Source organism: Streptomyces californicus (assembly GCF_000717645.1).
GTDB lineage: Bacteria > Actinomycetota > Actinomycetes > Streptomycetales > Streptomycetaceae > Streptomyces > Streptomyces californicus.
Genome location: NZ_JNZZ01000037.1, coordinates 1 through 49,498 on the forward strand (window position 1 = coordinate 1; position 49,498 = coordinate 49,498).

Annotated in this window: 34 protein-coding genes, 1 other RNA gene and 1 pseudogene; 13 read left to right on the plus strand and 23 right to left on the minus strand. The window is 74.0% G+C overall.

Annotated features, from left to right (window positions below):
* Window positions 1–167 precede the first annotated feature (167 nt).
* Window positions 168–797, minus strand: a pseudogene (locus tag IF19_RS0131605) (CGNR zinc finger domain-containing protein); the annotation flags it as partial.
* Window positions 798–927: 130 nt separating this feature from the next.
* Here IF19_RS0131605 and IF19_RS0131610 point away from each other — a divergent pair.
* The gene (locus IF19_RS0131610; RefSeq protein ID WP_050494066.1) at window positions 928–1,491 is read left to right on the plus strand and encodes a GNAT family N-acetyltransferase; all 564 of its coding nucleotides are present in this window, start codon (window positions 928–930) and stop codon (window positions 1,489–1,491) included.
* Here IF19_RS0131610 and IF19_RS0131615 read toward each other — a convergent pair.
* The 4 genes from IF19_RS0131615 to IF19_RS0131630 form a co-directional block, all read right to left on the minus strand.
* Window positions 1,481–2,044: a GNAT family N-acetyltransferase gene (locus tag IF19_RS0131615; protein WP_030119582.1), complete on the minus strand. Its 564-nt coding sequence runs from the start codon at window positions 2,042–2,044 to the stop codon at window positions 1,481–1,483. The two genes, IF19_RS0131610 and IF19_RS0131615, sit on opposite strands and share 11 nt — an antisense overlap.
* A 138-nt stretch (window positions 2,045–2,182) precedes the next feature.
* Complete coding sequence (locus IF19_RS0131620) at window positions 2,183–3,325, minus strand: uroporphyrinogen-III synthase (RefSeq protein ID WP_030119581.1); 1,143 nt, start codon at window positions 3,323–3,325, stop codon at window positions 2,183–2,185.
* A 251-nt stretch (window positions 3,326–3,576) separates the two neighbouring features.
* Window positions 3,577–4,908: a nitrate/nitrite transporter gene (locus tag IF19_RS0131625; protein ID WP_030119580.1), complete on the minus strand. Its 1,332-nt coding sequence runs from the start codon at window positions 4,906–4,908 to the stop codon at window positions 3,577–3,579.
* A gap of 334 nt (window positions 4,909–5,242) precedes the next feature.
* Window positions 5,243–6,211: a LysR family transcriptional regulator gene (locus IF19_RS0131630; RefSeq protein WP_030119579.1), complete on the minus strand. Its 969-nt coding sequence runs from the start codon at window positions 6,209–6,211 to the stop codon at window positions 5,243–5,245.
* A gap of 103 nt (window positions 6,212–6,314) precedes the next feature.
* Between IF19_RS0131630 and IF19_RS0131635 the strand changes: the two genes are divergently transcribed.
* A complete protein-coding gene (locus tag IF19_RS0131635; protein WP_234313302.1) occupies window positions 6,315–7,802 on the plus strand; it encodes an MFS transporter in 1,488 nt (495 codons plus the stop codon).
* Here the strand turns inward: IF19_RS0131635 and IF19_RS0131640 are convergent.
* Window positions 7,790–8,002 carry a hypothetical protein gene (locus IF19_RS0131640; protein WP_030119577.1) on the minus strand — a complete coding sequence of 71 codons (213 nt, stop codon included), beginning with the start codon at window positions 8,000–8,002 and terminating at the stop codon, window positions 7,790–7,792. The two genes, IF19_RS0131635 and IF19_RS0131640, sit on opposite strands and share 13 nt — an antisense overlap.
* Window positions 8,003–8,007: 5 nt before the next feature.
* A complete protein-coding gene (locus IF19_RS1000000137870; RefSeq protein WP_050504514.1) occupies window positions 8,008–8,703 on the minus strand; it encodes an ATP-binding protein in 696 nt (231 codons plus the stop codon).
* A 227-nt stretch (window positions 8,704–8,930) separates the two neighbouring features.
* Between IF19_RS1000000137870 and IF19_RS0131650 the strand changes: the two genes are divergently transcribed.
* The 3 genes from IF19_RS0131650 to IF19_RS01000000135150 all read left to right on the plus strand — a co-directional run bounded on the left by IF19_RS0131650 (window position 8,931) and on the right by IF19_RS01000000135150 (window position 10,971).
* Window positions 8,931–9,800, plus strand: coding sequence for a helix-turn-helix domain-containing protein (locus IF19_RS0131650; RefSeq protein ID WP_030119575.1), 870 nt, complete (start codon window positions 8,931–8,933; stop codon window positions 9,798–9,800).
* Window positions 9,797–10,006, plus strand: coding sequence for a DUF397 domain-containing protein (locus IF19_RS0131655; protein ID WP_030119574.1), 210 nt, complete (start codon window positions 9,797–9,799; stop codon window positions 10,004–10,006). The genes IF19_RS0131650 and IF19_RS0131655 overlap by 4 nt, the downstream gene beginning before the upstream one ends.
* Window positions 10,007–10,095: 89 nt before the next feature.
* Window positions 10,096–10,971, plus strand: a complete 876-nt coding sequence (locus IF19_RS01000000135150; protein WP_234313303.1) for a hypothetical protein — start codon at window positions 10,096–10,098, stop codon at window positions 10,969–10,971.
* A gap of 126 nt (window positions 10,972–11,097) precedes the next feature.
* Here the strand turns inward: IF19_RS01000000135150 and ssrA are convergent.
* From ssrA to ftsE, 5 genes are all read right to left on the minus strand, one after another.
* Window positions 11,098–11,484, minus strand: a transfer-messenger RNA (tmRNA) gene (gene ssrA, locus IF19_RS1000000135755).
* 141 nt (window positions 11,485–11,625) lie between these two features.
* Complete coding sequence (gene smpB, locus IF19_RS0131670) at window positions 11,626–12,114, minus strand: SsrA-binding protein SmpB (RefSeq protein WP_026237616.1); 489 nt, start codon at window positions 12,112–12,114, stop codon at window positions 11,626–11,628.
* An 18-nt stretch (window positions 12,115–12,132) separates the two neighbouring features.
* On the minus strand, window positions 12,133–13,323 hold the full coding sequence (locus IF19_RS0131675) for a S41 family peptidase (RefSeq protein WP_050494067.1): 1,191 nt from the start codon (window positions 13,321–13,323) through the stop codon (window positions 12,133–12,135).
* 68 nt (window positions 13,324–13,391) lie between these two features.
* A complete protein-coding gene (gene ftsX, locus IF19_RS0131680) occupies window positions 13,392–14,309 on the minus strand; it encodes a permease-like cell division protein FtsX (RefSeq protein WP_030119572.1) in 918 nt (305 codons plus the stop codon).
* A 61-nt stretch (window positions 14,310–14,370) separates the two neighbouring features.
* Window positions 14,371–15,060, minus strand: a complete 690-nt coding sequence (gene ftsE / locus IF19_RS0131685) for a cell division ATP-binding protein FtsE (protein ID WP_003968787.1) — start codon at window positions 15,058–15,060, stop codon at window positions 14,371–14,373.
* A gap of 258 nt (window positions 15,061–15,318) precedes the next feature.
* Between ftsE and IF19_RS0131690 the strand changes: the two genes are divergently transcribed.
* The gene (locus IF19_RS0131690) at window positions 15,319–15,519 is read left to right on the plus strand and encodes a hypothetical protein (RefSeq protein WP_030119571.1); all 201 of its coding nucleotides are present in this window, start codon (window positions 15,319–15,321) and stop codon (window positions 15,517–15,519) included.
* Window positions 15,520–15,828: 309 nt separating this feature from the next.
* Here IF19_RS0131690 and IF19_RS0131695 read toward each other — a convergent pair whose 3' ends face one another.
* From IF19_RS0131695 to IF19_RS0131710, 4 genes are all read right to left on the minus strand, one after another.
* The gene (locus IF19_RS0131695; protein WP_030290228.1) at window positions 15,829–16,827 is read right to left on the minus strand and encodes an LPXTG cell wall anchor domain-containing protein; all 999 of its coding nucleotides are present in this window, start codon (window positions 16,825–16,827) and stop codon (window positions 15,829–15,831) included.
* A 330-nt stretch (window positions 16,828–17,157) separates the two neighbouring features.
* Window positions 17,158–18,264, minus strand: a complete 1,107-nt coding sequence (prfB, locus tag IF19_RS0131700; RefSeq protein WP_030119568.1) for a peptide chain release factor 2 — start codon at window positions 18,262–18,264, stop codon at window positions 17,158–17,160.
* A 128-nt stretch (window positions 18,265–18,392) separates the two neighbouring features.
* Complete coding sequence (locus IF19_RS0131705) at window positions 18,393–19,640, minus strand: serine/threonine-protein kinase (RefSeq protein ID WP_030290230.1); 1,248 nt, start codon at window positions 19,638–19,640, stop codon at window positions 18,393–18,395.
* 370 nt (window positions 19,641–20,010) lie between these two features.
* Window positions 20,011–21,690, minus strand: coding sequence for a serine/threonine-protein kinase (locus tag IF19_RS0131710; protein WP_030277994.1), 1,680 nt, complete (start codon window positions 21,688–21,690; stop codon window positions 20,011–20,013).
* Between the two features lie 584 nt (window positions 21,691–22,274).
* On the opposite strand from IF19_RS0131710, the gene IF19_RS0131715 reads away from it, so the two are divergent.
* From IF19_RS0131715 to IF19_RS0131735, 5 genes are all read left to right on the plus strand, one after another.
* The gene (locus IF19_RS0131715; protein ID WP_030277993.1) at window positions 22,275–25,973 is read left to right on the plus strand and encodes an FHA domain-containing protein; all 3,699 of its coding nucleotides are present in this window, start codon (window positions 22,275–22,277) and stop codon (window positions 25,971–25,973) included.
* Window positions 25,974–26,283: 310 nt separating this feature from the next.
* Window positions 26,284–27,648: an ABC transporter substrate-binding protein gene (locus IF19_RS0131720; RefSeq protein WP_030119561.1), complete on the plus strand. Its 1,365-nt coding sequence runs from the start codon at window positions 26,284–26,286 to the stop codon at window positions 27,646–27,648.
* Between the two features lie 103 nt (window positions 27,649–27,751).
* Window positions 27,752–29,038, plus strand: coding sequence for a carbohydrate ABC transporter permease (locus IF19_RS0131725; RefSeq protein ID WP_030192991.1), 1,287 nt, complete (start codon window positions 27,752–27,754; stop codon window positions 29,036–29,038).
* Window positions 29,035–29,976: a carbohydrate ABC transporter permease gene (locus IF19_RS0131730; protein WP_030119558.1), complete on the plus strand. Its 942-nt coding sequence runs from the start codon at window positions 29,035–29,037 to the stop codon at window positions 29,974–29,976. Before IF19_RS0131725 ends, IF19_RS0131730 begins: the two co-directional genes overlap by 4 nt.
* A gap of 174 nt (window positions 29,977–30,150) precedes the next feature.
* Entirely contained in the window at window positions 30,151–32,376 is a 2,226-nt protein-coding gene (locus tag IF19_RS0131735) for a bifunctional glycosyltransferase/CDP-glycerol:glycerophosphate glycerophosphotransferase (RefSeq protein WP_030277992.1), read from the plus strand.
* Between the two features lie 23 nt (window positions 32,377–32,399).
* On the opposite strand, the gene IF19_RS0131740 is transcribed toward IF19_RS0131735, so the two are convergent.
* The 6 genes from IF19_RS0131740 to IF19_RS0131765 form a co-directional block, all read right to left on the minus strand.
* Window positions 32,400–33,542 carry a glycosyltransferase gene (locus tag IF19_RS0131740; protein ID WP_030119555.1) on the minus strand — a complete coding sequence of 381 codons (1,143 nt, stop codon included), beginning with the start codon at window positions 33,540–33,542 and terminating at the stop codon, window positions 32,400–32,402.
* Window positions 33,539–36,412 (minus strand): bifunctional glycosyltransferase/CDP-glycerol:glycerophosphate glycerophosphotransferase, encoded by a 2,874-nt coding sequence (locus IF19_RS0131745; RefSeq protein WP_030119554.1) that lies wholly within the window; start codon window positions 36,410–36,412, stop codon window positions 33,539–33,541. The genes IF19_RS0131740 and IF19_RS0131745 overlap by 4 nt, the downstream gene beginning before the upstream one ends.
* Complete coding sequence (locus tag IF19_RS0131750; RefSeq protein WP_030290232.1) at window positions 36,409–39,984, minus strand: bifunctional glycosyltransferase/CDP-glycerol:glycerophosphate glycerophosphotransferase; 3,576 nt, start codon at window positions 39,982–39,984, stop codon at window positions 36,409–36,411. Before IF19_RS0131750 ends, IF19_RS0131745 begins: the two co-directional genes overlap by 4 nt.
* Before the next feature lie 303 nt (window positions 39,985–40,287).
* Window positions 40,288–41,169: a TylF/MycF/NovP-related O-methyltransferase gene (locus tag IF19_RS0131755; RefSeq protein ID WP_030119551.1), complete on the minus strand. Its 882-nt coding sequence runs from the start codon at window positions 41,167–41,169 to the stop codon at window positions 40,288–40,290.
* Between the two features lie 11 nt (window positions 41,170–41,180).
* Window positions 41,181–41,954 (minus strand): methyltransferase domain-containing protein, encoded by a 774-nt coding sequence (locus tag IF19_RS0131760; protein ID WP_030119550.1) that lies wholly within the window; start codon window positions 41,952–41,954, stop codon window positions 41,181–41,183.
* Window positions 41,955–42,175: 221 nt separating this feature from the next.
* Window positions 42,176–43,348, minus strand: a complete 1,173-nt coding sequence (locus IF19_RS0131765; protein ID WP_078580824.1) for a CDP-glycerol glycerophosphotransferase family protein — start codon at window positions 43,346–43,348, stop codon at window positions 42,176–42,178.
* Window positions 43,349–43,448: 100 nt separating this feature from the next.
* Between IF19_RS0131765 and IF19_RS0131770 the strand changes: the two genes are divergently transcribed.
* The gene (locus tag IF19_RS0131770; RefSeq protein WP_030277990.1) at window positions 43,449–47,069 is read left to right on the plus strand and encodes a bifunctional glycosyltransferase/CDP-glycerol:glycerophosphate glycerophosphotransferase; all 3,621 of its coding nucleotides are present in this window, start codon (window positions 43,449–43,451) and stop codon (window positions 47,067–47,069) included.
* Between the two features lie 292 nt (window positions 47,070–47,361).
* Window positions 47,362–48,621 (plus strand): hypothetical protein, encoded by a 1,260-nt coding sequence (locus IF19_RS0131775; protein WP_030119546.1) that lies wholly within the window; start codon window positions 47,362–47,364, stop codon window positions 48,619–48,621.
* Window positions 48,622–48,694: 73 nt separating this feature from the next.
* Here the strand turns inward: IF19_RS0131775 and IF19_RS0131780 are convergent, their stop codons facing one another.
* A complete protein-coding gene (locus IF19_RS0131780; RefSeq protein WP_170757438.1) occupies window positions 48,695–49,321 on the minus strand; it encodes a TetR/AcrR family transcriptional regulator in 627 nt (208 codons plus the stop codon).
* Window positions 49,322–49,498 lie beyond the last annotated feature (177 nt).

Genomic DNA, 49,498 nt, shown 5'->3' on the forward strand with positions numbered 1-49,498 from the left:
GTGCTGGTGGGGGCGGTGCGGGCGGGGGCGCCCGGGGCCTCGCCGACCGGTGGGTCCCGGTCGGCCGCGGGGGTTTCCGGGCTCCCGCCGGCCGGTATGGCCCGGTCAGCCGCAGGGGTTCCCGGGCCTCCGCCGGCCGGTGGGCCCGGACTGTCGGACCCGGCCGGGGCACCCGGCGCCCCCGCCCCGGCCCGGCCCCCCGGCGCCTCCAGGCTTCTGCGGCGGTGGCGGGCGACCCGGGCGCGGTTGCCGCAGGCGCCTCCGGAGCACCAGCGCCGCCGGCGGCCGCGCGAGGTGTCCAGGTAGAGGCGGTGGCACGTCTCGCCCTGGCAGCGGCGCAGGGCCGCCCGCGCGACGGGATCGGTGAGCAGGTCCACCGCGTCCCGGGCGACGACGGCGAGGAGGCCCGCGCAGTCGGGCGCGGAGGACAGGGTCCGTACGAGGGAGCCGTCCGCACCACGCACCGCGCGGGGGCTCGGAGGGGGCCCGGCGGCAAGGGCGTTGAGCCGGTCGAGGGCATCACTCGGACCTGCCGCTCCATTGAGCTGAGTGTCCATCAGGACGCGTACATATGAACGGAGTTCACGGAAGCGGGCGACCCACTCCCCATCCACCGCCGACAGCTCCGTGTCCGGCGGAACGAGCCGCACCTCGCGCAGCCAACGGGCCAACCGGTCGGCGCCTCCCAGCAGTTCACCGGGGCCGCGCGCGCCGCCCACCCCCTCCGTGGCCACCAGGTCCAGGCAGACCCGGCCCGCGTCGAAGCGCCGCGCCCGCGCACTCCCGCCCGCCGCCATGCTCACGTTCACCGCCTCGGGTCGCCCGGTGGAACGGCCGTCCCCAGAGTGCTCCCGTCGGGGCCCCGCCGGAACCCCCGCCGCCGACCCCGTACGGTGACGGCCCAAGGGCCACGAGGGGGAGACACGCATGGACCCGCACGACGGAAGCACCGTGACCGGCTCCGGGGGCCTTCTGCTGCGCCGGTGGCGGCCGGAGGACCAGCCCGCGCTGCTGCGGGCGTACGACGATCCGGCGATGCGACGGTGGCTCGCCGTCCAGGTCACCGGGGCGGACGGAGCGGCCGCCTGGCTGGAGGAGCAGCGGGCGGGGTGGGAGGCGGGCAGGCGCTTCGGCTTCGCGGTGACGGAGAGCGGACGGGAGGGCGAACTGCTCGGCAACGTCGTGCTGAAGGAGCTGGATCTCGTGAACGGCACGGCGGAGACGGGCTACTGGACGACGGCACCGGCACGCGGCCGGGGCGTGGCGTCACGGGCGCTGGCGGCCCTCACCGACTGGGCGTCCACGACCTTCGCCGAACAGGGCCTCGAACGGGTGGAGTTGCTGCACCAGATCGACAACGCGGCCTCATGCCGGGTGGCGGAGAAGTGCGGATACCCGCTGGGGCGCGTGATCCCGGCGCTGCCGCCCGCCTATCCGCTGGACGGTCATGTGCACGTGCGACTCCTCGCCCGGGCCGCGCTCACCCGATAGGCAGTTCGTCGTGGAGGAGCCGCTGGAACAGGTGGTGGTCGCGCCAGAGGCCGTAGATGTGCAGATACCCCGGGGCGGTGCCGATCCGCTCGAACCCGGCTTTGGCGAGCACCCGTTGGGACGGCACGTTGTCGGTGACGGTCGCCGCCTCGACGCGGTGGAGGCCCAGCAGGTCACGGGCCTCGTCGCAGACCGCGCCGACGGCGGCGGTGGCCAGGCCGCGTCCGGCGTGGTCGGCGTCGACCCAGTAGCCGAGGCGGCCGTTGCGGAAGGGGCCCCGCTCGATGGCGGAGAGCGTGAAGGCGCCGATCACCCGCTCCTCGGCGTCCGCCAGCACCCAGGGCATGGACCGCCCGGCGTCCCGGTCGGCCAGCAGGGCGGTGAGCCGGGTCGACTGGCCCTCGACGGAGTAGAAGAACGCGGGGCGCACCGGCTCCCAGCGGCGCATGTAGTCGCGGTTGCGGGTGAGGGCCGCGGCGAAGGAGGGGGCGTCGGCGAGTTCGGCGGGCCGGAAGGTCACGCCGGGGGCGAGGAGGCGGGTGCGATCGGTCATCCGGTCACGCTAGCCGCCACGGTCGCGCACCGCTCACGCGCCCATGGCTCCCACCTCCGCCCCCGTCGTACGAGGCCGCGCGCCCGCTTCTCCGTACGTACGCGCCCGGAGCCCCGCCCCCGGCGTGAGGCCGCCGCCTCACCGTCCGTACTTCGTGTCCGCCGAGGGGTCCAGCGCCAGCCGGTAGCCGCGTTTGACCACCGTCTGGATCAGCCGGGGCGCACCCAGGGCCGAGCGGAGCCGGGCCATCGCCGTCTCCACCGCGTGCTCGTCGGTGCCGCTGCCGGGCAGGGCCCGCAGCAGGTCGGCGCGGGCCACCACCCAGCCGGGGCGGCGGGCCAGCACGTGCAGGAGGGCCATGCCGGCGGGCGGCACCGCGCGCAGTTCGTCGTCGACGAGGACGGCGTGGCCCCGGATCTCGACCCGGTGGCCGCCGATCGGCAGAACACGTGCGGTGGAGGGGAGTCGGGCGCAGAGGAGCTGGACGAGGGGGCCGAGGCGGAAGCGTTCCGGCTGGTGGGTCGGGATGCTCCGGGCCTGGAGCGGAAGGGCGGTGACGGGTCCGACGCAGGCGACCACGATGTCGTCGCGCAGCGCCCCGAGCACCTCCGGGAGCAGTCCGCGCGTCTCGGCGCGGCCCAGGAACGAGGCGGCGGCGGGGGCGCTGGTGAAGGTGAGGGCGTCCAGGCCCCGGGCGGCCGTGACGTCGAGCATCCGGTCGAGCGGGGCGATGTCCTGCGGGGGCATCCAGCGGTAGACGGGGACCACCACGACCTCCGCGCCCGCCGCCGTCAGGGACTCCACGAAGCCGGGGAGCGGCTCGCCGTGGAGTTGGAGGGCGATCCGGCGGCCGGCGACGCCTTCGGCGAGGAGGCGGTCGAGGACCTCGGCCATCGACTCGGACCCGGGCGACCAGGCTTCGGTCAGGCCGGCGGCCCGGACAGCGCCCTTCACCTTGGGCCCCCGCGCGAGGAGTTCGGCGGCGCGCAGCGTCTTCAGGAGGGCGTCGCCGATGCCCCAGCCGTCGGCGGCCTCGATCCAGCCGCGGAACCCGATCGCGGTGGTGGCGAGCGCCACGTCCGGCGCGTGGTCGATCAAGTCCTGGGTTGCGGTGAGGAGTTCGCGGTCGTCCGCGAGCGGCACGATCCGCAGCGCCGGGGCGTGCAGGACGGTGGCTCCGCGGCGGCGGAGGAGGGCGCCCAGCTCCTCGGCGCGGCGGGCCGCGGTCACCCCGACGGTGAAGCCCGCGAGGGGGCCGTGCGCTGTGTCGTCGTCCTGCATGGCGTGTTCCCGCTCCTGTGATTCCCGCCGGCGGCTCGTCCGGTCCCTGCGGTCTGTCGTCACCTTCTCGCGGGGCGGCGGCGGAGGGGTGACGACGGCCCCTCCGCGCGGTACGGACGCCTGAGCCTGCCAACCGCGCGTGACGGGCTCGGTTCCCCCGTATTTCCCCGCCGTTACGCCGCCTGTCGCCGCCGTGCGATCCGGGTGCCTTTCCTCCAGGGTGTGTCCGGTCCTGATCCGCCGGGCACGCCCTACACCTCCGCGTAGCCGAGCCGGGTGCGTACGGTCGTGGCTTGTGGACGCCGAAGGTATACCGCCCACGTGAGGGCGGAGCACACTCCGTAGAAGGCGAGGAAGGACCAGAAGGCCGCGGTTCCGGTGCCGTACGCCTGGAAGGACTGGCGGAAGGCGAGGTTGACGGCGAGTCCCCCGAGCGCGCCGACGGCCCCGATGAGGCCCATGGCCGCCCCGGAGAGCCGCCGTCCGTGGGCGGCCGCCGCCTCCCCGTCCAGGCCCCGGGCGAGCGCCTGGGCGTGGAAGATGCCGGGGATCATCTTGTACGTCGATCCGTTGCCGAGTCCCGTCAGGACGAACAGGGCGGTGAAGCCGGCGAGGAAGACGGGCAGCGAGGCGGCCCCGGAGGCGTGGATGACGACGCCCGTGGCGGCGGCCGTCGCGGCGAAGGCGGCGAGCGTGACGCGTGCGCCGCCGTACCGGTCGGCGAGCCTGCCTCCCAGCGGGCGGGCCAGCGAACCGAGCAGCGGCCCGGCGAAGGTGAGGGAGGCGGCCTGGAGCGGGGTGCGGCCGAACTGGGTCTGGAGGACCAGGCCGAAGGCGAAGCTGTAGCCGATGAACGACCCGAACGTGCCGACGTAGAGAACGGCCATGATCCAGGTGTGCCGGTCGCGGGCGGCCAGGAGCGCGGCCCCGGTGTCGTTGGCCACGGGCCGGAGGTTGTCCATGTACAGGGCGGCGCAGACGGCTGCGGTGACGATCAGCGGGATGTAGACGCCGAGGACGACCCGGGGGTGCGCGGCGCCCAGGGTGCCGATGACGAGCAGACCGACGAGTTGGACGACGGGCACGCCGATGTTGCCGCCGCCCGCGTTCAGGCCGAGCGCCCAGCCCTTCTTCCGCAGCGGGAAGAAGGCGTTGATGTTGGTCATCGACGAGGCGAAGTTGCCCCCGCCGATCCCGGTGAGCGCGGCGACCGCGAGGAACGTGCCGTACGAGGTGCCGGGCTCCATCACCCAGAGGGCGGCCAGGGCCGGGACGAGCAGGCTCACCGCGCTGAACACGGTCCAGTTGCGCCCGCCGAACCGGGCGACGGCGAACGTGTACGGCACGCGCACCAGCGCGCCGACGAGGGTGGCCGTGGAGATGAGGAAGAACTTCCCGGCCGCGTCGACGCCGTACTCCGGCCCCATGAACAGGACCATCACCGACCACAGGGTCCAGACGGAGAAGCCGATGTGCTCGGAGAGCACGGAGAACCACAGGTTGCGGCGGGCGACGCGTTCGCCGGTCTCCCGCCAGAACGCGGTGTCCTCCGGCTCCCACGTCTCGATCCAACGGCCTGCCATCTCGCGCCTCCACGGGGGGATCGGGGTGTCGGGTCCCGACGCTAGGGAGCGCGCGTTTCGGTGCGGTGGCGCGAGGTGACCGGTGCGCAACCTTGCTCTCACCGGGCCGGGGGCGGTCCGGTGAGCAGAGGGCCCGCGAACCGCCGACCGGCCGGAGAGAGGGCGCGGAAACCTGCGCGGGGCGGAAAGCCGTCCGACGCGGAGAGCCGTGCGAGACCGGAGCGGTGCGAGCCCGGGGCCATGCGGACCCGGAGCCACGCGGGCCCGGAGCCGTGCCGGGCCCGGAGCCGTGCGGGCCCGGAGCCGTGCCGGGCGGCACGGAGCACGGAGGCGATCAGGAACGGTCGCGCATCAGCGACAGATCGCGCTCGGGAAGCCACGCACCGGCCGGCCGCTCCAGCCACCCCTCGGCGCGGGCCAGCGCGTCGGCGGCCTCGCGCAGGGCGTCCACGCCCGGGTGCCGCAGCCCCTTCCGCCAGACCAGCGACAGCGGCGAGAGCGGAACCGGGTCGACGAGGGGGCGCAGCACCGTCCCGGGCATCGCGGGGAAGTCGACCACGGCCAGCACGGGGTGGCCGCCCTTGGCCATGACCCGCTGGAACTCCGCCGCCCCCACGGCCAGCGGCACCGGCGGCGCCATCACGATGCCCCACTCCGCGAACAGCAGGGCGGCGAGGTCCGTCCACTCCCGCGTCCGCTCGTTGCCGGCCCCCGCGTAGACGGTCTCGCCGGAGAGTTCGGCCAGGGCGACGGTCTCCCGGTCGGCGAGGGGGTGGGCGAGCGGCAGCATCAGGGCCATCGGCTCGTAGCGCACCGGGTGGGCGGAGAGCCCCGAGCGCACGGTCGGGGCCAGCCCGGCGGCCCGGCCGAACGAGGCGTCGAGCCGGCCGGCCAGGATCTCGGAGGCCGCCCAGGTGAGCCCGGACTCGAAGCGGGCCATCAGCTCGCACTCGGGCACCAGCTCCCGGGCGCGCGCCAGCACCCGGGCGGCGGTGGCCCCGTCGCTGTTCAGGTCCACGAGCAGCGGCCGGGCGGAGCCGCCGAAGGCTCCGGCGAGTTCGGCGTGCGCGTCGAGCACCCGGCGGGCGTACGGCAGCAGGCGCGTGCCGTCCGGGGTGAGGGCGACCTGCCGTGTGGTCCGGACGAACAGCTCCGCCCCCAGCTCCCGCTCCAGCCTCCGGATGTCCCGGCTCAGCGCCTGCTGGGCGACGAAGAGACGGGCGGCGGCCCGGGTGAAGTGCAGTTCCTCGGCGACGGCGAGGAAGGCGCGCAGGAGCCGGGGGTCGGTGTCGAAGGGGGGCACGGGGTGAATCTACCGCCCGGACAGGCATTCACAACACAGGTGCGTGAATCGGTGCGCAGAAGGTGTTGGACCCGGACGGCGGGTCGCGACGAGCCTGGTCCGTATGCCGATACGCCCTGCTGCCCACCCGGAGGCCGCCCCCTTGCCCACCGCGCACCCCCGCCCCGCCGCCCCCGCTCTCCCTGGTCCCGCCCTCACCGCCCCAGCCGCCCCTGCCGCACCGGGCGCTCGCCCGCCCGCCCCCGCCCGGCGCCCGGAGCCCGCACCCCGGTCCGCCCCGTACGCTCGCCCGGCGCGGGTCTCGGCCGCTCCCCCGGCGGCGCCTCTCCTCGCCGTGTCGGGAGGCCAGTTGGTCGCGGCCCCGCGCTCCGCCTCCACGGGCCCGGAGCGGCGGACGCCACGGCCGCCGTCGTCCAACCCGTACCTGCGGCTGCTCGCGACTCCCGGGGCCCGCGCCTTCACCGCGGGCAACCTGATCGCCCGGCTGCCGATGGGGATGTTCAGCGTCAGCGCGGTGATCATGATCGCCGGTTCCCGTGGCTCGTACGCCCTCGCCGGGGCCGTCACCGCGACCGGCCTGGCGGCGACGGCCGTCGTGGCGCCCTTCACCGCCCGGCTGGTGGACCGCTACGGCCAGGCGCGCGTCGCGGTGCCCGCCACCGCGCTCGCCGTGCTGGGATCGCTGGCGCTCGTGCTGTGCGTCCATGTCGACGCCCCGGCCTGGACGCTGTTCGCCGCCTACGCCGCGACCGCGACGACCCCGAACACCGGCGGGATGTCCCGGGCCCGCTGGGCGCATCTGCACCGGGGCGACCCGGCCGCCCTGCACACCGCGAACTCCTTCGAACAGGCCGCCGACGAACTGTGCTTCATGCTGGGCCCGGTGCTGGCCGCGACGCTCTGCGGGGCGCTGTTCCCGGAGGCGGGAACGCTGGTCGGCGCGGTGCTCCTGATGACCGGCGTCCTGGTCTTCGCCGCGCAGCGCGCCACGGAACCGCCCGTCACGCCCCGTACGAAGGCCGCGGCCTCGCCGCTGCGCACCCCGGGGATGCCCGCGCTGCTGGCGGTGTTCCTCGCGACGGGCGCGGTGTTCGGGTCGCTGGAGGTGGTCTCGATCGCCCATGCCGGGGGCGCGATCCTGGCGCTCCAGGCGGCGGGCTCGTGCGTGGCGGGCCTGGTCTACGGCTCGCTGCGGCCGGCCCGCGACGTCCGTCTGCGGCTGCTGCTGTGCCTGGCCGGGATGACGGCGCTGATGTCGCTCCCGCTGCTGGCCGCCACGGGCTCCGCCGCCCTGCCGGTCCTGGCGCTCTGCCTGCTCATCGCGGGCGCGGCGACCGCGCCCACCATGGTCACGGGCATGACGCTGATCCAACGGGCCACGCCCCCCGAGCAGTTGAACGAGGGCATGACGCTCGCGGTGACCGCGCTGCTGGGCGGCATCGCGGCCGGCGCGGCGGCGGGCGGCTGGCTCGCCGAGCACGCCGGCACGGCCACCGGCTACGCGGCGCCGATGTCGGCGGCGGCCTTGGCCCTGCTCGTCGCGGCAGCGGGCCGCCGCAGCGTGAACCGCGCCCCGGTTCAGGCCCGTTGACGAATCCACGCGGCGAGATCGCGGACCACTTCGGCCGACGCGCCTCCGAGGTGGACGAGCGCCTTGTCGGTGATGGTGGGGATGTCGCCGTGGAGGGAGGGCAGGGTGAAGCCCGCCAGCCGGAGCGCCTCGGCGAGGTCCCGTGCGGCCAGATCGCCCTCGACGAGCGCGGCGGCCTGTGCGGGTCGCTGGGAGAACATCGGAGTCAGCCTTTCGTCGGTAAGGAGCCCGCACCACGCGGGGCCGGGCGGTTCATGAGGGGCGAGGGGGTGCCGAGAGGACGAACCCCAGCTCTCCCGCCGCGTCCACGACGAGCGACATGAGCTGAGCGGTGGTGAGCGCCTCGCGCCGCTCTCCGTACGGGCCGAAGGCCAGGACGTACGCGGCCGGCTCCGCCCGGAGCAGCGGAACCCGGAGCCCCGGTGTGGTCCCCGTCGGCGATCGGTGCCTGCTGTCCGTCACGGGACTCCTTCATGGCGCGGGGGTCTCCGGCCGAGGCGTCGCCGCCCTGCGGCCGCGGCACGGAGAGCGTGAAGTGGATGGCCTTGCCGTGCGGCAGCTCCCGTACGCCCCAGTCGTCGGCCAGGGTCTCCACGAGGAACAACCCCCGGCCGGACGTGGCGTCGAGGCCCCCGTGGCGGACGACCGGGACGCCTTCGCCGTGGTCGATGACCGTCACGGTGACGGCTTGCGCCGACCGTTGGCACCGCACACGGAGGAACGGGCTGCCGGTGGCGTGCAGGACGGCGTTGGTCACGAGTTCACTGACGAGGAGTTCGGCGGTGTCGGAGACCTCGTCATCGATCCGCCAGTCCCGCATCACCCCCCGCACGGATCTTCTAGCCGCCCGGACGGACTCCTCGGCCACGGGGAAGGTCAGGGTCGGTTCGTCGCCGGACATCGGTGTCCACCTCTCGGCATGCGGTGCGGGCAGGCGAATTCCCCGTCCGCACCACGAGCATTGCCACGCTTCGCCATCATGGAATGACGTTCCGTGACCTACGCGGACACCGTAGCTCTGCATACTCCCGATCTGCAAGTACCCTTTCGCATGTATGCATATCTACTTGCTGGCGCTCGCGCCGGACCAGCGGGCAGACTGAGCGGCGACACCACACGAGGAGCACGATGGGCCAGACGATCAGGAGCCGCCGACTGGGTTCGGACCTGCGGCAACTGCGCCGCCGGGCCAATCTGACGGCCGAGGCCGTCGGCGCCGAACTCGGCTTCTCCCAGTCCAAGATGAGCCGCATAGAGAGCGGCGACGTGCGTGTCTCCCGTACGGATCTGAAGGCCCTGCTCGCCCTCTACGAGGTCACCGACGAGAAGCAGGTCACCGCCTTCCTGGAGGCGGCGAAGGACGCCAAGTCCCGTGGCTGGTGGATCGCTTACGAGGACGCGCTGCCGCGCGAGTACCGCGACTTCATCGCGCTGGAGGGCTCGGCGGCCGGCATCCGGACGTTCGAGGGCATGATCGTGCCGGGTCTGATGCAGACACCGGACTACACCCGCCACATCATCACGGCAGGCCCGGCGGTGCTCCCGCCCGGCCATGCGGACTCGCTCATCAAGGTGCGGATGGAGCGCCAGTCGATCCTGGACGGCGAACAGCCGCCGAAGATCTGGGCGATCGTGACCGAGGGCGCACTGCGCCAAGTGGTCGGCGGCTACACGGCGATGCTGGACCAGCTCCACCACCTGACCCGCCTCACGGAGCGGAGCAACATCACGTTGCAGGTGCTCCCGTTCGAGGCGGGCGCGCACGCGGGCGTCCAGAGCCCGTTCGTGCTCTTCGACTTTCCGGCGGACCCCAGCATCGCCTGCGTGGCCAACCTGACCGGGACGCTGTTCATGGACCAGTCCGGACAGCTCGACGCGTTCTCCGACGCGTTCGACAACCTCCGGGCCAGCGCGCTGAGCCCGGCCGATTCACTGACGCGCATCACCGAGATCATGAAACTGATGCGCGAAGAACGAGACAAGAGGAAGCCATCATGACCAGCGCCACCCCCACCGTCGTCGGCCCGTTCGTCAAGGCCACCGCAAGCGGCCAGCAGGACAACTGCGTGGAGGTGGCCCCCCTGTCCGACGGCGGCCGGGCGGTCCGCGACAGCAAGAACCAGCACGGCCCCCGCCTCCACTTCGGCCCCGCCCAGTGGACCGCCTTCACCGACAGCATGAAGGGCCGGGCGCACCAGGGCTGACGCAGCGCCGCCGCAGACGAGGCCGGGCCGTACGGAGCACAGTTCCGTACGGCCCGGCCTCTGTCACAGGCCGCTCGTAGGGTGGCCCGATGGCCGCCGCGAAGAGAAGCCCGAAGAGCCCGTTGGACGTCGACCCCGGTGCGGTGTTCGCCTTCCGCACGTCGCCGCTCCACCCCGACTCCCCGCCCGAGACCGGCCGCTTCGGCGCGTTCACCGTGGTCGCGCGTGCCCCGGAGCTGATCGTGGTGGCCGTCCTCGACGGGGTGTGGAACCGGATGCCCGCACTGGAGGACGTACGGGACCACGGGGTGCTGCGGCGCCGGCGGTTCGCGCACACGGGGCGGCCCGCGGTGTTCGCGTGCGGGGCGGACGACACCACCGGGCCGGCGGATCTGACCGCGCTGGGCACGGTCCCGCTCACCGCCGAGCAGACGGAACTGGCCGGCCCCTACCTCTCCCCCAGGGGCGTCGGCACCTCGTTCTCCACCCTCGCTCTGGCCGACAGCGACGTCGAGGGCGAGTGGCGCTGGACGCACGACCGCGACGCGCTGCTGCGGGAGCGGGAGGCGGTCGAGGAGCGCCGTCGTCGCGCGGCGGAGGCGGAGAAGGAGCGGTACGCGGAGCGGCTGGCGGGGCTCACCTGGGACCAGTTGCTGGCGGAGACCCCGTTCGAGCGGTGGACGCCGTCACCGCCGTTCCCTCCGGCCGCGTTCCGGCGGGCAGCGGTCCGGCGGGTGCACAAGGCGTGCCGGGAGCTGCGGGCCCTGGGTCCGAAGCCCCGGAAGCCCTCCGCGCGGAAGGCGCTGAAGGCGCTGGTGCAGTGGTTCAACGCCGCCGACCAGGCCGCGGGCTGGGTGATCGAGACGGAGGAGCGTGAGGACGTCTGCCGCGTCCTCGAAGAGCTGGCGCACGTCGCCGGACACCCGTCGCTCGTTCTCGAGGCCGATGACTGGCGCGAGTGGTGAACCCCGCGAACCGACGTGCGGGATAAGTGGGCGCGGGAAACGGGCGGGCGACGCGGGTGTGCGACGCGGGCGCGAAAAAGCCGTTGCCCCGCGAGCGAACTCGCGGGGCAACGGCCTACATGGGAATTGTGGAGATGGCGGGAATCGAACCCGCGTCCAACGGTGCGGAACCAGGGCTTCTCCGAGTGCAGTTCGCTACGCATTTCTCGGCCCCGGAGGTCACGCGAACAAGCCTCCGACAGGCCCAGCCACTGTTTGATTTCCTTCTCGGCCCCGTGGCCGGGCCGAGAAGTTTAGATCCCTAGTTGATGCCAGGATCCGGGTCGGGATCACCCCCGGGCTGACACTCCGCAGAGTCTTCGCTAGCTGCTAATTAGGCAGCGAGGGCGAAGGCGGAGGAATCGCGCTTGGAATTGGCGATTATTGTTTGCGACATATGGTTTACGAGATCATTGCCGCTTCCTCGACTCGCTTCCCCTGCTTCGACATCCGCTGTCGAAACCGATCATCCCCATGTTGATTTTTCAAAACGCGCACCTTCGCTGAGGTGCACGGCCCATCGTACGTGACCAACGCGGGACGGTGCCACCGTATTCCCGCGCCCCGCTCACGCGAGCCGGGCCGCCGCCCGGCCGACGGTCCCGCCGGGCCCGGTCAGGCGCTGCGCTGGCGGCGACGGGCGGCCGCGATGGCGCGGTTCGTCTCGCGCGTGTCCTGCTTCTCGCGGAGCGTCTGCCGCTTGTCGTACTCCTTCTTGCCCTTCGCGAGCGCGATCTCGACCTTCACCCGGCCGTCCTTGAAGTACAGGGCGAGCGGCACGATGGTGTGGCCGGTCTCCGAGGACTTGGACTCCAGCTTGTCGATCTCGGCCCGGTGCAGCAGCAGCTTGCGCTTCCGCTTGGCCGCGTGGTTGGTCCAGGTGCCCTGGACGTACTCCGGCACGTGGATGTTGTGGAGCCACGCCTCGTGGTCGTCGATCTGGACGAACCCGTCGACCAGCGAGGCCCGCCCCATGCGCAGGGACTTGACCTCCGTACCCATGAGGACGAGACCGCACTCGTAGGTGTCGAGGATCGTGTAGTCGTGCCGCGCCTTCTTGTTCTGCGCGATCATCTTGCGCCCGGTGTCTTTTTCCTTCGCCATAGTGCGGTCATTTTCGCACTACGACCCACCCCCGAGGCCACTCAATACCGTCTCGGCCCGCTTCTCGGCCCCCTCGCGCACCAGGAGGTCGGGGGTGATGCCCCTGCCGTCGACGGTGCGGCCGGCCGGGGTGCGGTAGTGGCCGACGGTCAGCTCGGCCACCGAACCGCCGGGCAGCTCGCTCGGCATCTGCACGGAGCCCTTGCCGAAGGTGGGAGAGCCGACGGTGACCGCGCGGCCCCGGTCCTGGAGCGCCCCGGTCAGCAGCTCGGCGGCGCTCATCGTGCCGCCGTCCACCAGCACGACGACCGGCCGGTCCGTGTCCCCGCCCTGGTCCGCGTAGAGCGCCTGCTCCTCGCCGCGTACGTCGTACGTGGCGACCAGCCCGCCGTCCAGGAAGGCGGAGGCGGCGACGACGGCCTCGGTGACGAGTCCGCCGGAGTTGGCGCGCAGGTCCAGGAGTATCCCGGCGTCGCCGGGGGCCTCCCGTACCGCGTCCCGGACCTCGGCCCCCGCACCCTTGGTGAAGGCGGCGACCTTGATCAGCACCGCCGGGGATGCGCCCTCCCCCAGCCGCCGCACGGTGACCGCCTCGGTGGTCAGCCGGGCCCGCTCAAGGGTCTTCGTCCAGCTCCGGCCCTCGCGGACCAGCCCCAGCTCCACCCTGCTGCCCTCGGAGGCCCCCGTACCGTCCCCGCGCAGTGACGCGACGACCTCCGCGACGGGGCGCTTGCCGATCGCCCGGCCGTCCAGGGTGCGCAGCAGATCGCCGGTGCGGATGCCGGCGCGGTCGGCGGGGCTGCCGGGCTGGACGCGGGAGACGGTGACGTCGCCGTGGGCGGTGCGCCGGGCGGAGAGTCCGACCCCGGTGTACGAGCCGTCGAGGGCCTTCTCGAACTCCTCGTACTCCCGCTGGTCGTACACCGCGCCCCAGCGGTCGCCGCTGCGGCTGACGACCTCCTCGGCGGCGTCCTTCACGGACGTGCCGTCCGCCTCCGCCTTCTCGGCGGCGTCCTCGATCTCCTCGCGGTCGACCGGGGCGACGGTGGAGGAGATCGCGCGGGTCTGCGGCCGGGGCTCGGCGGGCGCGGGATCCTGGGGCAGCGAACCCGTCGCGGCGGCGGTGGCGAGCGCGCACCCGAAGACCAATGTCAGGGTCGCCCCGCGGCGCAGACCGCGGGGCCCGAAACGTTGAGCGAAGCCCGACATGGCGTCGAGTCTAGGACAAACCCCTTGGGGCGCACGGGAGATCACCCGTGCGCCCCAAGGGGCTTATGTCACACCTTCAGGTACTTGCGCAGCGCGAAGAGAGCGGCGACGGCGGGCATCAGCAGCCCGATCGCGAGCACCAGCGGAAGCTTGGTGAGGACCGCGTCCCAGCCGATGAAGTTGATCACGAGCAGCTTGTCCTGGAGCGCGAGGCCGCCGTCGATGAGGAAGTACCGGCCGCCGAGCAGCATCCCGCAGGCCAGCACGCCACCGATCAGGCCGGCGACGGCCGCCTCCATGATGAAGGGGGCCTGGATGTAGAAGCCGGAGGCTCCCACCAGGCGCATGATGCCCGTCTCACGTCTCCGGCTGAACGCGGAGACGCGCACGGTGTTGACGATCAGGATCAGCGCGATGACGAGCATGAGGATCATGACGTAGATCGCCACGAGGTTCATGCCGTTCATCAGCTCGAAGAGCTGGTCCAAGATGGAGCGCTGGTCCTGGACGGACTGCACCCCGTCCCGCCCGGCGAACGCCGTCGCGACCACCTTGTACTTCTGCGGGTCGTCGAGCTTGACGCGGTACGACTCCTGCATCTGGTCGGGCGTGATGTTGCCCGCCATCGGGGAGTCGCCGAACTGCTCCTGGTAGTGCTTGTACGCCTCGTCGGCCGTCTCGAAGTGGACCGTCTCCACGGCCTCCATCTTCTCCAGATCGGTCTTGATCTGGTCCTTCTGCTCCTTGGTGACGGCCCCCTTGGCGCACTCGGGCGCGTCCTTGGCGTCGTTCTTGTTGCAGAGGAAGATGGAGACGTTGACCTTGTCGTACCAGTAGTCCTTCATCGTGCTGACCTGCTCGCGCATCAGCAGCGCGCCGCCGAACAGGGCGAGCGAGAGGGCGACGGAGACCACGACCGCGAAGGTCATCGTGAGGTTGCGGCGGAGACCGACGCCGATCTCCGACAGGACGAACTGGGCGCGCATGGCGTCCTTTCAGTGCAGTGCTCGATGCTCGAAATGCGCGAGGGGCCCCGGGGCCCCTCGGTCAGTGCTGGTAGCCGTAGACGCCGCGTGCCTGGTCGCGTACGAGACGGCCCTGTTCGAGCTCGATGACGCGCTTGCGCATCTGGTCGACGATGTTCTGGTCGTGGGTCGCCATGATCACGGTGGTGCCGGTCCGGTTGATCCGGTCCAGCAGCTTCATGATGCCGACGGAGGTCTGCGGGTCGAGGTTGCCGGTCGGCTCGTCCGCGATCAGCAGCATGGGGCGGTTGACGAAGGCCCGCGCGATGGCGACGCGTTGCTGCTCACCACCGGAGAGCTCGCCGGGCATCCGCTCCTCCTTGCCGCCCAGGCCGACGAGGTCGAGGACCTGCGGCACGGCCTTGCGGATCTCGCCGCGCGGCTTGCCGATGACCTCCTGCGCGAAGGCCACGTTCTCCGCGACCGTCTTGTTGGGCAGCAGCCGGAAGTCCTGGAAGACCGTGCCGAGCTGGCGGCGCATCTGCGGCACCTTCCAGTTGGACAGCCGGGCGAGGTCCTTGCCGAGCACGTGGACCATGCCCGTGCTGGCGCGCTCCTCGCGCAGGATCAGCCGCATGAAGGTCGACTTGCCGGAGCCGGAGGAGCCCACGAGGAAGACGAACTCACCCTTCTCGATGTCCAGCGAGACATCGCGCAGAGCCGGTCGGGTCTGCTTCGGGTAGGTCTTGGAGACGTTGTCGAATCGGATCACGAATGCACCACGGTCGGCCGGGAGTAGGTGAGCGTGACCATACGCGAACCGGGCTCGCACGTGCAGGCGGCGTCCGGCAATGGGCGATATATGGCGGATACGCCCCCGGAACGAAACGGGTCGTGCCGGACCTTGTCCGGCGGGCCGCGCCGAAATCGCCGCGAGCTGGCACAGTGGTGGGGGGAACGGTTGCGTTTCCGTGAGCGTTGTGCGGGGAGAGACCGGGACCGGATCCACCGCGCGGGAGGAGGAGTGCGCATGACCTATGACCGACTGGTGTGCGCGAACTGCGCGTCCCCCGTCAGCGAGGGCCGCTGCCGCGTCTGCCGCGCCGTCCGGCAGCAGATGCTGGAGGAGCAGGGCCAGGGCCCGCTGGCCGGGATGAGCCCGGCGACGCTGATCGCCCTGATGGTGGTGCTGCTGACGGCGCTCGCGCTGCTGGCCCACCAGGCCGGCTGACCCGGGGCCCTTAGCCCCGTCACTCCGCCGGGGTCGAGCGACTCGTCCGTGTGCGGCGCCCCGGGCGCTTGACGTCCGCGTGTACGGACCGTCCGCCGTACGGATTCCGTGGCGGCTCCGCGTACGGCCTTCTGAGCGGCCCGGCGTACGGCCTTCTGAGCGGCCCCGAGTACACCGAAGGGCCCGGGAGGCTTCGCGCCCTCTCCCAGGCCCCTCTTCATGCTGTGCCGTGCTGTGTACGGGCCTCTGAGGTACCCGCTACCGGCCGGTACGGTCCCGGTCGGCCCGGACCGTGCCGATCAGGTCGAACTAGGCGACCGTGCGGCCGCCGCCGACCAGGCGGGGCAGGATGCGGAAGCCGATGCCTCCCGCGATCATCGTCGCGGCGCCGATGACCAGGAAGGTGGTCTCGGCCGCACCGGTCTCGGCGAGCTCTTCCTTGCCCTTGCTCTGCTCGACCGGCTTGTTGCCGACGCTGTCGGTGTCGGTGTTGTCGGTGCACTGGGCGCCGTCGAGGTCGACGGTGCAGCCGCCGTCGTCGCCGCCGCCGAGGGGGGAGCCGCCACCGGTCGCGCTGGAGCCGCCCTGGTCGCCGCCGGAGGTGCCGGTGCCGCCCTGGTCGCCGCCGCCGTTGCCGTTCGCGCCGCCGTTGCTGCTGGTGCTGCCGTTGTTGCCGCCGTTGTTACCGGCACCGCCATCGTTGCCGTTGCCGCCGTTGTTGCCCGCGCCACCGTCGTTGCCGTTGCCGCCGTTGTTACCGGCACCACCATTGTTGCCGTTGCCGCCGTTGTTGCCCGCGCCACCGTCGTTGCCGGCACCACCGTCGTTACCGGCACCACCGTCGTTACCGGCACCACCGTCGTTGCCCGCACCGCCGTCGTTACCGGCACCACCGTCGTTACCGGCACCACCGTCGTTACCGGCACCACCGTCGTTGCCCGCACCGCCGTCGTTACCGGCACCACCGTCGTTGCCCGCACCGCCGTCGTTACCGGCACCACCGTCGTTGCCCGCGCCACCGTCGTTACCGGCACCACCGTCGTTGCCCGCGCCACCGTCGTTACCGGCACCACCGTCGTTGCCCGCGCCACCGTCGTTACCGGCACCGCCCTGGCCGCCCGTGTCGACGCCACCCGGGTCGCCGTCGCCCGGCGTGCCCGCCTGGACCTGGACGTCGGCGACACCCGTGTCGACGCCGATGTCGAGGCCGACCGCCTGTGCCGCGCCGGCCGCGGTCAGCGAGGCGCCCGCGGCGATGACCGCACCGGCGGCGATCCGCGCGACGCGCACACGCGTCTTCTTCGTCATGTGTTGCTACCCCCAGTAGCTGAATCTCGTCATGGAGCAGCGGTACGCGGGCCATGGGCCCCGGGGGCATCGCTCTCGGCAAGGCCACGTCGTGCCGTGGTCACCCCGCCCGCCCCCTGGCTCGCACCCGTCCCGAACATACGCATGCTGCTCCAGCACCCTGACCAGAGTTGAGGAGTACGTCAAGGCCGTTCCGTGCGCTAGGCACCGATATGAGGGGTGTTGACGACTATTCGGAAGCACGACTGTGACGCATCGGGCACAGTTCCTCCCTAACGCGGAAGGGCCCGGACAGTCGCCTGTCCGGGCCCAACCTCCGTAGCGCCGCGGCTACTTCTCGCGCTGCTTGCGCCAGCGGATGCCGGCTTCGACGAAACCGTCGATCTCGCCGTTGAAGACCGCTTCGGGGTTGCCCATCTCGAACTCCGTACGCAGGTCCTTGACCATCTGGTACGGGTGGAGGACGTACGAACGCATCTGGTTGCCCCAGGAGTTGCCGCCGTCGCCCTTGAGGGCGTTCATCTTGGCCTGCTCCTCCTGGCGGCGGCGCTCAAGGAGCTTCGCCTGGAGGACGTTCATCGCGGACGCCTTGTTCTGGATCTGCGAACGCTCGTTCTGGCAGGAGACGACGATGCCGGTGGGCAGGTGGGTCAGACGCACCGCGGAGTCCGTGGTGTTGACGCCCTGTCCGCCGGGGCCCGAGGAGCGGTAGACGTCCACGCGCAGCTCGGACTCGTCGATCTCGACGTGGTCGGTCTGCTCGACGACCGGCAGCACCTCGACGCCCGCGAAGGAGGTCTGGCGGCGGCCCTGGTTGTCGAAGGGCGAGATGCGGACCAGGCGGTGGGTGCCCTGCTCGACGGAGAGGGTGCCGTAGGCGTACGGGACCTGGACGGCGAAGGTGGTCGACTTGATGCCGGCCTCTTCCGCGTACGCGGTCTCGTAGACCTCGGTCTTGTAGTTGTGCTGCTCGGCCCAGCGGAGGTACATGCGCTGGAGCTTCTCCGCGAAGTCGGCGGCGTCGACGCCGCCGGCCTCGGCGCGGATGGTCACCAGGGCCTCGCGCGCGTCGTACTCGCCGGAGAGGAGCGTGCGGACCTCCATCTCGTCCAGCGCCTTCTTCACCGACGCCAGCTCCGCCTCGGCCTCGGCCTGTGCGTCGGCGTCGCCCTCGTCCTCGGCGAGCTCGAAGAGGACTTCGAGGTCGTCGATGCGGCCGCGCAGCGCCTCGGCCTTGCGGACCTCGGCCTGGAGGTGCGAAAGCTTGCTGGTGATCTTCTGGGCCGCTTCCGGGTCGTCCCAGAGGGACGGCGCCGCAGCCTGCTCCTCGAGCGCGGCGATCTCCGCCCTCAGCGCATCCAGGTCCAGGACGGCCTCGATCGACCCCATGGTCGAGGAGAGGGACTTCAGCTCTTCGGAAATATCGACGACTGCCACGGGTCCAGCGTAACGGCATGGCGGGTGAAGCTCGCCCTCCCCCGGAAACAGCCTCCGGAACAGGGCCGCCGCGGGCCCGGGAGTGAGCCGGGAACAGGCCCGAAGCCCCGGGCCGGGCCCGGCGGCGCTCAGGGGGTCGCCGGGGCCGAGTTCTCGCTGTCCTGGGGGGACGGGTCGCCGTCGCCGCCGCCGGTGGCCAGCCAGCCGCCGACCGCGATCGCCGCGCAGAGGACGACGGCGGCGGCGCCGAGGGTCAGACGGCGCTTGCGGACGGCGGCCGCCTTGTTGCGGGCGGAGCCGGGCCGGGGCCTTCCCGGGGCGCGGGGAGCGCGGGCGGTACCGAGCGGGCCGCCCGCCAGCTCGTCGGGGGCCGGGACGCGCATGCTCGTGTGGGTGTCGCGGTTGGAGTCGGGGGCGGAGCCGGGCACCAGCGGGACGGCTCCGCGGCGGCGGGGCTCCTCGGCGGCCGGGGTGTACTGCTGCTCGTCGTACGCGTCGGGCTGCTGCTCGCTCTCCCCCTGGTCGGGCTCGTCCACCTCCAGCGGGGGTATCCCGGCCAGCAGGGGCAGCAGGTCGCGCAGCCGTACGGCCAGCTCCGAGGCGCGCAGCCGGGAGGCGGGTGCCTTGGCCAGGCACTGGACGAGGAGCTGCCACAGCTCCTCGGGGATGCCGGGGAGCGGGACGACGGTCTCGGTGACGTGGCGGCGCAGGACCGCCCCGGGGTGGCCGCCGCCGAAGGGCGTGAACCCGGCGAGCAGTTCGTAGAGCACGGTGGCGAGGGCGTAGATGTCGACGGCGGCGCGCGGCGGCAGGCCCTCGACGATCTCGGGGGCCAGGTAGTCCGGCGTACCGATGATCTTCGTGGCCTTGGTGCGGCGCGGGGTGTCGATGAGCTTGGCGACGCCGAAGTCGGTGAGCAGGGCGGGGTGGGAGCCGCCGGGGCCGAGCGGGCCCTCCATGTCGAGCAGGATGTTCTCCGGCTTGACGTCCCGGTGGACGATCTGGGCCTTGTGCGCGGCGGCCAGCCCGTCGGCGACGTCCGCGATGATCGCGACGGCGGCCTCGGGGGCGAGGCGGCGCTCGCGGTCCAGGCGGGTGCGCAGATCGGTGCCGCGGACGAGGGTCATGACGAGGGCCAGGTCGTTGCCGTCCACGACGAGGTCCCGCACGGCGACGACGTGCGGGTGGTCGAGCCCGAGCAGGGCGGTGCGCTCCTGTACGAAGCGGCCCACGAGCTCCTGGTCGGACGCGAGGTCCTCACGGAGCAGCTTGATGGCGACCGGGCCCTCGGGCCCGTCGCCGAGCCATACCGTTCCGGCGCTGCCGCGCCCCAGGATCTGGTGGGCCGTGTACCGGCTGCCGATATTCCGTGCCACGACTGCTCCCTCAGCGGCTGGCGGTGGACCCCCGGTCGACAAAGTTACGCGGCGTTCGGGGTGTCGAGCGCCCAGGATGGCACCGACCTCGGCTTCCGCGGGCGGAATGGGCCCGCAGAAGTCGACAAAGGGACAGTGTGACGGGGTGCGGGTGGGCGATGCGGGGTCGTCGGCCCGGGCACGGCGGCCGCGGGGACCCCGGTGGTCGGGCGGACCTCGGTGGTCGGGCGGACCTCGGTGGTCGGGCAGGCCGCGGTGGTCGGGCGGGTGTCCGCCCGACCGCCGGGGGTCGGCGTCGGCTCGGCCAGGGTTCGGCCGGGGCTCGATGAGGGGTCGGCCGAAGTTCGGCCAGGCCCTCGGCTCCGGTGGCTCAGCCGCCGCCGGCGTTGTCGCCGACCTTGGAGATCCAGTCGGTGACCGTGCCGACCGCGTCGCCGATGGCCTCCCAGTAGCCCTTGCCCTGGGCGACCCAGTCCTGGAGCGGGGTCAGCTCCCAGATGAGCCAGCCGGCCACGATCAGCAGCACCACGGTGAACAGGCAGCCCTTGAGGCAGCCGAGGCCGGGGATGCGCATCGGGTTGGCGCTGCGCTGCCGGGGCGGACGCGGCTCGCGCGCGGGGCGCGGGGCGGGCTGTTGCGGCTGCTGGGGCTGGGGTGCGTACTGCTGCCGCTGGGGCTGCTGGTAGCGCTGGGGTTGCTGCTGCTGTTGCTGGTACGGGTACTGCTGCTGGAGGGGCTGCTGCCCGCGCGGTGCCGGCTGCTGCCGCTGGGGAGGCTGCTGCGGTGCCTGCTGGTGCTGCCGCTGGGGAGGCTGCTGGCGCTGGGGGCGGCGGCGCAGCGGGTCCTGGCTCGGGTCCAGGTACTGCACCTGGGTCTGCTCGTTGCGGTCGCGGGCCGCCTGGAGCTGCGACTGCCAGGGGTGCGGGCCGTCCGGCTGCGGCGGCCCGTCCGGGCGCGGCGGCACGGGTGGCATGACGGCGGTCGGGTCCGCGTTGGGTCCCTGGCCGGGTCCGCCCTGGCCGCCGGGGCCGGTCTGCGGGAGCACGCTGGTGGCGGCGGCCGGGTCGTAGGAGCCCGCGTTGCTCGGCAGCACCTGCGTGGGGTCGGCCGCGCCCGGGGTCTCCGGGACGGCGGTGGGCGCCGGGTCGGGGGCGAGCAGGGCGCCCACCCCGTCGGCGGCGGCGATCTGCGCCGAGTTGGCGTGGACGCCGATGCCGGCCGCGACCGTACGCAGACCGCGGGCGAGGTTCTCCGCGCTGGGCCGCCGGTCCGGGTCCTTGCTCAGGCAGCGCTCTATGACCGTCCACAGCGGCGCGGGGACGTTGGAGGGGCGGCTGGGCTCCTCGCTGAGGTGCCGGTGCAGGACTTCCAGGGCGGTGCCGCCGGCGAACGGCGGGCGGCCGGTGACCAGCTCGTACAGCAGGATGCCGGCGCCGTAGATGTCGACGGCGGAGGTCTGCGGGCGGCCCTCGGCGGATTCCGGCGCCACGTAGGCGGGGGTGCCGACGAACTCGTGGGTCCGGGTCAGGCCCGGGGAGTCGGCCAGGCGCGCGATGCCGAAGTCGGTGAGCATCGGGGTCATGCCGCCGTCGCGCTCGTCGAGCAGCACGTTGGCCGGCTTGAGGTCGCGGTGGACGACGCCGTCGGCGTGGCTGGCGGCGAGCGCGTCCGCGATCTGCGCGGTGAGCAGGGCGGCGGCGACCGGGGTGAGCGGACCGTTCGCGCGGAGGTAGCGGTGCAGGTCGGGGCCCTCGATCAGGTCCATCACCAGGGCGAGGAGATCGCCCTCGACGACGAGGTCGCGGGTGCGCACGATGTTGGGGTGGGTGAGCCGCAACAAGACGGACCGCTCCCGCAGGAACCGCATCACGACGTCGGCGTCGTTGGCCAGCTCCTCCTTGAGGACCTTGATGGCCACGGTCTCGCCGGGCTGACCGGCGACGGCCGCCTCGGCGCCCGCCGTCTCCCGCTGGCGGGCTCGCCAGACGGTGCCCGTGGCGCCGCGTCCGAGCGGCTCCTCGAGCAGGTACTTGCTGCCTACCGGCCGCACGTCATGCGCTCCCTGCTGATCGTGGTACTCGCGGCCCTCCGGGGCCCGAATGTTCCGGCCCACTGTAATGCCGCCGAACAGGGCGCAGGGGGCTCGCGTTTCGAGGGAAGACGCGAGGACCGGGCCGGAGGTTGCCGACCCGACCGCAGGAGGGCGCCGCACGCGTGGCCGGGGACCGACGTGCCAGCGGGCAGGGGGCCCCGTACGCGCGTGGGCGGGGATGGCGGTACGAGCGGCCATGGGCGGCCGCACGCGTGGCCGGGGATCGCTCAGCAGTTCGGTGGCGTCGGCGGGTTTACCGGCCGGTCCGGGGGCGGTTCCCCCGGGTCGGTGCCTTCGAGCGGCTGATTCCGGACGCAAGCAGGCACTTTTGCGCCCACAGCCGACCATTCAAGATCATGTGGAGGCGACCGGCGGGCGTGTTGTCAGTGGCAGGTGCGAGGATGGCTGGAGCACGGATCTGCGGACGCGGAGTCCCCCGGTCCGTCACGACCTGTACGGACGACGTGTCCGTGCCGGGTGGGGGGAATCACAGGGCGTTTCCCCTGCCGGGCACCTTCGCGCAGAAGGGACCGCTGACGGCGATGCAGATCCGGCTGACCGTCCTCGCGCCGCGCAGCGGCCAGACCCCGGCGCGCACCTGCGACGTGCTCGTCACCGCCCCCGCCGGGACGGCACTGGCCGCCGTCGCCTCGCAGCTGGCGGCCGCCGTGTCGGGCCCCGAGAGCTCCCAGAGCGGTGGGGCCGTGGTGCTCCACGCCGGGCGGGAGCGGCTGGACGGGCACCGGATCGCGCTGGGCGAGCCTCCCCTGGTGGACGGCGCGGTCCTCTCGCTCCAGGTGCCCGGCGACGAGGAGGCGACGGACGACCCCGTCCCGGCCCAGCTCCACGTGGTGGCCGGACCGGACGCGGGAGGGGTCCACCTGCTGCACGGCGGGCAGATCCGGATCGGCCGCTCCGCCGACGCGGACGTCCCCCTCGACGACCCGGACGTCTCGCGGCTGCACTGCGCGGTCACGGTCGCCGACGACGGCCGGGTCTCGGTCGCCGACCTCGGCTCGACGAACGGCACCTCGCTGGACGGGGTCGAGGTGCGCGAGCGCCCGGTCCGCCTCGTCCCCGGCGCGCTGCTGCGGCTCGGCGAGTCCGCCCTCCGCCTCGCCCCGGGCTCCCCTCCGCCGCGTCTGACGACCGCCCCTGACGGCGAGGGGCACCTGCGGGTGACCCGCGCCGAGACGGGTCACGCCGCCCGCCCGCCCTTCGGTCCGGGCTCCCCCGGGCACGCCGCCCCGGGCCACGGCGCGCCCGCGCCGGGCACCGCGTTCCCCGCCGCCGTCGTCTCCCCTCCCCCGTCCCACAGCCCCGCCGCCCCGCCGTCCCCCGGGCCCGAGACCGGCGGGTACGGCGAAGCGGAGTCCCGGCCGGAGCGGTCCGGCGCCGGGACCGGTACGCACGCGCGGGGCGAGCAGTTCGCCGACGTCCCCGCGCCCCGGCGCGGCATAGGCGCCTGGGCGCGGCGGTTCAAGGGCGGGGCGAAAGCCGAGCAGGACGCGGCCGGGCCGGCCGCGTCCGACCCGTACGCCTCCGCTGCCGACGGCGGCCCGGCAGGGGTCCGCGGATCGGCCGCGAGCGGCTCCGACGCCGGTCCCCGCGGCTCGTCCGGCGGCTTCGACGATCCGGCCGGCGGCCCCTCCGGGTCCGGGCACCTCGCGTCCCCGGCCTCCCCCGCCTCCCCCTTCTCCGCGCTGCCGTCCGCGCCCGAGGGCACCTGGCCGGACCCGGCCGCCGTGCTGCTGACCGCGCTCGGCCCGGGGCCCCGGCTCTGGGAGCGCCGCCCGGACCACCCGGAGGCGCTGGTGGTGCGGCTCGGCACGACGGACCGGGCCGAGGTGCCGTCGGTGCCGGTGACCGTGGGACTGCGGGAGGCCGGTTCGCTCGGGCTCGCCGGTCCGCGCGCCCGGCTGGCGGGGCTGGCGCGTGCGACGGTGGCCCAGCTCGCGGCCCTGCACTCCCCGCTCGACCTGGAGATCGTCCTCATCAGCACGGACCGCTCCCGCACGCCGGAGGAGCGGCGGCGCGAGTGGTCCTGGCTGGGGTGGCTGCCGCATCTGCGCCCGACGCACGGCCAGGACTGCCGGCTCCTCCTCGCGTACGAGCGTGAGCAGGCGGAGGCCCGTGCGGCGGAGCTGGTCCGCCGCCTCGACGAGGGGCCCCTCGGTCCGGGCTGGCCTCATCTCGACCGGGCCACCCTGGCCGAGGCGGCCCGCGCCCACACCGGGCCGCACACGGTGGTCGTCCTGGACGGCGACCCCGGCACGGCGTTCCTCCGCGAGACCACGGCCCGGCTGGCCGGGGCGGGCGCGGCGGCCGGCATCCATCTGATCTGCCTGGCCGAGACCCCGGCCGCCTCCCCCACCTCCCCGGTGGCCGCGACGTACGAGGCGGCCTGCCGGGCGTCCATAGCGTTCCGGGAGTGCGGGGCGGTCGCGATGCTGAGCGGGGACGTGGCCACGGCGCTGCGCCTGCTGCGCACGGCGGGCGGGCAGGCCGCCGGGCACGGCACGGTGGCGGCGGTCGACGCGGTGTCGGCGGCCTGGGCCGAGCGGTTCGGGCGGGCGTTGGCGCCGCTGCGCGAGGAGGGCTCGGCCGCGCTGGCGGGCCGTCCGACGACGGCCGCGCTGCCGCCGTCCGCCCGGCTGCTGGACGAGCTGGGGCTGGCCCGCGCCACCCCGGCCTCCCTGATGGCCCGCTGGGCGTCCACGGCGGAGGGCCGGACCTGCTCGACCGTCCCCCGGGCCGCGACGGCTCCCCCGCCCCGCCCCGAGCCGGACAGCCCGAACTCGGGGCGGACCCTCAGCGCGGGCCCGCGCGTCGGCCCCCAGCGGACCGCGGCCACCTCGCAGGACCGCGACGCCGGCCGTACGGCGTACCCGGCAGCGGGCGCCCCCGACCCGGACCGGACCCCGTACCCGCCGCCGACCGCGCGCGACTCGGGCCGCACCCCGTATCCCCCGCTCGACTCCCGCGACTCCGGCCGCACGCTCCATCTGGGCGCTCAGCGCTCCGGGCCGGGGGCTGCGGACGCACCGGGGGGCTCCACCGCGACGGGGGCCGACTCCGTCCGCGTCGGCTCCGCCGCGACCGGGGCCACCGGGGCTCCGGACCCAGGCGCAGACGGAGGCGCAGGCGCAGGTATCACTGGACCTGACGGGCCCGGCGCGGGGCGGCCTGTGCTCGTGCTCGGCGCGGGTCCCCGGGGCCCGCTCAGCGTCGATCTCGCCGTCGAGGGCCCGCACCTGCTGATCGAGGGCCCGCCGGGCAGCGGCCGTACGGAGCTGCTCCGGGCCGTGGCCGCCTCGCTCGCCTCCGCCGCCCGGCCCGACCGGCTCGGCATCCTGCTGGTCGACGGGGCCGGCGGCGAGCAGGGCGACCGGGGCGAGGGGCTGCTCCCGTGTACGGAGCTGCCGCACGTCTTCGGCCACCTCGTGGCCAACGACCCGGTCCGGATGCGGGAGTTCGCCCAGGCGCTCGGCGGTGAGCTGAAGCGGCGCGCGGAGCTGCTCGGCGAGCTGGACTTCGCGGACTGGCACGAGCGGCACGCCCGGCAGGAGGCCCCGCAGGAGGTCTCCGGACGCGTGGCGGGCCGCCGTCCGCCGTCCGGCGCCGAACACCGGGGCGACCTGGACTCCCCGGCCACCGGCACCCTGCGGCTGCGCCCGGCCGCCGCCCGGACCGCCGACCCGGGGCCGTCCCCCCTGCCCCGCCTCGTCGTCCTCGCCGACGACTTCGACGCGTTGGTGGCCCCGGCGCTCGGCTCCCCCGGGCGGCCCGCCGCCGGCTCGGTGGTGCGGGCGCTGGAGGCCGTCGCCCGGGACGGCGGGCGGCTGGGGGTGCACCTCGTCGCCGCCTCCGCCCGCCCCGACCGCACCGAGGACACCGAGCCCGCCCGGAGCGCCCGGCTGCGCATCGTGCTCGACGCGCCGGTGCTGCCGCCGTCCCCGGACGAACCGGCCCCCGGCCGGGGCAGGCTGGGTCACCCGGACGGCCGCGTCACCCCGTTCCAGGGAGGTCGGGTCACCGGCCGCATCCCGCGCACGGCGACGCTGCGCCCCACCGTCGTGCCGCTGGAATGGGAGCGGATGGGCGATCCGCCGACCCGGCGCCCGGTGCGGGAGCTGGGCAACGGACCGACCGACCTGGCCCTGCTCGCCAGCGCGCTGGACCGGGCGGCGCGCTCGGTGAACGCCGAACGGCTCCCCGCGCTCGTCCCGTTCACCACCTGACACCACCCACGGAAGACTCGTCGAGCGAACGCCCCACCGAGACGGCGCCGTTCAGCTACGCCAACCCGAACACGCCTGCCCCGTAGCCCAGTTGCGTGCCGAACCAGGAGGTCGGAAGCGCCGCCCCTACCCCTTCCCCGATCACCTTCCGACATGCCCTGACTTGACGTCACGAGGCCATCACAATCAGCCCGTTGGGCCCATCGGCGGTATTGCGGGGCAGGTGCGCCGGGCGTAGGACTGTGCGCACGGACGACGTGGTCCGGACACGTCGCCGTGGCCGGGCCCGTACGGAAGAGACGGGGCAGGAATGCGCACAACCTTCTCGATACGCAGGGCCGCGCTCGTGTTCACGGCGGTCGGCGCTCTGGCGCTCACCGGCTGCGGAGGCGACGGCGACGGCAAGAAGAAGACGGACGACGGTTCCGGGAAGGGCACGGACAGCGCGTCCACGGTGACCCTGCCGAAGCTGGACGGGGAGAACGTCTCCGTCGCGGCGGTGTGGACCGGGCCCGAGCAGGAGAACTTCACCAAGGTCCTGGACGAGTTCGAGAAGCGTACGGGCGCGAGCGTCACCTTCGTCCCGGCGCAGGACCCGATCATCAACTTCCTGGGGACGAAGATCGCGGGCAAGCAGCCGCCGGACGTGGCGATGATCCCGCAGGTCGGCGCCGTCCAGCAGGCGGCCGCGAAGAAGTGGGCCAAGCCGGTCGGAGCCGAGGCGAAGGCCCAGCTGGAGAAGAACTACGCGCAGGTCTGGCAGGACCTCGGCGCGGTGGACGGCACCCAGTACGGGGTGTACTTCAAGGCCGCGAACAAGTCGCTGATCTGGTACAACGCCGCCGCGTTCGACAACGCCGGAGCCAGTGAGCCGAAGACCTGGAAGGACTTCCTGACGACGGCGGAGACCGTCTCCGCCTCGGGCGTCACCCCGGTCTCGGTGGGCGGCGCGGACGGCTGGACCCTCACCGACTGGTTCGAGAACGTCTACCTGTCGCAGGCGGGCCCGGAGAAGTACGACCGGCTGGCCCAGCACGAGATCCCGTGGACCGACCCGTCCGTGAAGGAGGCGCTGGCCACGCTCGCCGAGCTGTTCGGCAAGCCGGAACTGATCGCGGGCGGCGCCGACGGGGCGCTCCAGACGGAGTTCCCGGCCTCGGTGACCCAGACGTTCACCGGGGGCGACCAGCCCAAGGGCGCGATGGTCTTCGAAGGCGACTTCGTCTCCATCAACATCGCGCAGACCGAGGCGAAGATCGGTACGGACGCCAAGGTCTTCCCGTTCCCGGCGGTCGGCGCGGACTCCCCCGTGGTGACCGGCGGCGACGCGGCCGTGGCGCTGAAGGAGACCAAGGGCGCGCAGGCGCTGCTGACCTGGCTGGCCTCGGCCGACGCGGCGCGGATCTGGGCCGGGGCGGGCGGGTTCATCTCCCCGAACAAGGGCCTGGACCTGAAGGCGTACCCGAACGACGTGCAGCGCACGATGGCGCAGGCGCTCATCGACGCGGGCGACGACGTCCGGTTCGACATGTCCGACCAGGCCCCGCAGTCGTTCGGCGGGACGCCCGGCAAGGGCGAGTGGAAGATCCTCCAGGACTTCCTGAAGAACCCGAAGGACATCGCGGGGACCCAGAAGAAGCTGGAGTCCGAAGCGGCCAAGGCGTACAAGAGCTGACGCCGTGACGACAGCGACCGCGGGAGGCGCCGGTGCGGCGCCTCCCGCCGACGAGACGAGTCCGCGCCGCCCGTCCCCGGAGCCGGAGAAGCCCGGCCGGGGCGTGACCGGCACCCGCAGGGTGGTCGCGGCGGTGTTCCTGCTGCCCGCACTGGTGCTGCTGGGCGCACTGGTGGTCTATCCGATCGGCTACTCCGTCTACCGGTCCTTCTTCGACCAAGCCGGAACCGGGTTCGCCGGGTTCGACAACTACACCGCGCTCTTCACCGACGACACGATCCTCACGGCGGTGAAGAACAACGCGATCTGGGTGGTCTTCGCCCCCACCGTCGCCACCGCGCTGGGTCTGATCTTCGCGGTGCTGACCGAACGCATCCGCTGGGGCACGGCGTTCAAGCTGATCGTCTTCATGCCGATGGCGATCTCGATGCTGGCGGCGGGCATCATCTTCCGGCTGGTGTACGACCAGGCCCCCGAGCGGGGTGTCGCCAACGCGGTGGCGGTGGGCGTCCACGACACGTTCAACGCGTCCGCCGGCTTCCCGAAGGCGCGCCCGCTGCCCGTGCACCCGCTGAAGAAGGGCGAGGGCGGCGCGTACCTGTCCAAGGAGCCGATCCGGGCCGGGCAGCCGCTGCTGGTGCCGCTGGTGGGCGTGGCCCCGGCGAAGATGCCGGGCGACGCGCGGCCGGCCCAGGGCTCCCCGGCCGCCTCGGGCGACGGGATCTCCGGCACGGCCTGGCTGGACTTCACCCGGGGCGGCGGCGGGAAGCCGAACGTCGTCGATCCGAAGGAGCTGGGGCTCAAGGGCCTCAAGGTCGAGGCGGTGCGGGACGGGAAGGTCGTCGCGAGCGCAACGGCCGGGGCGGACGGCGTGTTCACCCTGCCCGCCTCGGCGGACGGGGCACAACTGCGGCTGCCCGCCGACAACTTCCGCGAGCCGTACAACGGGGTGGACTGGCTCGGCCCGTCCCTGGTGACGCCCGGCATCATCGGCAGCTACGTGTGGATGTGGGCCGGGTTCGCGATGGTGCTGATCGCGGCGGGACTGGCCGGTCTGCCGCGCGAACTGCTGGAGGCGGCCCGGGTGGACGGGGCCAACGAGTGGCAGGTGTTCCGCCGGATCACGGTGCCGATGCTGGCGCCGGTGCTGGCGGTGGTCCTGGTGACGCTGATGATCAACGTGCTGAAGGTCTTCGACCTGGTGTTCATCATCGCGCCGGGCTCCTCCCAGGACGACGCGAACGTCCTGGCGCTCCAGCTGTACCGGTCCTCGTTCGGCACGGACGCGGACCTCGGGATCGGCAGCGCCATCGCGGTGCTCCTGCTGCTGCTGGTGATCCCGGTGATGCTGTTCAACATCCGGCGCATCCGGAAGGAGGGGCGGCGATGAGCGGCGCACCGAACGTGGACTCCGCGCGCCCCGGCCGCCGGAGGGCGGGCTCCCCGGGGACCGGCCGGCCCGAGGCGCCGAAGGCCGGGCGGTCTCTCGGGGCGCGGATCGCCGCCGGGGCCGGCGGCGGGGCGATGCGGGTCTTCCTGATCCTGGTCGCCCTGTTCTGGCTGATGCCCACCGTCGGCCTGCTGCTGTCCTCGCTGCGCGGACCGCAGGACATCGCGGCGACCGGCTGGTGGAAGGTCTTCACCGCCCCCTCCGAGCTCACCTTCGACAACTACCAACGGCTGCTGGACAATGCGACGATCACCGGGTCGCTCGGCAGCACGATCATGATCACCGTGCCGTCCACCCTGCTGGTGGTGGTGATCGGCTCGCTCGCCGGATACGCCTTCGCGTGGATGGAGTTCCCCGGCCGGGACTGGTGGTTCCTGCTGGTCGTCGGCCTGTTGGTGGTGCCGGTGCAGGTCGCGCTGATCCCGGTGTCCGAACTGTTCGGCACCATCGGGATATTCGAGACGACGCTCGGCGTGGTGCTGTTCCACACCGCGTTCGGCCTGCCGTTCGCGATCTTCCTGCTGCGGAACTTCTTCGCGGAGATCCCCCGCGAACTCCTGGAGGCCGCCCGGCTCGACGGGGCGGGCGAGATCCGCCTCTTCACCCGGGTGGTGATGCCGCTCGGCGGTCCCGCGATCGCCTCGCTCGGGATCTTCCAGTTCCTCTGGGTGTGGAACGACATGCTGGTCGCCCTGATCTTCGCGGACTCCGACGCGCCGCCGATCACCGTGGCGCTCCAGCAGCAGGTACGCCAGTTCGGCAACAACATCGACGTGCTCGCGCCCGGCGCGTTCGTGTCGATGGTGATCCCGCTGGCGGTGTTCTTCGCCTTCCAGCGGCAGTTCGTCTCCGGCGTGATGGCGGGCGCCGTCAAGTAATCGCCCACCACGAAAACGTACAGACGTACGTCAACACGAAGCGGCCCTGTTCCCCGGAACCGGGCCGCTTCGGCGTCCCCGTCCCCCGATCGGCACGCCCGGCGTAACCCTGTCATTCCATCCGACGTTTGCGCTCTGCCTGGCTTCCGCGAACGATCGACCCCTGGATGTGTAGTGCCCCGGTTCTCCGTCATCGTGCCCGCGTTCCGGGTCCAGGCGTATCTGCACGCGTGTCTGGACTCGGTACTGGCCCAGTCCTTCAAGGACCACGAGGTCATCGTGGTCGACGACTGCTCCCCCGACGCCTGCGGGCCGATCGCCGACGAGTACGCCCGCCGGGACCACCGCCTCACCGCTCTCCACCTGCCGCGCAACACCGGGCTGGGCCCGGCCCGCAACGCCGGGATGGCCCGGGCCGCCGGCGACTACCTCGTCTTCCTCGACGGCGACGACACCCTGCTGCCGGACGCGCTCCAGTCCATCGCCGACCGCATCGACGCGACCGGCGAGCCCGACGTCCTGATGTACGACTACGCCCGTACGTACTGGACCGGCCGCAGCGTCCGCAACGTCCTCGGCTCCTACCTCGACGAGGACGGACCCGCCCGCTTCCGGCTCACCGAGCGCCCCGAACTGCTGCGCCTCCTCATGGTCGTCTGGAACAAGGCGTACCGCCGCGCGTTCGTCGAGGCCGAAGGGTTCGCCTTCCCGCCCGGCTACTACGAGGACACCCCCTGGACCTACCCGGTGCTGATGTCGGCCGGGTCGATCGCGGTCCTCGACGCCGTCTGCGTCTCCTACCGGCAGCGGCGGCGCGGCAACATCCTCTCGACCACCAGCGAGAAGCACTTCGACGTCTTCGACCAGTACGACCGGGTCTTCGCCTTCATCGACTCCCGCCCCGAACTCGCCCTGTGGCGACCGGTGATATTCCGGCGCATGCTGGACCACTTCTCCGCCCTGTACGCCTCCCCGGACCGGCTGCCCCTCCACCGCCGCGCCGCGTTCTTCCGCCGCGCCACCGCCGCCTGCCGCCGCCACCACACCCCCGGCGCCCCGGCCCCCCGCCGGGCCCTGCTCCGCCACGGCCTGCTGCGGCTCGGCGCGCGGCGCACCTACCGGGCCCTGTCGCTCGCCCAGCGCCTCGGCGGCCGGCTGCGCGCGGGCGCCGCCGCCGTCCGCCGGACGGTGCGGGGCGTCGCCCTGCGGACGCACTACCGCGTCCAGAGACTGCTGCCGCTGCGCCCCCGCGACGCGGCCTTCGCCACCCGGGGCGGCCGGGGGTACACGGGCGACCCGGCGGCGATCGAGGCCCGGGTCCGCGAGCTGGTCCCGGGGGCGCGGACGGCCTGGATCTGCCGGCCCGCCGACGCCCACACCGTGCCGGGCGGCACCCGGCGCCTCGCCCCCGGCACGTTCGCCCACTGGACGGCCCTGGCCCGCTCCGCGTACCTGGTGAACGACGGCGCCCTCGACCGGGGGCTGGTCAAGCGGCGGGGCCAGACCGTGGTGCAGACCCACGAGGGCACACCGCTGCGGACCGAGGGCACCGACCTGCTGGACCGGCCGGCCGCCGCCGGGTCCACCGACTTCGAGGGACTGCTGCGCGATGTGGACGCCTGGGACTTCGCCCTCTCGGCGAACCCGCACTCCACCCTCGTACAGGAGCGCGCCTATCCGTCCGCGTACACGACGCTGGAGTACGGCGCGCCGCGCAACGACGTCTACCACCGCACCGGACCGGCGGACGTGGCCCGGCTGCGGGAGGCGCTGGGCGTTCCGGAGGACGCCGTCGCCCTGCTGTACGCCCCGGTGCCCCGCGACTACCGGAGGATCCAGCGGCCCGCGCTCGACCTGGAGCGGCTGCTCCAGGTGCTCGGCCCTCGGTTCGTGGTGCTGAACCGGGCGCCCCGTCCGGCGGGTCCCGGAGTCCGCGCCCCGCACCCCCGGATCATCGACGTCAGCGCCCACCGGTCGGTGGAGACGACGGCGCTCGCCTCGGACGCGCTGATCACCGACTACGCGTCGCTGATGTTCGACTACGTCAACCTGGACCGCCCGGTGGTGCTGCACCTGGAGGACGTCGAGGCGTACGAGGCGGCCCGGGGCACGTACTTCGACGTCACCGCGTTCCCGCCCGGCATCGTGGCCCGGAGCCAGGACGAGCTGCTCGACGTCTTAACCACGGACCACTGGCGCGGCTCCCACGCGGCGCGGCTGCGGGCCGCCTTCCGGGCCCGGTTCTGCCCGTACGACGACGGGTACGCCGCCGAGCGGGTGGTGCGGCGGGTCTTCCTCAAGGAGACCGACGGGCTGCCGCTGCCGGTGCCGTACGCCGCCCGCCGGACGCCTGCGGCCCTGCCCGCCCAGGACGGGGCCGGGGCGGGCGTGCAGGGCTGAACGCCCCCGCTGAACACGGGTGTTCAGCGCTCCAGGAACGCGAACAGCTCCTCCCAGCGGCGCAGCGTCTCCGGTTCGGAGAACCGCTGGACGCCGGAGCGGGCACGGGCGCCGAGAGCGTCGCGCAGCCGGGGGTTGCCGGTGAGCCGCAGCAGCCGGTCGGCGAGGGCGGCGATGTCCCCGGCCGGCGCCAGGAGCCCGTCCTCGCCGTCGCGGACGATCTCGCGGACGCCGGGCGCGCAGTCGAAGGCGGCGCACGGGACGCCGCTGGCCATCGCCTCCAGCAGGGCTAGCGGGAAGCCCTCGCCCCGGGAGGACTGGACGAAGACGGAGGCGTCCGCGAGGGCGCGCTCCACGTCGTCGGTGCGGCCCATCCACTCCACGGAGCCGTCGAGGCCGAGCCCGGTGCACCGCGCCTTGAGCGCGGCCTCGTCCTCGCCCGCCCCGTGGACGCGCAGCCGCCAGTCGGGGCGGGCGGGGGCGACCAGCGCCCAGGTGTCCAGGAGGAGGTCGATGCCCTTCTGGTCGCTGAGCCGGCCAATGCTGGCGACGGTCTTCGCGGTGCGCGGGGAGGGGACGGCGGGGAGGCGGGCGAGGGCGTTGGGCAGGAAGCCGACGTTGTTCATGCCGTCGCCGGCCCACCGGTCGGCGTCCTCCTCGGTGAGGACGAGCCAGTGGTCCAGCTCCTTGTAGTGGTTCCTGATCCAGCGGTAGCGGTGGCTCGCGCGGGAGTAGTCGTAGGACTCGTGGCTCATGCCGATGACCCGGAGCCCGCTGGTGTCGGCCTCCCCGACCCACTCCATCGCCCAGACCTGGGTGACGATGACGACGGCGCCGGGCCGGGCGTCGGCGAAGATCCCGGAGAGCCGGGCGACCGCCCGCTTCTTCGCGGCGAGGCGGGCGGCCTCCTTGCGCCGGGTGGGGACGCGGAAGCGGTCGCGGACCCCCTGGGGCGTCCAGGGGGTCGGGGGGTGTGCGGGGTAGAGGGCGGTGACCGGGTGGGCGGGCCGCTCGGGCAGCGCCATGGTGAGGTCGGAGGCGTGGATGCCGATGGCGTGGATCCGGTGGCCCCGGTCGGCGAAGAGGCGGGCGGTCTGGTGCATCCAGCCGGTGACGCCGCCGAGTTCGTCGGTGCTGTTGGAGACGATGAAGATGTCGCGGCTCATCGGCCGGCCCCCCGGTCGTGGTCGGTGATGTGGCGGGCGTCGGGGCAGATCCGGGGCCCGAAGACGGCGGCGACGGTCCTGCGGGCCGCGTCGCCCCGGTCGTAGGGTCCGAACTCCCGTACGAACGCCTGGCGTTGGTCGGCCCATCGGGCGTCGGACTTCTTCAGCTCCGCGAGGACGCCGAACAGCTCCTCCTGGGTCGCGGTGACCGGCCCGGGGGCCTTCTCCCGCAGGTCGAAGTAGCTGCCGCGCTCGGCCGCGTACGCGTCGAGGTCGGGGGCGAACAGCACGACGGGCCGATCGAGGAGGGCGAAGTCGAACATGATGGAGGAGTAGTCGGTGACCAACACATCGGTGATCGCCAGGAGTTCGCTGGTGTCGTGATGGCGGGAGACGTCCACGACGGTGCCGGGCGGACAGACGGGCAGCCGCGCGGACTCCAGGTAGTGGGAGCGCACCAGCAGGGTGTGGGTGTCCCCGAACCGCTCGGCGAACTCCCGTACGTCCAGCAGGAGTCGGCTGCGGCGCTGCTTGCCGGGTCCGCCCCGGAAGGTCGGGGCGTACAGCACGGTCCTGCGGTGGTCGTCCAGCCCGAGTGCGGCGGCGAGCGGCGGGCGGGGCAGCCTCCCCTCGGCCTCGGTCCGGTCGCGCTCCGCGATCAGGACGTCGTTGCGGGGGTAGCCGGTGCGCAGGAGCCGTTCCTCGGGGATCCGGTAGGCGCGGGCGAGGGTGGCCACGTCGTGCTCGGAGCGGACGAGGAAGTGGTCGAAGCGGTCCACGGCCTGCTGGAGCCGCTCGCGCTGGGGTGCGTTCTGGAGCCGTACGCGGGTCTCGTCGAACCCCATCCGCTTGTACGCGGAACCGTGCCAGGTCTGGAGGTACGTGGTGTGCCGGGGCTTGCGCAGGTGTTGCGGGAAGCCCTGGTTGTCGACCCAGTACTCGGCGCGGGCCAGGGCCCAGAGATAGCGCCAGGACCAGCGGCGTACGAGGCGGGCGTCGTCCGGGAAGCCGGCCGGGGAGGGGTCGTAGGACCAGGTGGCGCGCAGTTTCGGGCCCCGGCGGCGGATCTCCTCGTACAGGGCGCGCGGGCTGTCCCCGTAGCAGGTGCCCATGTGGCTCTCGAAGACGACGGAGCCCCGGCGGACGGGGAGCCGGGTGAGCCAGGTGTTGTAGGCGGTGGCCTTGAAGCCGCGGGAGCGGTAGCGGTCGAGGCGCCCGCGCACCCCCCGGACGAGGAGCTTCGCCTTGCGGGCGGGGCGGAAGCGGGTGGCGTAGCGGACCAGGCGGCGGGCGGTGCGGGCCGGGGGGCGGCGGGCGGTCAGCCGGAGCGCGAAGTGGTCCTTGAGCGTGACGTAGGGCTCCCAGGTGTCCCCGGTGAGCCGCCCGAGGCGGGGGCGGGCGGGAAGCCCGGCGGCCGGCGCCACCTGGTCCTGCGGCGCGAACAGGTCGCTGACGGAGCGGGGCCCGTCGGGGCCGTCCGCCTGGACGGTCAGCCGCGCGTCCCACGCGGTGTCGCGCGGGCCGAGCGGGCGCAGGCGGCGCGTGACGTCGATCCGCGCGCGCCATGTGATCCCGTCGCCGTCGTGCCGGACGTCCTGGACGGGGAACGCTACGGCGCGCGCCCCGTCCCGGGCCCGGAACTCCAGGGCGGCGGTGAGCGGGGCACCGGGGCCGGGGCCGGTGTGACCGGGCAGCACGAGGCGGCCTTCGAGGAGCAGGACGCCCTTCTCGACGGTGGCGCGGGTGAGCCGGTTCATCAGCCGCATCGTGCCGAACGTGCGGTACTGGTGGCCGACTTCGGTGATGTCGAGGGCCACGTCCTCCGGGTCGCCGCCCCAGGCGACCCGTCCGTCCGGGCCGGTCGACAGGGGTGCGCACACGGTGGCGGGCCGGGCCAGCGCGTAGGCGGCGGCGAGGGTCTCCTCCGCGTCGCCCCGGGCCAGCAGGGCGACGGCGGCCCGCTCCAGCGGCGGCAGCTCCGGTACGCCGGTGCGGAAGGGGCCGGTCAGGACGCGGGCGGCGGTGGCGGCGGTCCGCTCGCGGCGGGCGGCGGGCAGCCGGGGGAAGGACCGGACGAGCGGGACCAGGTGGTCGCGGGCGAACGCCGTCTCCCGTCGCGCGCGCAGTTCGGGCAGGCCGTGGGCGATGAGGGTGTTGGCGACCCGGTGGTGGACCTGGACGAGGGCGGCGAGGTCGCGCGCCCGGTCCGGGGCGGCCCGGCCGGTGACGATGAGCCGGCGGACCAGGGCGATCCGGCCGACCGCGGCGGCGGCGAGCGGACCGAACAGGATCTCGCCGTGCGCCAGGTCCCCCTCGTACCGCAGCCCGTGCCGTCGCGCGGCCTCGCGGCGCAGGCAGAAGCCGGTCACCAGGGCGTCCCTGACGACGAGTTCGGGGGCCTCGGTGAAGTGGTTGAGCGTACGGGAGCGGGCGTACAGCTCGCCCTGCCAGGACGGCTCCCGCTCCTTGCCGCTCTCGTCGGCGGCCCGGCTCCAGCGGCCGGCGATCAGGTCGGCGCGGCTGGTCTCGCCGGCCTGCCAGAGGTTGCGGCAGGCGTGGGGGTGGAGGCGTTCGCCCGGGGTGAGGACCAGGACGTACCGGCCGGTCGCCGCGTCGAGCCCGGCGTTGCGCAGGGCTCCGGTGGTGCGGGCGGCGGGGTCGGCGTCCACGAGGCGGACCCGGTCGGGGTTCCGGTCGGCGAGGGTGCGGGCGGCGGCGCGGACGACGGGGTCGGCGGCGGAGGCGAGCACCACGACGGCCTCGGCCCCGCGCAGCGACTGGTCGAGCACGGAGGCGACGGAGGCGCGCAGGGCGGTGACGCCGCCGGTTCCCTCGCCGCCCCCGGTGACCACGCAGGTGAAGTCGATCACGCCTGCTCCCCCTCGTGCGGCTGGTCGTGCGCGAGCATCCGGTCGACGACCCCGGCGGCGGCGTTCCCGTCGTCCAGGTCGCAGAACGCCTCCCGGAACCGCTGGTAGGCGTCCCGGTGCCCGGCGGCGGTGAACTGCGGGTCGCGCAGGGCGGCGACGATCCCGGCGGAGTCGGGGATCAGCGGCCCGGGGGCGCGGTGCTCGAAGTCGAAGCAGAAGCCGCGCAGGGTGTCCCGGTAGTGGGCGAGATCGTGGGTGTGGAAGAACATCGGGCGGCCGGTCTGCGCGAAGTCGAACATGATCGAGGAGTAGTCGGTGACCAGCACGTCGCTGATCAGCAGCAGTTCGGCGACGTCGGGGTAGCGGGAGACGTCCCGGACGAAGGCGGTGTCGGGGACGCTCCCGCCGACGAGGTAGTGCCGCCGCACCAGCAGGACGTGGTCGTCGCCGAGGGCTTCGCGGGCCTGCTCCAGGTCGAGCGGGAGATCGGCGGCGTACCGTCCGGCCTTCCGGGGCCGGTCCTCGCGCCAGGTGGGGGCGTACAGGACGACCCGCCGCCCCTCGGGGATCGCGAGTTCCTCCCGTACGGCGGCGGCGACCTTGGCCCGGTCGGGGGCGTACAGCAGGTCGTTGCGCGGGTAGCCGCACTCCAGGACCTCGCCGCCGTAACCGAAGGCGCGGCGCAGGATCGGGGTGGAGAAGCTGTTCGGGGAGACGAGGACGCTCCACTGGGCGGACCGGCGCTCCATGGACGCCATGTAGGCGGCGTCGGCGTGCGGGGTGCCGGCGAGGTCGCGGCCGACACGCTTGAGCGGGGTGCCGTGCCAGGTCTGGACGACGCACTGGCCTTCCGCCCGCTCGAACCACTGGGGCAGATGGGTGTTGGTGACGATCCACCGGCTGCGGGCCAGCGCCTCGTGCCACTCCGCGCTGTGCAGGGCGACGGGACGGACGCCTTCGGGGACGGCCGCCTGCTGGTCGCGTACCACCCACAGGTGCTCGATGTCGGCCCCGCGCGCGGTCAGTTCGCGGTGGACGGCGCGCGGGGAGTCGGAGAACTGGCGGCCGTCGAAGCTGGAGTAGAGGACGGCGGGCCGCAGTTCGTCCGCCGTACGGGCCCGGAGCGCGGCGTACCGTTCGCGCTGGATCCGCTGCCCGTACGCGCCGCGCACCGTCACCGGCAGGGGGCTGCCGGACTCCAGGGCGAGACGGTCGTGGTGGCGCCGCTGGAGCGTGAAGTCCCTCCCCAGGAACGTCTGTTGCCGGGGGAAGGAGTGGTGCAGGGTCGAGCCGAGCCGGAGCGGCCGGTACGCCTCCGGGTCCCGCTCCCCCGGCACGCGCAGGTACGGGTACCACCGGCCTTCGGCCAACGGCACGGTGCCGCCGACGCCGCCGACGGCGGAGGGGTCGAGCACGGCACGGAAGCCGCCGTCGTCCGCACGCTCCAGGGGCACGACGGCCTCTTCCTGGTGGCCGCTGTGGCGCAGGACGAGTTCGTGGGCGGTGACGGTGGGTTCGGCGAAGGTTCCGGCGAGGGTGAGTTCACCCGAATCCGCCCAGTCGGCGGCGGTGACGACGGGCTGGACGGCCCGGTCGGTGAGGACGAGGTCGCCGGAGGGGTTGGGGCCTGCGCACAGCTCCCGGCCGCCCGGCAGCGGATAGCACCCGTCGGGCGCGTCGGAGCGGGCGGCCACCGTCAACGGCCGCCCTTCCGTCACGAGTTGGACGCCCCAGATGTCGTCCCCACCGCGGAAGGCGCTGAGCGGGACGTCGGCCGTACGGGTGCCGGCCGAACCGCGCAGGGCGTACTCGCGGGTCTCCTTGGTGCGCCACTCGGTGAGCCGGAGGGCGACCGGTCCGGCGGGCCCGAGGATCTTCACCTCCAGGCGGACCGCGCCCTCGACCGCCGACTGCCGGGTCAGCACGGCGGCGACGCGTTCGGTGCGCAGCTCCAGCTTGTTGCCGGAGAGGACCGGGACGACGCGGGTGCCCTCGTCGGTGTAGGCCACGGCGGGCGGGGCCGGGGTGCCGACGAGCCGCATCGGCCCCCGGCGCGGCCGACCCGCGCCGATGACGACGGCCTCCAGCTTCCAGGTCGTCCGCCCGGGATCCGCCTTCGTCCCTGCCTTCGCCGGCTTCGCGTGCTTCCCGGCCTTCGCCGCGAGGGCGCGCGGGTCGATCACGGCCTCGAAGCCGGCGCGGTCGTAGCGGTGCAGCGAGCGGCCGGACCGGGCGGTCGCCTCCTCGCCGGGGGCCGGACGCAGTCGCAGCGGGACGAGCCGTCTCCCGGCGCGCAGCCAGCCGAGCCGGGGCCGCCCACCGGGGGCGTTGCGCACGTAGGCGTACCCGGTCAGGTGCAGCAGCCCGTCCCGCCAGACGGCCTCGGTGAGGTGGGCGTGGACGGGCAGGTCGGCGGGGGCGAGCGCGGTGGCGGAGGGTGGCAGCGGGTTCCGGACGGCGGGGTGGTGGGCGCGCGGCCGGAGCCGTCCGCGTACGTGGAAGGTGTCCCGGTCCTTCTTCTCGTCGGCGAGGAGGGCGAGGAGTTCGGGCAGCCGGCGTTCACGGATGAGCTGCCACTTGACCCGCAGGTGCAGGGGCAGCGTGGCGAAGACGTCGGGCTCGACGGTGGCGGCGAAGGCCCCCGCGTGCTCCAGGAACGCCTCGTGGAACGCGGCGTCGCCGTCCGGCAGGGCCTCGATGAACAGCCACAGGTCACCGGAGAGGGCGTGGGCGTCGTAGCGCCGCTTGGCCTCGGCGGCCTCCGCTCCCGCCTTCGCGCCCGCCGCTCCGGCGCCCCCTGCCGCTGCTCCTGCGGTTTCGGCCGCTCCCGCCGCGTCGGACCGCTCGGCCAGGAAGCGGCTGACGGTGGTGACGGCGGCGGCCCGGTCGCGGATGCCCTGGGGGACGGCCCGCCGGGTGGTGATCGAGCCGTCGCGGTCGCGCCAGTGGTAGACGGGCTCCTCGACGACGTCGACCGAGCGGGCCAGGAAGTGGGCGGGCAGGACGACGGCGATGTCCTCGTACAGCACTCCGGTCGGGAAGGCGAAGGCGTGCTCGTCCCAGAAGGCGCGGCGGAAGACCTTGTTGCAGGCGATGCGGTCCCCGAGCAGGATCCAGTCCCGGGTGACATGGGTGGCCCGGCGGGCCTTCTCCATCGGCTTGCGGAACATCGGGGACTGCTCCAGCGCCCCGCCCACCCGCAGCCGCAGCACGTTGCCGGTCGCGAAGTCGGAGCCGGAGGAGTCGAGTTCGGCGAGCATACGAGCGTACGCGCCGGGCGGAACGACGTCGTCGCTGTCCACGAACGTCAGGAACTCCCCGCCCGGGTGGGCCTCGCGGACCCCGGCGTTGCGGGCCGCGCCGAGCCCGGCGTTCTCCTGCCGGATCAGCCGGAAACGGGGGTCGCGCTCGGTGAACTCCTGCGCGATGCGCGGGCCTTGGTCGGTGGAGCCGTCGTCGACGAGGACGACCTCCAGGTCGGGCATGGTCTGCTCGGCGAGGGAGGCCAGGCAGGCACCGATGTACTCCTCCACGTTGTAGAGGGGGACGACGACGGTGAGACGGGGTGCCATCGCGGCGCACGGTCCTTCCGGGGCGGACGACATCGGGGCGGATGAGCGTCGGTGGGCGGGGATGTCCGGCCCGAGGTGTGGTGGGCCTCGGGCACGAAGGGCGTTCAGAGCCGTTCGGGGAGCCGTTCAGGGGCCATGCGGTACAACCCGCACCGGATGGCGGGGTCACCCGAGGGGGTCCGTTCGGGTGACGGGACGGGCGGAGTCACGCGCCGGGGGGCGCGCCCGGAGCGCGTTCGAGCCCCGTACCGGGGAGGGCACGGGGCTCGGTGCGCGGGCGCCGCCATGGGGAGGAGAGGCGGGTCAGGGCTTGACGGCGATCCGGCCCTCGTCCATGCGGAGCAGCAGCAGCCGTTCGCCGGTCTTCTCCAGGAACTCGTCCACGGCCTGCCGCGATCCCTGCCAGTAGCCGTAGTCGTCGATGAGGAGCACACCGCCGGGGACCAACCGGTCGTACAGGTGCTCCAGTTCGTGCTTGGTCGAGGCGTACCAGTCGGTGTCCAGGCGCAGGATCGCGATCTGCTCGGGGGCCTGCCCGGGGACGGTGTCCTCCACCCGGCCCCGCACGTAGTGGACGCGCTCCGCGGGGTACGGCACGGTCTCGAAGCCCGCCTTGACGTCCTCCAGCGAGGCGACGGCCCAGATCGGCCGGTCCTTGCCCTGGGCGTCCAGCAGCTCCTGGGCCGGCCGGCCGTCGCGCCGCAGGTCCTCGGCGGTGGGCGGGGTCATGCCCTCGTACGTGTCGAAGAGGTACAGGTCGCGTTCGGTCTCCCCGAGCGACAGCAGGGTCTTGGCGCACGCCTGCATCGAACCGCCGCGCCAGACACCGCACTCGACGACGGCGCCGGGGATGTCGTGCCGGGCGATGTACCGGGTGGCGAGAATGAAGGCGTTGAGCCGCTCCGGCGAGGTCATCGAGAACGGCTTGACCGCGCGGATGACGTCCTTCGCCTCGTCGTCGTAGTCCGCGGGGAACGCGGGAGCGGACTTCTTCGCCTTCGGCTTCGCGGCGGGCGCGGGGGCCGCCGGGGCCGCGTCCGGTGCCGGGGCCGGGGCGGCGGGGGCGGTGCGGGCGGCGGGCACGGTGACGCGCCTGAGCTGGTAACCGGTGAGCTGCTGAAGGACGCCGTTGACGGCGTTGCGCCAAGCCATGCCCCGGGACAGTACGCGCGGTTTGCGCCACATGTCATCTTTCGTCAACCTGTCATTGATCGGGGTGACTCCTGTTCGAGCGAGGCGGTCTGCGCGGGCACGCTCTTCGGGCGCCCGCACTCCGCGCGGCCCTCCACCGGCGGGGGCAGCGTGACGCCGTCCACCCCGCCGACCCGGTTGGCCCACCAGACCGCCAACTCCCGTACGGCGAACATGGTCAGGCGGGGGTAGCGCGCGGGCTTGCGGAAGACGCCGACGGAGTCGCCCCAGTAGGCGGCCTTCTTGTCGATGGCCCGGTAGTCGTGCCAGATGCCCCGTTGCGGCGGGAAGTCGGTGTACGCCTCGCGCAGTTCGAGCCGGGAGTGGGCGGCGAGCGCGCGGAAGCCGTCCGGGTAGTAGCGCCAGCAGTCCTGCGCGTCGTGGACGTGACCGCGGGAGGGGGCGGTGATGAACGCGTGCCCCCCGGGCTTGAGGACCCGGGCGATCTCCAGCATCGACGCCCAGAAGAACGGGATGTGCTCGAACGCCTGCCCCGACAGCACGACGTCGGCGCTGTTGGAACGGGCGGGGATGCGGTACGGCTTCGTCATCACGGCGTCCACGTTGGGCCCGTCCTGCACGTCGACCCCGAAGTAGTCGACGGGGTGGCCTGCCAGGAGCGCCCGGTGGGTGCGGGTCTGCTTCCCGGAGATGCGGGAGCCCAGGTCGACGACCCGGTACGCGCCGCCGTGGCCGGAGCCCTTGCCGGACGGGGGTCCTTCGACGGGCAGGTACTCCTTGACGCAGAGTTCCATCTGCTCGTAGGCGGACCGGTGCATGGACGTCTCCCAACATGGCGGGGCGAGCGGGCTGTGGGGCTCAACGACCGCGCGGTGCGGAGGAATCGGGGCGGCCCGGCCGAATGAGCCATCCGGGTGGCGGGCCGTCGGCCGGGCCGCCGCGCGGTCGTCGGGCCGGGGCACCGCGCGTTGCCCGGGACCGGCGGCGCTACGCGTTCCTCGGAACCGGAGGGGCCAGACGTTCCTCGGGACCGGCGGCCTCACGCGGGCGCGGCGAAGAAGTGCCGTACGACGCGTTCGGCCGCGCGCCCGTCGTCGTACGGGCAGAACCGCGCCCGGAACGCGGTGCGCAGCGCGGCCGCCTCCGGGGAGCGCCACTCCCCCGTGCGGAACACGTCGGCCAGCGCGGCCGGGGTGGTGGTGACCGGCCCCGGGGTGTCGCCGGGCCGGCCGGAGAGCAGGTCGAAGTAGGTCCCGCGGACGGCCCGGTAGGCGGCCCAGTCGGGGGCGTGGACGACGATCGGGCGGTCGAGGCAGGCGTAGTCGAAGGTGAGGGAGGAGTAGTCGGTGATCAACGCGTCCGCCGCCAGGCAGAGTTCTTCGATCCGGGGGTGCCCGGTGACGTCGAGGACGCGCGCCGACCCGGTGGCGGCGGGCCCGGCCGACCGCCCGTAGAAGTAGTGGGCGCGCACCAGGACCACGTACTCCGGGCCGAGTTCGCCCGCGAGGCGTCGCGGGTCGAGGTCGGGGACGAAGCCGTCGCGGTAGTCGCGGTGGGTGGGGGCGTACAGCAGGGCGGTCTGCCCCTCGGCGATGCCCAATCCCGCCCGGACCCGGGCGATCTCCTCGGCGGTGGCGGTGAAGTACACGTCGTTGCGCGGATATCCGAGGTCGAGCCGTTCGTACCCGCCCGGGTAGACGTGGTCCCACACCTCGGTGGAGTGCGGGTTGGACGAGAGGCTCGCGTCCCACTGGCCGACGTGGGCGAGGATCTTGTCGAAGTCGGTCGTGCGGGCGAGGGCGGGGTAGGCGCGCTGGTCGAGGCCCATGGTCTTGAGGGGGGTTCCGTGATGGGTCTGGAGGTAGCGCTGTCCGGGCCGTTTGGTGAAACCCCCGGGAAAGCTGGAGTTGTTGACCAGATAGGTGGCGGTGGCCATGGCCCGCCAGTAGGGGCGCGAGCCCTCGATGACGTACGGCACACCGGGCGGCATCCGGTCCCGGTGGCGGGAGGAGACGACCCACAACCCCCGTACGTGCGGCACCAGTTCGCGGGCCTTGGCGTGGATCGCCGCCGGGTTGCAGGCGACCCCCCGGTTCCAGTACGCCCCGTAGACCGCGAGATCCGGGTCGAGCGGGCGGCGCAGGTCGGCGCGGTAGACGGCCCGCAGGACCTGCCTGCGGACGTACCGCTTCACGGAAGCTCGGGTGGGCATGGCAGCCGAGCGTACTGGCGGGGTCGGCGGCGGGCGGGTCGTGTTCACCCGTTCGGGTCAGCATCGGTGACCCCGGGACCGGCCCCGGGTTGACCAGGACATGAAGCCACTCCTCAGCGTCGTCGTTCCCGTCCACAACGTCGAGGCGTATCTGGAGGACTGCCTCCGGTCGGTGGCGGACCAGACCCTCGACGCGATCGAGGTGGTCATGGTGGACGACGGTTCGACGGACGGCAGCGGCCGGATCGCGGCGGAGTTCGCCGCCCGGGACGCCCGCTTCCGGCTGGTGCGGCAGCCGAACGCCGGGCTGAGCGCGGCGCGCAACACCGGCGTCCGGCACACCACCCCCGGGGTCCCCTACCTGGCGTTCGCGGACAGCGACGACATCGTCGTGCACGACGCGTACGAGCGGATGACGGCCTCGCTGGAGTCCACCGGCTCCGACCTGGCGACGGGCAACGTGTGGCGGCTGACCGGGCAGGGTCGGCAGCAGGCGTGGCAGTACCGCTGGCTCACCGCCGCCCGGCCGCGTACCCACATCACCCGGGACCCGCGCCTGCTGGCCGACCGGGTGGCGTGGAACAAGGTGTTCCGCCGCTCGTTCTGGGACGCGCACGGCTTCGCCTTCCCCGAGGGCAGGCTGTACGAGGACACCCCGGTGATGATCCCCGCGCACTACCTCGCCGGTTCCGTGGACGTCCTGCGCGAGCACGTCTACTACTGGCGCGTGCGGGAGGGCTCGATCACCCGGCGGCGGACGGACGTCACGGGCGTACGGGACCGGATCGCCGCGTGCGAGCAGGTCAGCGCGTTCCTCGGCGGCCGGGACGCGGAGCAGCGGCGGGCGTACGACGCGTCCTGTCTGCGGGACGACTTCGGGTACTTCCTGGACGGCCTGCCGCTGGGCGGCGAGGCGTACCGGTCGGCGTTCCTGGAGGGCGCGGGCGCCTTCGCCGACCGGGCGGGCGCCGGGGCGCTGGAGGGGCTGCCGGTGGAGCTGCGCGTCAAGTGGACGCTGGTGCGGGAGCGGCGGCTGGACGAGCTGCTGGAGGTGCTGGCCTTCGAACGGGCCAACGGGCCGGGCGTGTTCGCCGTCGCGGGGCCGCCGGGACGGCGCCGGGCGGTGTACCCCGGCGTGCGCGGCGCGAGCGCCCGGCTCGCGCGGACGGACGTTCCCGCCGTTGCGCGGCTTCTGGAGGCGCGGTGGGACGTGGACGGGAAGCTGCGGCTGCGCGGGTACGCGTATCTGCGCAACCTTCCCGCCGGTCCGGTGCACCGGCGGCTGACGGTGGGCGTGGTCCGGGCGGAGCGGGGCCGCCGGGTGCGCCCCGTGCCGGTGCGGTCCGTGGACGCGCCCGAGGCGACGGTCGCCTCCGGTCAGGAGCTGCACGACTACGACCGCGCGGGGTTCGAGATGGTCCTCGACCCGGACCGGCTGCCCGCCCCGGCGGAGGGCGGCGGCTGGCTGGTGGGCCTGGTCCTCGCGGGGCCCGGGGCGGTGCGCCGGGTCGCGGTCCGCGCCCCGGACGCCGGGGCGGACCAGCCGCTGGTGCACGACCTGGGCGACGGGCGGCGGGCGGTGCTGGACTACCGGGGCGGCCGCCTCCGCCTCACCGTGACCCGCCTGCGCGCGGTGGCGGAGGCCCACCGGGCTGTCGCGGAGGGCGGGGCGCTGGTGGTGCGGGGCCGGGTGCTCGACGGCGCGAGGCCGGTGGCGCTGCTGCTGACGCGGGAGGGCGAGGGGGACGGGGAGCGGCCCGTCGCGGGAGAGCGACCCGTAGTGGGAGAGCGACCCGTCGCGGGAGAGCGTTCGTTCCCGAGGGAGTCCTCGTTGCCGGTGGAGCGTTCGTTCCCGGTGATGTACCGGGCGGGGGGCGCCGGGACCTCGTCCGGACCGGCGCGTCCGTCCGGCGGGGTGGCGTTCTCGGTGCGCGTGCCCGTCGCCGAGCTGGCCGACGCCCCGCCCGCACCGCACCGGGCCCCCCGCGAGGTCGAGGCCGCCGGCGGGGCGCGGTGGCGGGCGCGGCTGCTGCTCCCGGGCGGCGACCGCGTCCCCCTGCCCGCCGCCCCGGACCTGCCGCCGCCCGCGCACGCGGACGCGGCGGGCGATCTGGTGCTGGACCTGGCGGGCCCTCCGTACGCGGACCTCGTGGAGCGCACCCCGGACGGGGGCCTGCGCGTCTCGGGGACGTATGCGCCGGGGGCGTGCGCCGAGGGGGCGGCGGATGCGCCGGAAGCCGCGTGCGGCATCCGCGTCGTCCTGCGCCACGAGACGCTGCGCGAGGAGGTACGGGTCGCGGAGGCCGTCGCGGGCGCGGAGACCGGCACGTCCCGTCGCCGGTTCTCCGTGCTGATCGCCCCGCCCCTCGCCGAGGGGCGGTGGGAGGTCCGCCTGAACGGGCTCCCCGTACGCCTCCTCGGTTCCACCGCCGCGCGGCCGGCCGGCGACGAAGGCGGGGGCGGTCCCGTGGGCGCCCTGCGCCCGGAGCGGCGCCACGGCGACCGGCTGACCGTCGTCGCGGAGCCCGGCCTTCCCGCGCACGCCGGGCGGAGTGCGTACAGCAGGCGGCTCCTGCGCGCCGCGCACCACCCCGCCCGGCGCACGCCGGGCGGACTTCCGCTGCGGGACACCGTTCTCTACGCGGGCGGCGACTCCCCGCGCGCCGTACACACCGAGCTGGTGCGCCGGGGCACGGAGACCGAGCACCTGTGGGTCACCGGCACCACCCCCGGCCGCGCCACCCCCGTACCGCCCGGGGCGCGGGCCGTCCCCGTGCACAGCGCCGACTGGTACGAGGCGCTGGCCCGCTCCCGGCGGATCGTCACGGACGGGCAGTTGCCCGCGTGGTTCGAGCGGCGTCCGGGCCAGACCGTCGTCCAGACCTGGCACGGCACTCCGCTGGGCCGGTTCGGCATCGGGCTGACGGACACCCTCTACGCCGATCACCAGTACCTCGCCACCCTGCCGCGGCGGTCGGACCAGTGGTCGGTACTGGTCTCCCCGAGCACCTTCGCCACCCCCTGGCTGCGCCGCTCGCTCGCGTACCACGGGGAGGTGCTGGAGGCCGGATCGCCCGCCAACGACGTGCTGTTCCCGCCCGACCGGGACAAGGCCGCCGAGGAGGTCCGGCGCGGGCTCGGCCTCCCGGAGGACCACCGGATCGTGCTGTACGCCCCGACCTACCGCGACCACCTGGCCCACCTCCCGTCAGCTTCCCCGGACCGCTCGGCCCCCGGCCCGTACCGCTGGGACCCGGCGCTCGACCCCCGCGCGCTGGCCCGCGCGCTCGGCCCCGGCCACACCGTGCTGGTCCGGCGGCACCCCCGGGTCACCGGCGCGCTCCAGGACGGCCCCGGCGTGCTCGACGTGTCCGGGCGCCCGGGGGCGGCCGGGCTGCTCCTGGTCGCCGACGTCCTGGTGACGGACTACGCGGGGCTGATGTTCGACTTCGCGCTGACGGGCCGGCCGATGCTCTTCCACACGTACGACCTGGAGCACTACCGCGACACCGTGCGCGGCTTCTGCCTCGACTTCGAGACGCGCGCGCCGGGACCGCTGCTGGTCACGACGGACGAGGTGGCGCAGGCGCTGCGCGACACCCGGGCGCAGACGGCCCGGCACGCGGACGCGTACGAGAGCTTCCGCCGCGACTTCTGCGACCTGGACGACGGCGGCGCGGCGGCCCGGGTCGCGGACCGGCTGCTGGCCGACCCGGCATAGCGCCCGCCCCACGCGACGCCCCGCACGGCACCCGGCGCGACGCCCGGCATGACACCCGGCCCGACGCCCTGTGCGACGACCGGCATGACACCCGGCGTCGCCCCGGGGCGCAACGGACGACCGGCATGACACCCGCCGTCGCACCGGAGCACAACGGACGACCGGCATGACACCCGCCGTCGCACCGGGGCGCCGCAGCCGTCCCGGGGCCGTCCCCGCCGATCCGTCGCCCGGAATCCCTCGGACGGGTGGCCGCGGGGAGAACCGGCGCGTCGCACGGAACCCATGAGGCGTGCCCCTCTTCTCCGCTGCCTCCGCCGCGTCCACCGCCGCCCCCGACCTGCCCTCCGCCGCGACCGACGGCGACGGGAGAGGCAAGGCCGCCCGGCCCCCGCTCTGGCTGCCGTCGCCGTACCTCGTGCTCGGCGGTCTGCTGTGGGCGGTGCTGTCGGCGGCGGCCTGGCGGACCCCGCTGTGCTGCGAGGCCGGGCTCCAGGCCGCGATCGTCGAACGGTTGCGGGCGAGCCTGCTGCACCCGGCGTTCCCGATGACGGACCTGCCCGCCGTCGCGAGCGCGCACTACTCCCCGTACGCGCTGCTCCAGGGGCTGACCGCCCGCGCCACCGGGCTCGCCGGACCGTCCGTCGTCGCGCTGGCCGCTTCGGTGAACCTGCTGCTCCTGCTCACCGGGATCGGCCGGCTCACCCGGCAGCTGACCCCGAACCGCTGGGTGCCGGTCGTCGCCCTGGTCCCGCTGGCGCTGATCCACTGGGCGGACCCGGCCCGCTGGAGCGCCCCGAGCACGTTCGCGGTGGCGGTGACCCTGCACCTGTGGGCGTGGACCGGGTGCGCCGCCGTCCGGGCCCCGCGCCCCGGCGACCCGAAGCCCGGCCGGGCGCCCACCTGGCCGGAGGCGGCCGGGATCGGCGTCCTGCTCGGGCTCGTCCTGTTGGTCCACCCGCTCACGGCGATCGGCGCGGCGATCGGCTGCCTGGCCCTGATCGCCGTACGGACGCGGACCCGGATCAGGCCGATCCTGTCGCGCTGGGTGTTCGCCGCGGTGTGCGCGGTCGCCGTGGCGGCGGTGTGGCCGTACTACAACGGGCTGACCGCCCCGCGTACGCCTCCGGAGGGCCGGACGACGCGGCCCCCCGCGATCGGCGAGGGGGTGCGGGCGGCGGCCGGCGGAACGTACGCCTGGGCGACCGCTTACGTGCCGCCGGGCGAGGTGGTCCTGACGGACAGCCGCCCGGCGATGTACGCGCTGGCCGGGCACGGGGCGTACGTCCTGGCCGACGCACTGCCGGACGCGGGCCTCGCGACCGGCGAGCGGCGGGAGCGCAGCCGGGCGGTCGCCGCCTATCTGGACACGTCGACCCCGCAGGCCCGGCGGGACGGCATCACCGGCCGGTACGGCGTGCGATGGCTGCTGCTCACCCGCAACCAGCGGCTGCCGGAGAACGCGACGGTGCTGGCGTTCAGCCCCCGTACGGGCGAGGTGCTGGCCCGGGTGGGAGGGCCGGGCAAGGCGGCCCAGGCGTCGGCGAGGTGACCGGCGGGGACGGGCGCGAAGGCGGACACGGGGACGAGCGCGAACGCGGACACGGCCGGAGCGCGCACCCGGCTCACTGACCGGATCGCTCACCGGGGTGCTGGAGGGCGGCGACCGCCGAGTCGGCCAGGTCGTCCAGGTACCCCTTCGGCAGCTCGCCGCGCACGACGACCAGGCGCCAGTACAGCGGCCCGACGATGAGGTCGAGCGCCCGGTCCGGATCGCTCCCCTCCGGCAGCTCGCCCCGGGCCACCGCCTCCCGCACCACGACGGCGGCGACGCCCTGCTGCTGGTCCAGGAGGGCGGCCTTGATCGCCTCGGAGATCTCCGGGTTGCGCACCGCCTCCACCAGCAGGTCCGGGATGACCTGCGAGGCGACCGGGTGGCGCAGGGCGTAGGCGGCCAGTTCGAGGACGGCACGCACGTCCCCGTACAGCGAACCGGTGGCCGGGGCGGGCATCCCCTGGGCGGCGACGGCCGCGACCAGGTCGAGGACGAGTGCCAGCTTCGACTTCCAGCGGCGGTACACGGCGGTCTTGCCGACGCCCGCGCGCCGGGCGATGCCCTCGATGGACATGCGGGCGAACCCCACGGCGGCCAGTTCCTCGAAGACGGCGGCGCGGATCGCGTCCGTCACGTCCTCCCGCAGGACGGCGGCGCCCGCAGGGGCTCGGCGGCGGGTTCCCCGTTCGGTGGTCATGGTCCGCATGATAGTCCGCCGCGACGAAACGGTTGCGTTGCGACGTACAAACGTCCTACTCTCGGCGTTGCGACGATACGGTTGCGTCCCAACGAGGGCGTCCCCACGGGACCGTGTCGTTCCGCCGCGCCTCCCCCACTCCCACGCCCCGCCCACTCCCCTCGCCTTCCCCCACCC

Bases quoted from the DNA above. Each gene is read 5' to 3' on its own strand.
- IF19_RS0131730 (WP_030119558.1), top strand. From the start codon at position 29,035: ATGAGCGGCGCACCGAACGTGGACTCCGCGCGCCCCGGCCGCCGGAGG.
- smpB (WP_026237616.1), bottom strand. From the start codon at position 12,114: ATGGCGAAGGAAAAAGACACCGGGCGCAAGATGATCGCGCAGAACAAG.
- IF19_RS1000000137870 (WP_050504514.1), bottom strand. From the start codon at position 8,703: ATGTCCGGCGACGAACCGACCCTGACCTTCCCCGTGGCCGAGGAGTCC.
- IF19_RS0131770 (WP_030277990.1), top strand. From the start codon at position 43,449: ATGAAGCCACTCCTCAGCGTCGTCGTTCCCGTCCACAACGTCGAGGCG.
- IF19_RS0131610 (WP_050494066.1), top strand. From the start codon at position 928: ATGGACCCGCACGACGGAAGCACCGTGACCGGCTCCGGGGGCCTTCTG.
- IF19_RS0131740 (WP_030119555.1), bottom strand. From the start codon at position 33,542: ATGAGCCGCGACATCTTCATCGTCTCCAACAGCACCGACGAACTCGGC.
- IF19_RS0131720 (WP_030119561.1), top strand. From the start codon at position 26,284: ATGCGCACAACCTTCTCGATACGCAGGGCCGCGCTCGTGTTCACGGCG.
- IF19_RS0131715 (WP_030277993.1), top strand. From the start codon at position 22,275: ATGCAGATCCGGCTGACCGTCCTCGCGCCGCGCAGCGGCCAGACCCCG.
- IF19_RS0131655 (WP_030119574.1), top strand. From the start codon at position 9,797: ATGACCAGCGCCACCCCCACCGTCGTCGGCCCGTTCGTCAAGGCCACC.
- IF19_RS0131635 (WP_234313302.1), top strand. From the start codon at position 6,315: ATGCCGATACGCCCTGCTGCCCACCCGGAGGCCGCCCCCTTGCCCACC.
- IF19_RS0131750 (WP_030290232.1), bottom strand. From the start codon at position 39,984: ATGGCACCCCGTCTCACCGTCGTCGTCCCCCTCTACAACGTGGAGGAG.
- ftsX (WP_030119572.1), bottom strand. From the start codon at position 14,309: ATGCGCGCCCAGTTCGTCCTGTCGGAGATCGGCGTCGGTCTCCGCCGC.
- IF19_RS0131615 (WP_030119582.1), bottom strand. From the start codon at position 2,044: ATGACCGATCGCACCCGCCTCCTCGCCCCCGGCGTGACCTTCCGGCCC.
- IF19_RS0131650 (WP_030119575.1), top strand. From the start codon at position 8,931: ATGGGCCAGACGATCAGGAGCCGCCGACTGGGTTCGGACCTGCGGCAA.
- IF19_RS0131760 (WP_030119550.1), bottom strand. From the start codon at position 41,954: ATGCACCGGTCCGCCTACGAGCAGATGGAACTCTGCGTCAAGGAGTAC.
- IF19_RS0131765 (WP_078580824.1), bottom strand. From the start codon at position 43,348: ATGCCCACCCGAGCTTCCGTGAAGCGGTACGTCCGCAGGCAGGTCCTG.
- IF19_RS0131620 (WP_030119581.1), bottom strand. From the start codon at position 3,325: ATGCAGGACGACGACACAGCGCACGGCCCCCTCGCGGGCTTCACCGTC.
- IF19_RS0131695 (WP_030290228.1), bottom strand. From the start codon at position 16,827: ATGACGAAGAAGACGCGTGTGCGCGTCGCGCGGATCGCCGCCGGTGCG.
- IF19_RS0131690 (WP_030119571.1), top strand. From the start codon at position 15,319: ATGACCTATGACCGACTGGTGTGCGCGAACTGCGCGTCCCCCGTCAGC.
- IF19_RS0131780 (WP_170757438.1), bottom strand. From the start codon at position 49,321: ATGACCACCGAACGGGGAACCCGCCGCCGAGCCCCTGCGGGCGCCGCC.
- IF19_RS0131640 (WP_030119577.1), bottom strand. From the start codon at position 8,002: ATGTTCTCCCAGCGACCCGCACAGGCCGCCGCGCTCGTCGAGGGCGAT.
- IF19_RS01000000135150 (WP_234313303.1), top strand. From the start codon at position 10,096: ATGGCCGCCGCGAAGAGAAGCCCGAAGAGCCCGTTGGACGTCGACCCC.
- IF19_RS0131755 (WP_030119551.1), bottom strand. From the start codon at position 41,169: ATGTGGCGCAAACCGCGCGTACTGTCCCGGGGCATGGCTTGGCGCAAC.
- IF19_RS0131625 (WP_030119580.1), bottom strand. From the start codon at position 4,908: ATGGCAGGCCGTTGGATCGAGACGTGGGAGCCGGAGGACACCGCGTTC.
- IF19_RS0131675 (WP_050494067.1), bottom strand. From the start codon at position 13,323: ATGTCGGGCTTCGCTCAACGTTTCGGGCCCCGCGGTCTGCGCCGCGGG.